Below are 57,671 nucleotides of genomic sequence, written 5' to 3' on the forward strand. Positions count from 1 at the left end.
CATATTAAAGAATTGTATTTCTACCAAAATTAGCAATAGTTTTCATATATTTCTCACAAATTAATATAAGAATTTTTTTCCAGAAAAAATTACAGTATTACTTTTTTGTTACAAAAAAATCACTTTTCATTACATCTTTTACCAAAATCCATCATAATCCAATTATTAAATTACTTTTTGTAACGAAAAAGGAACAACTCCTATTAGCTGTCCCTTTTTATCTTTTATTTAACTTTCTTCTTCCAAACACCTATCATAATAGCTGAAACAATCGTCCCAATTAATATAGAGAAAATGTATAGCAACGGTTTATTCACTAATGCGATAACAAACAATCCACCATGCGGTGCCGGCAATGTAATTTGGAATAACATAGATAAGGCACCCGCGATACTTGAACCAACAACACAACTTACTATTACTCGAACCGGATCGGCAGCTGCAAATGGAATCGCACCTTCTGTAATAAACGATGCTCCCATAATATAATTTGTTAAACCAGATTTACGTTCTGCTTCTGTAAATTTTGTTTTAAAGAATGTGGTTGCGAATGCAATCGCAAGTGGCGGTACCATACCACCAGCCATAACTGCTGAGTGCACTCCAAAATTCTGTGCTTCTATTGCAGCAATACCAAATGTAAATGCCGCTTTATTAATTGGACCACCCATATCAATTGCCATCATACCGCCTAAAATAAGACCTAATAATATAGCATTCGTACCGTTCAAACCATTTAACCATCCTGTTAACATTTCATTTAATGCTACTACAGGCGGATTTACTACTTTTTGCATAACAACTCCTGTAATCAACAATCCAAAGACTGGATATAACAAAACAGGTTTAATTCCTTCTAACTGTACTGGTAATCCTGAAAATAATCTTTTCAATCCTAAAACAACATATCCAGCTAAGAAACCAGCAATTAATCCACCTAAAAATCCCGCATTCGCTTGTGCTGCTAAAAACCCACCTACAACACCAGGCATAAAACCAGGACGATCAGCAATAGAACTCGCAATAAATCCAGCTAAGATTGGTACAAGGAATAAAAACGCACCTGTTTTTCCTCCCCCAATAGACATGAACAATTCAGCTAAAGGACCTTCCGCTTTTATACCACCAAACGAAAACGCTAGCGCTATTAAAATCCCACCACCAACAACGAACGGAAGCATATTACTTACACCGCTCATTAAATGCTTATAAATTCCTAGCCCTTTTTCTTTCTCTACATTTTCTGCCTTCCCATCCTCTTTTACCCCTTTAAAGATTGGTGCATCTTGTTTTATAGCTCGATTAAGAAGGATTTCAGTTTTTCTAATCCCATCGGCGACTGGTACTTGAATGACATGCTTCCCAGCAAAACGATTCATTTCTACTTGTTTATCTGCAGCTACAATAATAGCCGTTGCGCGTTCAATGTCCTCTTTCGTTAAATCGTTTTTAACACCTGTTGATCCATTCGTTTCAACTTTAATCGCTATTCCTAACTCTGCTGCTTTTGCTTTCAAACTATCCGCAGCCATATATGTGTGAGCGATACCAGTCGGACAAGCTGTAACAGCTAATACGTATGGCTCATTCCCTTCCGGCTTTGCTACTTCAACTTCTTCGTCTTCTTTTTCATTCTCTTTTTCATCAAATAAACGGAGAAGCTCATCCTCATCCTTTGCTTCTAATAATTGCTTGCGGAACCCTTCATCCATCAATAACGTAGAGAGACGAGATAACGTTTCTAAATGAGTATTATTCGCCCCTTCACTCGCAGCAATCATAAAAAACAGATGTGCAGGCTGTCCATCAAGCGACTCATAGTTGATACCGCTTACACTTCTACCAAAACAAATCGATGGTTGTTTAACGGCATTCGTCTTCGCATGAGGTATAGCAATACCTTCACCAATTCCAGTTGTACTTTGTGACTCCCGCTTTAGAATAGCTTCTTTAAATTCAGCTTTACTATTCAAACGATTAGCACCATTTAATTTCTCAACTAATTCATCTATGACAGCTTCTTTATTTGAAGCTGTCAAATTCATAATGACTGTATCCCTTTTTAATAGTTCTGTAATTTTCATATGTTGCTTCCCCCTATCGCTTAGCTACAATTACTTGCGACAATAATTCTTCTACTTTTTCCTTTGTACATAAATCCGCCGAAAATGCTGTTGCACTTCCTGTTGCAACGCCATATTGAAATGCCTTTTCAATATCTTTTGTCTGTTCATATTTACCTACAAATCCTGCAACGAGAGAATCTCCGGCCCCAACCGAATTAATTACAACACCTTTTGGAACAGTTGCTTCATATATACCTTGTGCCGTAAATAATAAAGCCCCATCTCCAGCCATTGATACGATAACATGCTCTACACCTTGTTCAACTAATTTTCTTCCAAACGGTAAAACATCTTCTACTGTTGAAATCTCTACTCCGAATAACTCACCAAGTTCATGATGATTAGGCTTTATTAAAAATGGTTTATTTTTAATTACATGTTGCAGCGCACTTCCACTTGCATCGACTACTACGCGAATACCTTTCTCAGCTCCGAGCGCTGCGATTGATTCATAAAAAGTAGTTGAGATAGACGCCGGTACACTTCCAGCTAGTACAACACAATCTCCCTGCCTCATACTTTCGATTTGTTTCATTAATTGTTCAAATTGTTCATTTGTCACATTAGGACCTTGCCCATTTAATTCTGTCTCTTCTTGCCCTTTTATTTTCACATTAATTCGGGAATCACCGTCTACTTGGACGAAGTTTGTTGTTACACCTTCCGCCTGTAATACATCTTTAATAAATCGACCGGTAAATCCACCAGTAAATCCAAGCGCTACATTTTCAACACCTAAACGATGAAGAACACGAGAAACGTTAATGCCTTTCCCTCCAGGAAATTTCATATCTTTCTCTGCTCGATTTACTGCGCCTAAATCGAAGGAATTAACTTGTACTACATAATCAATAGATGGGTTTAAAGTAACTGTATAGATCATTGTTTATCAGCCTCAATTACATTGGTTTGTCTTTTATATTTTTCTAAATCAATTTCTAAATGGTTTGTAATAATATTCGCTTCTTCAACATTGGCAATTTTCGCAAATGCAACTTCTGAGAACTTACTTTCATCAATTAAGAAATATCCTTCGTTCGCAAATGTTAATGCCATTTGTTTTAAAAGTGCCTCTTCTGGATCTGGAGTTGTAAAACCAAGCTGTTCATGTACACCATTTGCTCCTAAGAAACATTTATCAAAACGGTACTTTTGCATACTTTCCTGTGCCATAGCACCAATTAAAGCTTTCGTCCTACTCTTCATCATCCCGCCTAGTAAATACGCACGAATATTATTTTCAACTAAAGCTTCAATATGCATAAGTCCATTCGTTACGACAGTAACATCTTTATTTATTAAAAATGGAATCATTTCAAATGTTGTACTTCCTGCATCTAAATAAACGCAATCCCCTTGTTCAACAATACTAGCCGCATACTTGGCAATTTGTTGTTTTATTTGAATGTTTTTGGATGATTTTTCAATCATCGTTGGCTCCTGTCCTTTTCCTGTTAAAACAGAGGCACCACCATGAACTCTTTTTAATAACCTTTGTTTTTCTAATTGTGCTAAATCACGACGAATTGTCGATTCAGAGCTTTCTGTTCTTTCAACTAATTGTTGTAATTTAACAACCTTCTGCTCTTTTACAAGTTGCAATATCATTTGATGACGTTCAGGAGTTAACATTTTATTCACCTCTTCTTTGATTACAGTATAATGAAAACGATCACAAAAATCAACCATAAACAGTCAAAAATAATCACTATCAATCAAAACCGGTTATAAATAAAAAAAGAAACCTATTTGATACAACAATCAAATAGGTTTCTTCTCTCGCTTCACTTATAAAGAAGCTTTATAAATTGCAAGAACATCATCTTTATTTAATTTTTTAAAGTTACCGAATTCACCATAAGCCATCGCTTTATCCGCCATTAAGTCAATTTCACTTTCTCTAATAGCGTAATCAGCTAATGTTACTGGAGCTTCAATTGAAGTCCAAAATTGACGTAACGCCTCAATTCCCTCTAATGCAACCTCTTTATCTGTCTTCCCATCTGTTTCTACATCGAATACACGAATAGCGAACTGTTTAAAGCGACTCACATTTTCATCTATAACATGCTTCATCCAATTTGGGAATAGAATCGCGAGTCCGCCCCCATGCGGTATGTCATGAACAGCAGAAACTGCGTGCTCAATATTATGAGTTGCCCAGTCTCCTTTTACTCCCATCGCTAAAATGCCGTTTAACGCCATAGTACCGCAATATAAAATGGTTTCCCTATGCTCATAATTTTCTAAATCACTTAAAAGCTTAGGAGCTGTTACAATTACTGTTTTTAAAACAGATTCACAATAACGATCTTGTAGTTCTGTATTTGTTCCATGGTGGAAATATTGCTCTAATACGTGCGACATAATATCTACCATACCGTAAATTGTTTGATCTTTCGGTACAGATGCAGTATGAACTGGATCTAAAATCGAAAACTGCGGGAAAGTAACTGGGCTACCCCAGCCATATTTTTCATTCGTTTCCCAGTTTGTAATGACAGAACCAGCATTCATTTCAGAACCTGTTGCCGCAAGCGTAAGTACCGTACCAAATGGTAATGCATCACTAGCAAATGCTTTTTTCGTTACAATATCCCATACATCTCCATCATATTTACTACCAGCAGCAATCGCCTTCGTACAGTCGATTACACTTCCTCCGCCAACCGCTAAAATAAATTCGACTCCATTGTCTTTACAAATTTGAATCCCTTTCTTTACTGTTGATAAACGAGGATTCGGTTCAACTCCTGTCAACTCAAATACTTCCGCATTTATATCCTTTAAAATAGAAATTACATTATCATAAATACCATTTCTTTTAATGCTGCCTCCCCCGTACACGAGAAGAACTTTTTTACCGAACTGTGGAATTTCCGTTTTTAACTGCTCTAACTGTCCTTTACCAAAAATAAGTTTTGTCGGATTACGAAATACAAAATTTTGCATATATCTTTACCATCCCTTCTATATAAAAAGCAACTATACTTTTGTATACCACAATTTTTTCATTTCACAAAAATATTTGCCTAATAAAAAAATCCCAGCCTACAGGCTGAGATTTTTTTTATTGATAATAAGGTGAGATCATTAAGTAAACAATAACACCAGATAAACTCACATATAACCAAATCGGCATCGTCCAACGTACAATTTTACGGTGACGTGTTAATTGATTCGTAAAACCAAACACAAGTGCAAACAATGCAAGCGGTACAATAATTGCTGCTAGGATAATATGTGTAATTAAAATGATGAAATACACATATTTAATGAATCCTTCTCCGCCAAAATGTGTTGCTGGCGCCAAGTAATGATACGATAAATAAGAAACACAAAATAGCAACGTCGTTGTAAATGCTGCTAGGATGAAACCACGGTGCATTTTCACATTCTTCTTAATAATAGAGTATAAAGCTGCTAATAAGAATACGAACGTAAAGCTATTAAAAATTGCATTTAACATTGGTAAAATTGTTACATCAAAATGTACTTCTCCTTCATAGCCAACAGGTCCAAAGAACAAAAATAAAATAATCGCATTTACAATTACAGAAAGCGTTATCACAATAGGAGCATAGCTTTTCTGATTCGTTGATTGATCCACCAAAATGGTCACTCCTCTTCCTTCAAATATGTATACGTAACCTCACTATTTTAACATATTATTCACAGTGTAAATGTGACAATAGTTTGACACAGTAAGACAAAGCAAAGAAAAAAATCCTTCTTAATAAAACTTCTTAAGAAGGATTTTATCGCTTTATTATTTAAATAGCAATGTAATTAGTTTTTGTTAAAAAACGTACTGCTATACGCTTGATATATTTCAGACACTTGATATCCCATTAATGAAATTGCTGTTAATGAAAAGAAACCAATCATAAGAAATCGAAACCACATATAAATCTCCTCCTTGTATTTAGCTTAAAAAGCAGTCGCTATATTACAAGTTGAGTGGCACTCTTCATCGTCACTTTCCTTTTTCTTTACAATTGCTGTTATAAATCGAATCATAAAGAAAATCACAAAAGGAAATTGTTCATAATTTACCTTGGCATAGTTTGGCAACGGCTCGCGCTGCACATCGAACGGAGATGAGAAGGAATAGAACATACCTTGCTCTTCCATATATACAATTACAATTTTCATACAAAACATTATTCCTAGAAATGAAACAATATCTTGCCATTCTGTCGTATATAAAAAGTTATACAGCTCTAATACGTACTCTTCCATCGTCATCCCCCCTTCCTTTTTTACCATTTTGCTCTCCTTCATATAAAAAGTCAAGAAAAAGTTTATATTCACTATGACAATAGTAATTACTCTTTTCTTTACTTATATATGAAGCTTTTCTAGCAATGATTGGATGTGATTTCCCTCGCAAATAAGAAATTCGAATCGCATAACTTTCCTTTCAATTCTAATTACCATTTTTCTTCAATACAAAAACTGAAAGTTCAGGTCTACTCCAAAACCTGACAGGCATTCGAGTCGTTCCAATACCACGATTTACGTATAAATGTAACAGCTTACTCTTCCCTTCTAATTCATACATACCTTCAACATGACTCTCAGCTAGTTTTGTAGTAATTAAAGGACCTACAAAAGGAATTTGAACTTGTCCTCCGTGACTATGTCCTGACATTTGAAAATCGACTGGATAACGAGATACTTTATCTACAACATCCGGCTCATGTATTAATAGCATATTGAAATCTTGTTGTCTTAAGTTTTTTAAAGTCGAGTCTATTTGTGGCTTCCCTAATAAAAAATCATCCAAACCTGATATTGTAATATACTTGCCGTTTTCCCCTTTAATTTTCTGCACTTCATTTACTAACACAGAAAAACCAGCTTCCTCCATATACTTTTTGTAAAATAAACTACCGCCCCCACCTCTATCATGATTCCCAAACACAGCATATTTTCCTAGGGGAGCTTTAATTTTCTGCAAAATAACCTTTGCTTCTTCTCTTTCCGCACTATAGGATCCAAACTTATCTATTAAATCTCCTGTAAAAACTACTATATCTGGATGTAATTCATTCATCTTCTCCACCAAATTTTCTAGTTGTTTCAATGTAAAATCTGGTCCTAAATGTACATCTGAGAACTGCAATATTTTTTTATTATTAAACTCTTTAGGAATTGTAGGAGCTTCTATTTCATTCCACGTAACTGTTACTAGTCTTCTTTCTATTTCAGTCGCATAGAAATACAAACTTACTGGTATCATTAATATACTTATGAAACTAATAATAAATATCTTTACGATTGATTTTTTTCGTTCTTTTTTTACATGATGCGTATTCATGTTTTCACCTCTAAAATCACTTTAAATCCTTATTGTTACATTAATGTGACAACATGAACAATGTTCGTTATATCCAATTTCATCCCCACTCACTTTGACAAATTTATACAGAAGCCATATCATATTTTTATCATACATAGATTCTTTAAAATGTTCCTTCTATTCATTCTATCATTTTATTGAGGAGAGATTATTCATGTCTGTATTTACACCAGAAGAAATTACGGAACTTGCTGCTAATTCTGGAAGAAAAAAAGCTCATTTATCATTGCTCCCTATGCTAATTCTCGGTTTTTTTGGTGGTGCTTTCATAGCATTAGGATATTTACTTGATATCCATGTTATCGGAACAATGCCAAAATCTTTGGGATCATTTACTAGCTTTTTAGGTGCTGCCGTATTCCCTATCGGTCTTATACTCGTTATCCTTGCAGGCGGTGAATTAGTAACTGGCAACATGATGACCGTTGCAATGGCATGGCTTCACAAAAAAATCGACTTATTTCACTTCATACGAAATTTAGTTATTGTTACGTTTAGCAACTTCATAGGTGCTATATTCGTCGCTTATTTTTTTGGTCATATCGTCGGCTTAACGGAGGGAGCTTTTTTAGCAAAAACAGTTACTATTGCACAAGCTAAACTACAAGATACACCACTGCAAGCCTTCATTTCTGCAATCGGGTGTAATTGGCTCGTTTGTTTAGCTGTTTGGCTCAGTATGGGAAGTAAAGAATTTATCGGAAAGATTGTCGGTATTTGGTTCCCTGTTATGACTTTTGTTGCGATTGGATTTCAACACGTTGTAGCCAATATGTTTGTCATCCCAGCTGCAATTTTTTCTGGTCATTTAACTTGGGTTGAATATTTTCCAAACTTCATTTTTGTTTTCTTCGGAAACTTAGTAGGGGGTATGTTATTTGTAGCATTACCTTATTTCATATCTTATAATAAGAAACTACCTTCCAATAAAGAGCAAACTGCATTAAAGAAAAAATCTGTATCCGCTTAAATTGAATGTCTATAAATTGGTCCTAAAAAATATTACAAATTTCATTTTTTTTGCGAATATATGTACGTACACTTGTTCTCGAATGTTTTATACGTTATAATAACAACTTAAATAGCATTATTTACATATGAGGTGAAAAACATGAATAAGACAGAATTAATTAAAAACGTAGCACAAAACGCTGAGATTTCTCAAAAAGAAGCTACTGTAGTTTTACAAACTGTAGTAGAATCAATCACTAACTCTTTAGCTGCTGGCGAAAAAGTACAACTTATCGGATTCGGTACATTCGAAGTTCGTGAAAGAGCTGCTCGTACAGGCCGTAACCCACAAACGGGTGAAGAAATGCAAATCGCAGCTTCTAAAGTACCTGCTTTTAAAGCTGGTAAAGAACTAAAAGAAGCTGTAAAATAATGAAAAATAGCCTTCTCATTTATGAGAAGGCTATTTTTTTCATGACATAATTAATAAAAATTTGACCATTATGCTGCTTATTTTGTTCCTTTATGCAAATAAAACCTTTGCTTTCAAAGAAAGGTTTTGCTGTAATACTCGCCTCTGTATATATATCCCTATGCTGCAAGTTCACTGCTTCTTTTTCTAACTTCTGTAGTATGTATGATGCTATCCTTTTTCCTTGATAATCTTTATGCGTAAATAAGCGATCTACGTAATGATCATCATTATAATCCCCAAATCCCACTATCACACCTTTATAATCAGCAACGTAACAAATATTCTTTTCTAAAGACTGTAGCCATCTCTCTCTATCTAGTCGCTCTGGGGCCCACGCCTGTAGCTGTAACTCGTTATAATCTTTTGCATTCACCGTATGAACCGTTTCATAGAACAATTGTAATACTTGCTCTAAATCCTCCTTCTGGAATGTTCTAATTTTAATATCTTTAAACATATGTAAAACTCCTTATCAAACTAACTCTTTTATTTCGGTTATCCGGATAATTATTTCGTGTTTATTTTCGAAACAGTTTCTTCCACTATATATGATTCTACTTCTGCTCTTTCTATATTATATCGACTTTTCCTTCTAAACGAACAATAAACAATACTTATACAAAGTATTGTTTATTGTAAAAAAGCATATTAAATTCGCTTTATAGCTAAAAGTGTTTAAGATTTCAATTTAACTCTTTGTAATCTTAATGCATTTAATACGACTGATACAGAGCTAAATGCCATTGCTGCACCTGCAACCCAAGGAGCTAAGAAACCGAGCGCCGCAATTGGAATTCCTAGGCCGTTATAAGCTAACGCCCAGAATAGATTTTGCTTAATATTTCTAATCGTCATTTTACTCATGAAAATTGCATCAGCAATACTATTTAAATCACCACGGATTAACGTAATGTCTGCCGCTTCCATCGCTACATCCGTACCTGTTCCAATTGCCATACCGATATCCGCCGTAGCAAGTGCAGGAGCATCATTTATTCCATCTCCAACCATTGCTACTTTCTTACCTTGCGCTTGAAGTTTTTTCACTTCTTCTGCTTTTCCTTCAGGTAATACTTCTGCAATTACGTGATCAATACCAACTTGCTTAGCGATTGCCTGAGCAGTTTGTGTGTTATCTCCTGTAATCATAACAACGTCTAGACCCATTTTCTTAAGTCTTGCGATAGCTGCTTTTGAAGTATCTTTTACAGTATCTGCAACGGCCACTATACCAGCATATTCTTTATTGATCGCAATAAGCATTGCTGTTTTTCCTTCTCGTTCTAGCTCTTCCATCGATTTAGAAACTTCTTCAATATCAATATCGAATTTCTTCATTAATCGACGTGTACCAATTAATAATTGTTTCCCTTCTACGACTGATTCGATACCGAATCCTGGAATCGCTTCAAACGTTTCTGAACTTGGGATATCAATTTTCTTTTCTTTAATTCCTTCTACAATCGCTTCTGCAAGTGGATGTTCAGAATTTTTTTCTGCCGCACCTACTAAACGTAGTATTTCTTCTTCATGGAATCCATCTGCTACAATTACATCTGTTAAAACAGGCTTCCCGTTTGTCACAGTACCTGTTTTATCTAGAATAACTGTATCTAATCGGTGCGTTGCTTCTAAATGTTCTCCACCTTTAAATAAAATACCATACTCAGCTGACCTTCCTGATCCCGCCATAATAGATGTAGGTGTCGCAAGACCTAAAGCACATGGACAAGCAATAACAAGTACTGCTATCATTTTCTCAAGTGCTCCGCCAAAATCACCAGGTGTAACAAATATCATCCACACCGCAAATGTAATAATAGCAATTACAACTACAACTGGTACGAAAATACCAGAAATTTGATCAGCTACCCTTTGAATAGGAGCTTTTGAACCTTGAGCCTCTTCTACTACTTTAATAATTTGAGCTAATGCAGTATCTCTTCCTACCTTAGTTGCTTTAACTTTTAAAAATCCATTTTTATTCATTGTAGAGCCAATTACTACATCCCCAATTGTTTTATCAACAGGAATACTCTCGCCTGTTAACATCGATTCATCTATCGCTGATTTTCCTTCTACAATTTCTCCATCTACTGGGATTTTTTCACCAGGTTTAACATAGACAACATCACCAGCTACCACTTCTTCGATTAAAATTTTCATCTCTGTTCCATCTCGCACAACTGTGGCAGTTTTCGCTTGTAGTCCCATCAACTTTTTAATAGCTTCTGATGAACGCCCTTTTGCTCTCGCCTCAAATAATTTACCTAAAATAATTAAAGTAATAAGTACCGCACTCGTTTCAAAATATAAATCTGTCATATGTTCTGAAGAACCAATCGACCTAATACTTAAATACACACTATAGAAATAAGCTGCGGACGTTCCAAGTGCCACAAGAACATCCATGTTTGCACTTTTATTACGTAACGCTTTATAAGCCCCAACATAAAACTGGCCTCCAATTATAAACTGTACTGGAGTTGCAAGAGCTAGCTGCACCCAAGGGTTCATAAGCATATCAGGTAAATAAATAAATGATGTAAATGAGAAATGACTTACCATTGCCCACAGTAACGGGAATGATAAAATAAACGAAATGATAAATTTCTTCTTTTGTCGTTCAATTTCTTGTAAGCGATGATCAGTTGATCCATCTTGCTCATCTGATTTCACTTCCAATTTATATCCTAATTTCGTGATTGCACTCTTCATTTCATTTACATTAATTTCATCAGGATTAAAATCTACTGTAGCTGATTCCAAAGCGAAATTTACTGTCGCTCCGTTCACACCTTCTAACTTATTTAAACGCTTTTCTACTCTATTCGCACATGCTGCGCATGTCATCCCTGAAACAGTAAACTCAGCTTTATCACTTACAATTCCATATCCTAGCGACTCAACTTTTTCCTTAAATTGTTGTGGATTTGTTTTATGGGGATCATACATTATTTTTGTTTTTTCAAGTGCAAAATTTACATTTGCATCATGAACACCTTCTACTTTTTTCAGGCCTTTTTCAATTCTATTTGCACAGGCTGCACATGTCATGCCTGATATTTGGAGATTGGCCTCTTTTTTTTCATTCATGTCTCTCACCTCTATATACCCTTATAAGGTATAATTTTTAGCAAAATAAATCGTACTCCATATAAAGTACGATTTATTTCTATATTAAAAATTATTATTGAATTTCATAGCCTTGATCTTCAATTACAGCAACGATATCTTTTAACGTTACAACTGATGAGTCGATAGTAACTTCAACAGTTCCTTCTGCTAATTGAACTTTTACTTGTTCAACGCCGTTTAGTTCTTTCACATTACTTTCAATAGAATTTACACAATGCCCACAAGACATACCCTCAACTTTTAATGTTAACTGTTCCATTTAAAATCCTCCTCTTGTTTATTCATTGTTTATTAATCACAACTACATCTTACCATACCCCCCTAAGGTAATCAATGGTTTTGTATCATGATTTTTATTTTTTTCTAAAATCTTTATTTTTTTGCTCCAATTATGAATTTATATATCTTCTCCTATATAAACAAAAGCCAAGCTAGTCAAATACTAGCTTGGCTTTTATGCTTTTGAAAAACGTTCAAATACTGTCATTAATTCTTCAATTGCTTCGTCACCATTACCATTTTTAATAGCTCCTGAAACACAATGACTCGTATGATTTTTTAAGACACCCATTCCTACTTTTTTCATCGCTGCATTAATCGCAGAAATTTGAACTAAAATATCCACGCAATAACGATCATTTTCAATCATATTTTGAATACCACGGACTTGGCCTTCAATTCTCTTTAATCTATTTATAATTTGTTCTTTTTCTTTTTCTGATCTATGTGTTACTGATTCATGGTCCTTATGATCCATATTATCACCTTCTTAAAGTTTCTCTTCATCCAATAAAACAATTGCTTTTATGAGTATACCAATTATATCATCAAATATCTATGTAGGATACCCCATATGAGTATATTTTCGCTTTATGATTATTCTTAACACATCATTAGCTTCTCAGTCTCAATTAATATGATACCCTTTCTTTTTTTCAAAAAAACAATAATAAGCAGGGATTGTCCATCCCCGCTTATTATTCATCCACAAATATAAAAGTCTCAATTTTCACACGTGTAAATTGAGACTTTTTTCTTCCTATATATAATTATTGCTGATCACATACTTTTGTATCATTCACTACTGAAGTTCCTTCAACGGTTACCGTATGAAAACAGTCATTTACACGAACTGTCACAACATTATCTTGCCGATCAATGATATGATAGTCATTAAAATTTTTATTCAGAGCACTGCGAATTTGTTCTCCTTCATAAATTGGAATACCATGTGATAAAACCCAAATAAGCCCAGCGATAGCAAGAATAGTTTTCATACGATCTACCTCCTTGAGAATATAGTGAACTTTTAATCCATGCTTTTTCAGCTCTATTAATCATGAATGGAATGAATCAAGCCTTTTTGGAAATAAGTTCATTTCGTCTATTTTATGTTTATGCTAATTGTGACCGAATTGTGACAACTTTTTGTCTATTTAGACGAAAAGTTGAAACAAAACTTTCAAAAAGGACAATTCTACTTATAAAAAAAGGTTATGGAATGTTTCATCCATAACCTTTTTTCAGCCCTATTCTACAACTCATCCACCGTACTTCATGTGATTTTTGTAGAGTTATTTTATTTTTATTCATCGACATCAAAACAAAATCTTGAAAAAACTTCCCACACGAGTTCATTTCTACTACTTACCCCAGTCTTTTCAAAAATGGATTTTAAATGATCTTGTACCGTGTATATAGATATACAAAGTTCATGGGCTAATTCCTTTGTCGACATACCTGTAAGAATTTTACGTATTACTTGCTTCTCACGTGTTGTAAAACTATACACTTCCGTAATAAGCGGAAAGATTTCTTCCGGTCTTGCTCTTTCGAATAGAACAACATAACCACCCTGAAAACTACTTGTACGTTCTAACTTACTGGCCCGAATGATTAAAAAATGTCCATAGGCTAAAGGTATACAAACTTTTTCTTCTCTATTCATACAACCTACATTATATTCGTTAGCCTTTACTTTCGAACAAACCGCACGTATTGGCCTTGGTATTTCTTTTATATTTAACTGTTCATACTTTCTAAGATTTGAGAGCCAATCGCTGCCATCTTGATTCCAATATAATAAATTAAAATCCTCACTTAATATAATCGTGCCTGTCCCTATTACCTTCTCTTCTGAAAAAGGTTTAGGAAATGCCTTTTTTAAAGCCTCTCCAGCAATTGGGACTATCGTTGCCAAATACTTACAATCATCTATATGAAAAGCGGGACTTGTACTCCCTCGAAATAAACTAAGATGCCCAAAACAGTTCCCCTTACTCATACAAACGCCCCTTAATTCATCTCCAAAACTTGCTGGTTTTAAAATATTTCGGTATCTAGAGCTTTTCTTTTGTTCACCATTTGTCACCATACTAAGAGAAGCAACATGAGGATAGTGTTCTGATAAATATTTAAATTTATTAAAATCATCTTCTAGAAATTCATTCATAAACAATTGTGGATGAATCTTTTCAACACTTTCATCCGTAAATGCCCCAGTAGATAAAAAAGAAATTGGGTCTATAGCTGTAAAACAAGCGGCGTCAAAATCAATGACTTTACGTATTAAGTGGAGAAATGACTCTTGAAATGTCCTTATAGAACTTATACGATTCGCTACCATTGTAATTTCTTTCGTTATTTTTTCATACATCCTCTTCCCCCCAGATTTACGGGATTGTTTCCCTTCATAATTTCATTCCATAATAAACCTATAATACACATACTTAGGAGGTTAAAAATGAATTGGAATGATACTACCGTAAATTCATATGAACAAAGAATTCCATGTAAAATCCCAGGCTACTACAACCTATATGAAATGATGAATCATTTCTTGTTTACTACACTCCCTAAAGAAAATATGAATCCAAATTTACTAGTTATAGGTGCTGGTGGTGGACAAGAAATTCTCTCAATAGGCAAACAAAATAGCAACTTATCTTTTACAGGTGTTGATCCATCTGAAAGCATGCTACAGCTAGCTAAAAAAAGAATTGAAAGCGAAGGCATACAAAATCAAATTCACTTTGTACATGGAACTGTCCATTCATTATTAACCAATCCATTATTTGACGCTGCTACTTGTATGCTTGTTCTTCATTTCATCCCAACTATTAAGGAGAAAAAAGAGCTTCTTAATGAAATTAGTAGTCGCTTAAAACCTGGTGCTCCATTCTTTCTCTCTACAATAAATGGTGTACCCCATACAAGTATGTTTTCTGCACAATTGAATGCTTGGCGCAACCACATGATGCAAAATCAAATTCCATTAGAAGATTGGAACCGATTTAAAAATTCTTTTGAAACAGAAATATTTCCTATTTCCGAAACAAATCTACTAACTATCATGAAGGAATGTGGCTTTATTCACATCACTCGCTTTTTCAGTAGCTTTTTAATTGATGGATACGTTGCCTTTAAACAATAATGAAAAAAGGTAAGCAATTGCTTACCTTTTCCCTCTTCTATAGGTGACTAATAAACCTTAACCCTTTACTTAAAGAAGTCGGCACAACTGACGCATGATTTTCCCCTTCAGCTTCATAAAACGTAAATCTAAACTGATCGTGTTTTACTTGGAGAAGGCGCTCTGACAATTCGTTTGCCCCTACAACCATATGCTCTCGTTCTAGTGCCCCAACTGTAAGGAACACTCCCGTTTCAAACTTGGCACTATTTAATTCACCTATAAGATTCTCTTCTTTTTCAAGCACAGATTGGTTATTCCACCAAATAGATGGACTACTTATAAAATAATTTTGAAAGGCATTTACGTTTGTAAATAGTATATGTAAAGCAAATAAACCACCTAGCGAATGCCCAAATAACGTTTGTTTTCCTTTATCAATCTCAAAATCATTTTCGATTTGAGGCTTCAGTTCTTCTTCTATAAAAGTAAAGAAGTTATGTGCTCCTCCTGTTTTAGGCCACGGTTTGCCATCCGGTTTTAAAGGCGCATCTTTTGAAATTACGCTAGGCGTAAAATCATAACATCTTTCTTCACCTGAAAATGCCCCTTCAATACGATAACCAATACCTACTATAATGGCTGGTGAAACACCTGTTTTCTCTGCTCTAACTGATTGTATTTTAACCGCTTCATGGAATGTTTGAAAAAAGGCATTGCCATCTAATACGTATATAACAGGATATCCTGACTCTGGTGCTGGCTGCCTCGGCTTTGAAATATGAATTTGATATTCTTTACCTTCTAATTTTGAATACATTTTCCACTGTTCTGTATTAAATGTAATAACCTGCTGTTTTTCAATAGTAGTATTCATCTTATATCCCCCCTTCTTAACTCGTTACATATATTTCTACTTTCTCTTCTTGAGATACAACGCTATCGTAACCGAAACAAACAGGAGACCCATTATACGGATCAATCATGACACGTGCATCAATATGAAATACTTCTTTTAACACTTCATTTGTAATTATTTCTTCTGGGCTACCAGTTGTAACGATTTCCCCTTCCTTCATTGCAATAATTTCATCTGAAAACCTTGCTGCATGGTTAATATCATGTAATACCATAACGACCGTACAATTATGTTCTTTATTTAACTTCTCCACAATTTGTAATACATCTAATTGATGAGACATATCAAGATATGTAGTTGGCTCATCTAATAGCAACACTTCTGTCTCTTGTGCTAAAGCCATCGCTAGCCATACCTTCTGTCGTTGACCACCTGATAAATTTGCAATTTGTCTCGTTCGAAATTCAGAAGTTTTCGTTATTTCTAATGCCCAATCAATCATTTCTTTATCTTTTGAAGTTAACTTATTTACGTTATTTCGATGTGGATAGCGTCCATAAGAAATTAACTCTTCTACTTTAAGCTCTCCTGGTGCAATTGGAGTTTGTGGAAGTAAAGCTAACTGCTTCGCAATTTCTTTCGTTGGAATTGTATTTAAATCCTGTCCTTGCAAATATACTTTACCGCTCTTTTGCTTTAAAATTCTTCCCATTGTTTTTAACAATGTCGATTTCCCGCACCCGTTTGGTCCTATAATTGTCGTTACTTTTCCTTCTTGTATTTCCACATTTAAATCGCGAAACACTGTAAGCTTTTCATAACTCGTTTCTAAATTTTTTGCACTTAAAATACTCACTTTTATTCCTCCTCTTACGCTTTCGACTTATAAAGTAAATATAAGAAATACGGTACACCGACAATAGAAATAACGATCCCAACAGGTAACTCTACAGGGGTGAAAACTGTTTTTGCAATAAAGTCTGAAGCTATTACAAGGAACATTCCGATTACTCCACACGTAGGAATTATATATTTATGCTGAATACCGACGAGCCTTTTCGCTATATGCGGTGCCATTAATCCAATGAAACCAATACTTCCTGAAACAGCAACACATGCACTCACAAGTCCGATACTACTTAATAGTAAAATGGATTTCTCTCGTTCTACTGCAACACCTAAACTTGTAATACTCGTTTCTTCCAATTGAAATAAATCTAATAAATAAGCTTTCTTTTGTATAAGTGGAATTAAAATGATAAGCCACGGTAACATAGCAACAATATACTTCCAGTTTGCACTATATATGCTTCCAGACACCCAAACTGCAGCCATCTCGAAATCAGTTGACTTCATTTTGAGCGATAAATACATAGAAAACGCTCCAAATCCAGATCCAATTGCAATCCCTGTTAATAAAAGACGTTGCGAGTCTAACTTACCGTTTTTCCAAGAAAACAGATAAATTATTATAGCGGCTCCTAGCCCACCGACTAAACCAAACATCGGCATCATCATAATAGAAATCCAGTCTGTGCTCTTTAATTGCCCTTGAAAGAAGAACATGAAAATTACGATGGCTGTACCTGCTCCGGCATTCACTCCTAAAATACCTGGGTCCGCCAATCCATTTCTCGTAATCCCTTGAATTACAGCACCCGCAACACCGAGGCCTAATCCTACTAATCCAGCAATTATAATGCGCGGAAGGCGAAACTCAAAAATAACTAAATCATGGTCTGGTACTGGATCTATTCTAAAGAGTGTTTTAAATACATCTGTAATCGTAATATCAAACGTACCATTCGTTAAACTAATATAAATAGCACATAATATTAAAAATATACTAATCCCCATTGTCATTCCAAAACGTTGACTTGAACTTTTAAGCATGTCTCTCTCCTCCTCTTGTACGGATTAAATAAAGGAAGAAAGGAATTCCAATTAAGGAAGTAACGACTCCAATTGGTGTTTCAAATGGATAGTTTACAAATCTACTTAAAATGTCACATAATGCTAAGAAAACTCCACCAATAACGCCTGCGCAAGGCAAAATCCACTTATAATCTACCCCAATTATAAAGCGCGTAATGTGTGGAATAATTAAACCTACAAAACCAACTTTCCCCACTAAAGCAACTGCTGTTCCTGTTAAAAAAATAACTGATAAAATTGCCATCGCTTTAACTAGTTTTGTACGCTGACCTAGATTAATAGAAACTTCTTCTCCTAAAGAAAGAATGGTAATAGATTTTGATATTAATAGTGCTAAAATTATACCAATTATCCCAAATGGTATCGTGATTTTAATGATATTAGGGTCCACTTGATCTAACTTTGCATTAAACCAAAAACTAACATTTTGAGAAATTTGGAAATATGAAGCCATCGCAGCCGATACACTACTTAAAAATGTTCCAATAACTGTCCCTATAATTGCTAATCTAACAGGGGATAAGCCATTTTGAAGGAGTGAGCCAAAACCAAACACTATACCGGCTCCTAGTGCAGAGCCAATCATTGAACATAAAACCATACCAATCGATGACATTCCCGGAAGAAAAATCATACAAAGTGTAATAACAAAGGCTGCACCATCCGTCACACCCATAATAGAAGGGGATGCAAGATAGTTTCTTGTCATCCCCTGCATAAGTGCTCCTGATATGGCTAGAAATGCTCCGACTAAAAGAGCTGCAACTACCCTTGGTAAACGTGAAGTAATAATAATATTATGATTTACATCGCTTGAATCAAAATGAAATAAAGCATTCCACACTGTTTCAGCATCAATGTTTTTCGCCCCATATAAAACAGAAAGTATAACTGTAAATAAAATCAATATGGGTGCTATACATAAAATGGTTACTGGTACCGCATTCGTTTTCTGCATATCATTCAACGCACCTTACTTATTGTATTATTTAGATAAATTTTTCACTGCTTCTTTTAAGAATGCTGTTTTACTCCAAGCTGTGCCACCTTGGGCCATTGGATCTACAACGTTTACAAATACTTTCTTTTCTTTCGCAGCATTCATACTTTGCCAAATTGGATTGCTTTCAATTTCTTCTAGCACTTTCGGGTTTTTATTTTCACTTGCCTCATATTGTAAGAAAACATAATCTGGGTTAAGTTCAGCAAGTTTTTCAAATGAAATTTTCTCTTGTGCTTTTACAGTTTTAAGTTGTTCTGGAGCAGTTAGTCCAAGATCTTTATAAATTACAGGGTTGAAGTATACTCCTTCTGGATATAGGAATAATTCATTTGCTCTTAGTCTAATTACAAGTACTTTTTTGTCTTTTAACTTATCTCCTAATTTTGCTTTTGCTTTTTCAGCGTCCGCATTGTAATCTTTAATAATTTTTTCTGCTTTATCTTTTTTACCAGTTAATTCTCCCATTAACTTTAAGTTATCTTCCCAATCTGTTGAAACGTGTGATACCGGGAACGTCGGAGCTACTTTCGTAAACTTTTCAGCTGTTTCTGCTGGGAATTTCGTACTAGATGTAATAACATCCGGTTTTAATTGAAGTAATGTTTCAAAATTAGGTTGCATTTTTTCACCCACAGATTTTGCACCCTCTAATTCTTTTTCAAGATACTTTGGTAATTTACCACCTACAGTAATTGCACCGACTGGTTTAATTCCAAGTACTGCTGCATCTTCCATTGACTCTAAACTAGCTGTCGCAATTTTATCTACTTTTGCTGGTACTGTATATTCTTTACCTAAATATGTAATTTTTCGTTTTTCATCTTTTTTTGTTTCCGTAGCTTTTGTCTGTTGCTTTTGTTCCCCTGAAGTTTTATCCGTACTATTACATGCTGCTAAACCTACACTTAAAACTGTAACCATCCCTAATGTAAATAACTTCTTGTTCATCTTTATATATCTCCTCTCAAAACTTGTAAATAGATTATTTTCATATGAAAACTTAACTACATGAAACTTGTCCCAAACATATATTTCATTAGATTAATAATTTTATCCGGAACTCATTCTCATTCACTTCCCCTAAACTATAATTCTTTTACACTTCATCCATCGATAACCTTTTCCATTGATAATGATTATCGTTACTAAGTATATATTTAATATGCAATTATTTCAAGAATGATTTGAAAAATTTTAACAAACTGAATTAAAAAGAAGTATCCGCCTATTATTAGCGAGATACTTCTTTTTTTAGAAATTTATATGTAATTCAACTGGACAATGGTCTGATCCCATTATTTCACTGTTAATTTTCGCATCGGTAATTTTATGTTTTAGCCTTTCAGAAATCACAAAGTAGTCTAAACGCCAACCGATATTTTTCGCTCTTGCACCCATACGGTATGACCACCATGAGTACGCTCCTTCTTGATCAGGATAAAGATAGCGATACGTATCAATGAATCCCGCCTCTAAAACACATGTGAATTTCTCTCTTTCTTCATCCGAAAAACCAGGATTTTTCCGATTACTTTTCGGATTTTTTAAATCTACTTCTTTATGGGCAACATTTAAATCTCCACAAAAAATAACTGGTTTCTTTTCATCTAATCGCTTAATATAGGCCCTGAAATCATCTTCCCATTCCATTCTGTAATCTAAACGTTCTAATCCTCGTTTAGAATTTGGTGTATACAGCGTTATCATATAAAAATCATCAAATTCTAACGTAATAACTCGTCCTTCTTGATCATGCTCTTCAATCCCTAAACCATATGTAACAGAAATCGGTTCTTTTTTCGTGAAAATAGCCGTTCCTGAGTAGCCTTTTTTCACAGCATAATTCCAATATGTATAATATCCCTCGGGATTTAAATCAATTTGTCCACTTTGTAATTTAATTTCCTGTAAACAAAATATATCTGCATTAGATTCTTCTAGATATTCTAGAAATCCACCTTTTGCAATAACTGCTCGCAAACCATTTACATTCCATGAAATCAACTTCATCTATGTTCCTCCTCTTGATGTGCATTTTCAATTTTCATGCTAACACAAAATAGATACCCTATCATAGTTTCATCTTTGTAATCTTGCTCTTACATTCGTAAATACGTACATACGTACTTTATTCAGGTTATACTAATGCCAGAGGTGATGTTCTGTGCATAATGAAGAGTTCACAGTAACAAATGAGTATTGGCAAGCAATTATTCATAATGACTCCACATATGATGACAAATTCTTTTACGCTGTAAAATCAACCGGTATTTTTTGCCGACCATCATGTAAATCGAGAATACCGAATAAAAACAATGTACGTATTTTTCTTAAGGCAGAGCAAGCATTACATGAAAATTTTCGTCCGTGTAAACGTTGTAAACCAAACGGGCTAACTTTACCTAATGAAGAATGGGTAGAGCAAATTAAAGAATATATCCAAAAACATTATTGTGACGTGCTAACCCTCGACTTACTCGCAGAAATATGCCATGGTAGCCCTTATCATCTACAACGCACTTTCAAGAAAATTGTAGGGATTAGTCCAATAGAATATATACAGCAATTCAGAATTAAAAAAGCGACAGAATACCTTTCACATACAAATCAATCCATTATAGAAATTAGTACTGATGTCGGGATAGAAAATCCGGATTATTTCGCGACTTTATTTAAAAAGAAGACAGGATTTACCCCTACTGAATATCGAAAAAAGAACGGAATAAAAGAGGTATGAAATAATGAAACCATATGAAAATAAAACTATATATTGGACATTGCTTATTCATAAACATTGGCGTATGCATACTGCAGCTACTTCAAATGGATTATGCTTCATCGGATCGCAAAATGAAACTTTTGAAGAACTAAATACGTGGGCTAGCAAAAAACTGCCACAACATACATTCATCCAAAATCCAGATTATCTGCAAACATATGCAAAAGAACTTATCGAGTATTTGGAAACCAAACTAGAAACCTTTACAATTCCTATCGATGTTTACGGAACTGCATTTCAATTAGCTGTTTGGAATACGGTACGTGAAATTCCTTATGGGGAGACACATTCTTATTCAGAGATTGCGGAAAAAATTCAAAAACCTAACGCTGTACGTGCAGTTGGGACTGCCGTTGGGGCAAATCCTCTGCTTATCACTATTCCTTGTCACCGCGTTATTGGGAAAAATGGTAAACTTACCGGTTTTAGAGGTGGTTTAGAAATGAAAAAAGAATTGCTCAAATTAGAAGCGCTTCGGGAGGAGTAAATATGACAGAGGATTGTAATGAAATATTGTCTTTAGTCGTTCCAAAAGAATTTAGTTTTCAAGAAAACTTACGCTATCTATCGCGTTCTAAAAATGAATGTATGTTTCATATTGAAAATAATAAAATCTATAAAGTCATTCCTGTTCAAAACATAAATCCATTAGTTGAAATTGGTTTTAATGCCGATAGTAATATTCAAATACGTTTTTTAGGAGAATCATATGTCTCTGAAAAATGGGCACACGATGCCGTATCTAACTATGTAAAAGAGTGGTTTGATTTAACTACTGATTTAGCTCCCTTCTATAAATTAGCTAAACACGACCCACTCCTTCAAAAACCCATTAAAGAATTTTACGGTCTTCGTACTTTGGGAATTCCAGATTTATTTGAAGCACTATGCTGGGGGATTCTAGGTCAACAAATCAACCTCACATATGCCTATACTCTAAAAAGAAGATTAGTCGAAAATTTTGGCGATTATGTAGATTGGAACGGTAGAAAACATTGGATATTCCCATCACCTGAAGTAATAGCAAATTTAGATGTAGAAGATCTCGCAACATTAAAAATGACTACAAGAAAGTGCGAATACTTAATTGACGTCGCGCAGCTCATTACAGAAGGTAAATTATCAAAAGAATCTCTATTACAAATACAAGATGTGAAGCAAGCTGAAAAACAATTAACTAGCATTCGCGGTATAGGGCCATGGACAGCTCACTATGTTTTGATGCGTTGTTTACGATTCCCTTCAGCTTTTCCAATTGATGATGTTGGTTTGCATAATGCAATTAAATTTATAGCAGGTTCCGAAAAGAAACCGACTAAAAATGAAATAAAAGAATTTGCATCAAATTGGACAAATTGGGAGTCTTACGCGACTTTTTATTTGTGGCGGGTGCTATATTAAAATTTCCTAATAAAAAATAGATAGGGAAACCTATCTATTTTTTCACATGTAAAAACTTCACACATACTGGCTCTGGAACATTTACGTCCGTCTGTACAAGCGTTAGCTCCCCTGTCATTTCATCCCTAGCAAATAAAGTCAAAGTATTAGATCTTTCATTCGCTGCAATTAAAAATTTTTCATCCGGATCTAAAGAAAAATCACGTGGCCAATCACCTTCTGTCGATACTGTTTCAATGAAAGCGAGCTCTCCATTGTGCTCATTCACTCGGAAAACCGCGATACTATTATGTCCCCTATTTGCTGCGTAAACAAACTTGCCATCAGAAGAAATGTGAATTGCACTTCCGTAACTATCTTTTCTAAAATCTTCAGGTAATGTAGAAATGTATTGTTTTTCTTTAAAACTGCCACTCTTTGCATCATATTGAAGTACAATAATCTCTGAACTTAATTCTGTCATAACATATGCATACTGCGCACTTGGATGAAATATAAGATGCCTTGGACCACTACCATGTTTTACAGATAACCGTGTAACTTCTATTAGTTCTCCATCACTTTCTTTATATGTAATCACCTTGTCTATTCCTAAATCAACTGCTACTACATATTTTTCATCAGGAGTAAAATCTATATAATGAGCATGTGCCTTTTCTTGCCTTTCCTTATTTGGTCCTGACCCTTTATGTTCTACAATTACCGTAGCAGCATTTAAACTTCCATTATCCTTTTTCACTAAATAGGACTCTACTGTTCCTTTATGATAATTAGCTGCTACTACTATACTATTCTCCCGATTCACACTTACATAGCACGGCGATGCCCCTTCTAAAACTTGCATGCTAATCGAATTTAGATTACCGGATTTATTATGAATAGAAAAACTAGCAATTCCACCTAACCCATTATCTTTCGAAACAGAATAAAGGTACTCGTTGTTATGACTAATCGTTACATATGTCGGACTTCCTATATGAGCTGCTAATTCAATCCCTTTAAGTTCTCCGATGTTCGTATCAAGTATAAATTTATAAATCCCCTTACTCTCTGCTTTGGTATATGTCCCTATATAACCATGAAACTGATTTTCACTCATAACATTTCCCCCTTTTACAAACGTCTTGTAACAAGTTTCACTTTGTATTTTTTACTATAGAAAAGAACCAAGTAGCACTTCATTACTACTTGGTTCTCTTTTTAAGCTTGTTCTTCAAATCGTCTTGCGATTTCTACAATTACTTGAACAGCTTTTTCCATAGTATCTACCGAAACATACTCAAATTTACCGTGATAGTTTTCACCACCAGTGAAAATATTTGGCGTTGGTAATCCCATATATGATAATTGCGATCCATCTGTTCCACCGCGAATTGGATGAATATTCGGTTCAATATTTAAACTTTTCATTGCCTCATACGCAATATCAACAATTTCTCTCACCGGTTCAATTTTTTCAAGCATATTATAATACTGATCATTCATCTCTAAAACGATTGCATCTTCGCTGTACTTCTCTTGCATGTTTTTCACAATATCTTTAATGTTATTTTTACGCGCTTCAAAATGATTACGATCAAAATCTCGAATAATATAGTAAGCTTTACTTTGCTCGACATCACCATTTAAAGAGAGTAAATGATAAAACCCTTCATATCCCTCTGTATATTCTGGCGCCTCTTCTACTGGCAACTGTCTATCGAATTCCATAGCGAGTTTACTTGCGTTACGCATTTTGTTTTTCGCTGTTCCAGGATGTGTATTTGTCCCTCTAAAAGTTAATTTGGCACTTGCAGCGTTAAAACTCTCATATTCTAAACCACCTAAGGGACCTCCGTCCATTGTATAAGCAAACGATGCACCAAACGCTTCTACATCAAAATGCGATGGTCCACGGCCAATTTCTTCATCCGGTGTAAATGCTACTCTTATTTTTCCATGCTTAATTTGCGGATTATGTATTAAATAATTCATTGCGACCATGATTTCTGTAAGACCAGCTTTATCATCTGCTCCAAGAAGTGTTGTACCATCAGTTGTAATAATTGTATGTCCTTTATATGATGGTAATTCCGGGAACTGTTCAGGTGTTAACACAACATTTAATTCTTCATTTAACGTAATCGCATTACCATCAAAATTTTCATGAATTTGTGGTTTTACGTTTTTCCCTGTAAAATCTGTTGCTGTGTCTAAATGAGCTAAAAAGCCGATTACAGGAACATCCTTATCTGTATTAGCAGGCAGTGTTGCCATTACGTAACCATTTTCATCCATCGTCACTTCTGATAACCCAATCTCTTTCAACTCTTCCACTAATAACTTACCAAACTCAATTTGCCCTGGTGTTGTAGGCACTGTATGACTTTCTTCATTTGATTGTGTATCAATCTTTACATATCTCGTAAATCTTTCAATAAGTTCTTGTTTCAAATTCATTCACTCCTTTTATAGTTCTCTCTCTATTATAATCCTTATAACGAAATATTTTAACTTTTTTGACTGTGAAAATATATATCCATTTACATTTTTAATAAATCATAAAAAGACATAACATTTGTACATTTAAATTCAAACATGTAATATACATCATTATATATTGGGAGGTTTTAAAGATGAGGCTAACTCTCTTTCGCTATTTTCTTTTTTTCCTAGGATTAATTTTTTTTGGACTTGGAAATGCTCTCGCAGTCAAAGTTAAATTCCTCGGTTTACATCCTTGGGAAGTTTTAAATATGGCTCTCTACCAACGGTTTGGGTGGACAATTGGTACTTGGAGTGTCATATGTGGATTATGTCTCGTTCTTATCTCTTTACTAGTAGATCGAAAATATATAAACGTGGGCACATTTTTAAATGCACTACTTATCGGTCCTATTATGGACTTTTTCTTACAATCAAAAATCCTTCCAAACGCTAGTGATTATTTATGGATAAACTTACTCATTTTATTTTCTGGTATTGCAATTACAGGAATTGGGGGCGGCATGTACGTCGCGGCTGGCATTGGTGCTGGACCCCGCGATGGATTCATGCTTACCATTTCTGACAAAACTGGGTTATCTATTAGCCGTGCTCGAATCATTGTAGAATGCTTTGTACTAGTCATTGGATTCATGCTAGGAGGTCCTGTTTTTATCGTAACTTTTCTATACACTTTTATTCAAAGTCCAATATTCCAGCATTCATTTAAGGTATTTCAAAAACTCTTACATACTTTAAATAACAAAAACAAAGAACGTATTAGTGAAAGTATTTAAAACTCAACTTAATGCAAAAGAGTGTGTTTTAAAAGTAATTTTTAAAACACACTCCATATACTCCATTTCATTCTTCTCTCCATAATCTCTCTACATTCATTAATTGCTCTTCTTTAAATTCTAGCTTATATATATCCGGTTTGGATGTATTCATTAAAAATTCAAGTCCATATTGATTATCAAAATAGTTCATCATTAGTGTCATTACAAGCCCATGTGTACCAATTACAATTTTATGTCCTTGAAAATTCATTAATATTTCTTTTAACACTCTCACTACTCTTCGCTGACAATCCGCATATGACTCTCCATCTGTCAGTGCATATTCTGGATTAAAAAACATCTCCTTTACAAGTGGGTACACTTCCTTATCCGATATAATTTTATTTTCATTTGAAAACTTACACTCTTTAAGATCTTCATATACTAACATTTCTTTTTCATGGAGATTCGCTGACTCTTCTATCGTTAACATAGCCCTCTTATACGGACTTGAAATGAAAGTATTAATTCCCTCTGTTTCTAATATCTCAGTTATTCTTTGAGCATCTAAAATTCCCTTCTCAGTTAATCCACGTGTTCTTTCATTTCCTTCTAATTTTGGCGATTCACCATGCCTAACCATATAGATATATGTATTCATAATTCCTCCCTTTTCTATATCCCTCTTTAAAGACATGACTATCAACCCATAAGAATATACGTTCTTATTTCATATCTTTCCAGAACAAATTATCAAATGTTAATTTTCAGATAAATTCACAAAAAAGCTTCCCCTTGATTTTATCCCATTCAAGGAAGCTTATATATATTTTCTTTTACACTATCAAAACTCGAAACGTCTTTCTCCTCTAGTTTCGCCACACCTCATTCTTCTATTTTCATCAATACAATTCTCCAACCATCCGGATCTTCTATCGTTATCCCCTTTTCTTTCCAATACGGATTTTCTGGTTCTACTTCACCATACCCCATTGTATGCAGCCTTTTACTCACTTTTTTCATTTCACTATCTTCTCGCATGTAAAATACAAGTAAGTTATCTTTTGTTGGAGCTGGACATGGGCTCCCATCTATATATCTTGTAAATTCTAAATGATATTCTTCATCTGGTAGTCCAAACATGACGCCATCGTAACCTTCATGACCGTAAAATTCACCTATACGCTTTAAACCTAATCCTTTTTCATAGAATGCTATAACCTCTTCAAACTTATCTGTTGGACGTGCTATTCGAAACTTCACCCAATTTTTCATGCTTTTCCTCCCATACTAAAAACGTAATGAATGACTATATTTTATTGTATATACTTAAAACATTTTTGAAATCCCTCATTAGTATGAAAATAGATACATACAAAGGTGTTACTTACTAGCCTATAACAATCAAAAACTCACCTAGAAAGAAAATCCCATCATTTTATATGCAAATTTGCATCTCCACTTGCAAAGCACTAAAAAACCTTTAAAATATACTGGATGACTAAATATACAATTCCCATCTAAAATCTTGATACACTAAAAATCATTAAATGTAGTGTTTTTTCATTTTCAAGAATTATTGCACTCTTATTTTTTTCCTTATAAGCATGCTTTTTATAAGGAAATCTGATACAATCCTTAAGTAATATTATTATGTACAGATATTACGAATATAGTACATACTTAAAGAAGGTGATTTTTTTGAAATTAAATAAAAATTTACAGCTATGTATATTAATCACAACATTAATATGCTATTCAATCTATTTTATGTTTTTCTTTCTGTTCCCTACTAATTTTTCAAATTTCAATGTACGCTTCGCTTCACTCATCGTTGAAGTCATTACATTTATATCGCTAATTTACTCTATATACTCTAAAAAAGTTAGTTCAAATCCTTTTTGGATATGTATTACAATTGCAATTGGTAGTTTTTTATTAGGAAAAGTAGTATATACGTATCAAGATACCTTTTTCGAACTTCCAATACATCATTTTACTATTTCTGATGTATTTTACATGTTTTTTCTATTCTTCTGCCTTATCGCTTTTTGCTATAAGATTTTAAAAGAATGCAATAAATGGGAAAAAGCTTTCTTTATTTGTGATATATGTATAGTACTTACTTCCATATTCACATTAGAATGGTATTTATTTAATCAGCCAAATTTAAATATATTTTCACTTTCACTCGGAGATATTTTCCTTTCATTTCTATATCCAATTGCAGATCTATTATTTCTTCTACTAGGTGTTAGTCTCTTTTTCCGCCCAACAATTTTTAAGTCCAAGCGGAAAATTTATATCTTTATTTTTGTATTGATTAGTTCTGCAACTTTTAACTATATTTATTTTTACTTAAATACCCATTTATCAACTGACACTATAACATTTTTACGTCTTTTATATAGAATACCTATATTGCTTATCGCAATAGCTGGGTCTATTTCAGAAGATGATAATAGCCATAAAAATTATTTCATTGTAAACCCTATACTAGGAAAGAAAGTTTTAGTCGTATTTCCCTATCTTGCTGTTGCAATACTAATCGGGTTTACGTTAAAAGAACAAACATCGTCTTCAACTCTCATTACAGGAAATTGTATCGCTTTTGTTTTCGTACTTATTCGCCATTCTATTGTGCGTATGCAAAACGACACCCTAACAAAACGTTTACAAGTATTTAATGCTCAACTAGAAGAAAAAGTTACTTTAAGAACTTCTGATTTAGTCCATAAATCAGAGGCCCTATCTCAGAAACAACAAAAATTCAAATCATTATATGAATATCATCCTGATCCCATTTTTACGATTGATTTAAATGGAATATTCTTAAATGTAAATAAAGCAGGAAGTATACTACTTGGAGCACCAACGAACGAGTTACTTGGTGAGACATGTTTTTCTATTATTTTAGATGCAGATAAACATAAACTGATATCTGCATTAGAAAAAGTTAAACAACAAGAATCAGCATCCTTACAACTTAGTTCTCAATATAAAGATGGCTTTACTTATTTTTTATACGTTACCATCGTTCCTATTATGATAGATGGACAAATTTCAGGAAGCTATATTATGGTAAAGGATATTACCGCACTAAAAAAACAACAAGAAGAAATAAAATATTTAGCATTCCACGATACTGTAACGAAAATTGGGAATCGATCCTTTTTCCATAGGAAGCTAAGAAAATTTATAAAAAATGCTCAAACAACACACAGTGAGTTTGCATTATTATATTTAGATTTAGATCGCTTTAAAGTAATTAACGATACACTTGGACATTCGTCAGGTGATTACATATTAGAAGAAGTAGCAAAGCGATTCCAATCATGTCTTCCATCACATACTCATCTTTCAAGAATCGGTGGTGATGAGTTTACAATCTTAATTGAAAACTATACTGACGAAGATTCCTTATTCGAGTTATGTAACCAATTATTTGAAAGCATGGAAAAGCCGTTTGTCATACATGAGCATAAATTAACTTTATCACTGAGTATCGGTATCTCCATTTATCCACATTCCGGAATCGATACCGCTACACTTCTGAAAAACGCTAATGTTGCAATGTATGATGCAAAGGCAAAAGAGCTTAACTCTGTCTCTATTTATGACGATGTAATCGCTAAAAAAATCGAAAGACGATTACGATTAGAAAAAGATTTACCAAACGCAATACAAAATGAAGAATTGTTCCTTTTGTATCAACCTCAAGTTGATAGTGAATCTAATAAAATTATCGGTGCAGAAGCTTTAATCAGGTGGAATCATCCTGAATTAGGTGTTATTTCTCCATACGAGTTTATTCCGATTGCAGAAGAAACACTACAAATTATTCCAATAGGAAAATGGACATTACAGCAGGCTTGTGAGCAAATGAAACGTTGGCACGCACTCGGATATTCGCATTTAAAAATAGGGGTAAATTTATCTGCTAAAGAATTTGAACAAGAAGGATTTGTAAAATCTATTTCTTCTACTTTAGCAACTACAGGCTTACCAGCAAGTTCCCTTGATCTAGAATTAACAGAACGAATTGCAATGATGGATGAGAGAGAAACATTGATAAAACTGCGTACACTAAAAAGTTTAGGGATTCACATTTCAATCGACGACTTTGGTACAGGCTATTCTTCCCTAGCCTACTTACCTTTATATCCAATCGATACGTTAAAAATCCCAAGAGAATTTATTACAATGTCTGAAACGTGTGAAGATGGAATGGAAATCATTAAAACAATCATCACATTAGCAAATACATTAGGAATGTCTGTCATTGCTGAAGGCGTAGAAACGAAAGAACACGTAAATTTCCTTCAAAAAAATAAATGTCAGTTTATTCAAGGTTACTATTACAGTAAACCTATTTATGCCAATGCATTTACTAAGCTGTTAGAAAACGGTATTCGTCCATAGTAAATCAAAATGCATATAACTCTATACGGAATGTAATCGTTATAGGTAATAATGAATTTGAACAACTATAGTAAAAAGGAAAGAAAATAATAATCTGTACCCTTTGTAAAGGACATTTTGAAAAAAGTTAGGCAACATCAAGGAGATGATTTCTGTATCCAACAGGAGTCATCTTTTTTAAATTCCATTGATATCTATAGTGATTATAGTACGTCATATATTTCTTAATCTCTTGTTTCAACTCAGTAAAAGACTCGCAAGGTTTTATATGTGCTTCATCTTTCAGATGACCAAAAAATGATTCCTGTGGAGCGTTATCCCAACAGTTTCCTCTTCTTGACATAGATTGTCCGAGCTTTAGCTTTTTGACTAATTTTTGGTAGGTAGGGCTTGTGTAGTGGGCTCCTTGATCTGAATGAATATATGCACCGTTAGTCAATCGAATCCTCTTATTCCGTTTTAGTTTATGAAGAGTTGTTGTTACGAGGTCTAATGTCATCTGTTCTGAAACATGGTAAGCTAAAATTTCATTGGTTGAGCTATCTAAAATTGTAGATAAATAAGCTCTTTTATTCTTACCATAAACTAAATAAGTGATATCTGTAAGAAGTGTTTTTCCTGGGGTGTTTTGTTTAAATTCTCGATTTAATTGATTCGGCACTACTCGATGTTCTTTTGAAGCTTTCAGCATTCTTTTATAAGGGTTTGCTTTCCGAATCGGACAGACAATCTCATATTTCTTCATGATTCTACGGATACGCTTTAAATTGTAGACAACTTGAAAATGACCCGCCAATGTCATTTTTATTTGACGAGCCCCTTTCTTTCGATTTCTAAATCGAAGTGCTTTTAATATGATTTCTTTCACGATTTCATCTTGATCGTTCTTTTGTTTCCGTTGTTCTTGAGATGAAATGGAAAAATAATTATAGTATCCCGAACGGGATACACCAGCTACTTTACACAAGTAACTCACCATATTTCTTAAGTTATATTTTATGATAACAGAACGAATCAGGATATATTTCTGACTAGGTGATAACGTTATTTCCTTCTCATCCTCCCTTCCATAAGTTTGATCTTTTTTAACAATTCATTTTCTGCCTTTAGTAAGTTCCGTTCGGCTTCTAAACGAGCATACTTCTCTTCTAACGTAAGCTCTCTCTCAAGAGTTCTTCCCGCGTTTTCGGTGCGTGTATCTCGTAAACCAAATACACCATTTTTTCTGTAAGCAGCACGCCATCTACTTCCTGATGACATAATTCGTTTCATTCCAATCATATCTATATCAAAACCACATTCTTCAAAAATATTTCGGGGTAGTTTTCCTTTCGCATTCTCCTCAATAAAAATACGCTTAAATTCATCTGTATAAGTGATACCTTTCTGACTTACAGATTTTATATATGGGTTATTTGATAGAATTTGAATGTCTCTTTCTGTAAATAGCTTTTTTGTCATTTTAAACCTTCTCCGATTCCAATTTTCTCTCATTATACAAGAAATACCCTATAGAATAGACTTTTTTTCAGTGTCTATTCTATAGGGTACATTTTATAATTTCTTTCCTTTTTTTATTATTTAACTACTTCATTTATTAAATCTATTAATTGATGAATTCCCTCCTCATTTGTTTTCTTAAATCCATTCATGTTTTGAATATATTTCTCCTTATTTACATACAACTTATTTACCACATCTGTAAATGTACTGGTGCTTATTCTATCTTGAAGTAATACTTCCGCATATCCTTGCCTAGAAAAATAGTCAGCATTTAAAACTTGATCCCCTCTACTGGAACCATTAGTTAACGGAATAAGCAACATCGGTTTCTTCAAAAATAACAATTCAGAAATAGCAGTAGAACCAGCCCTGGAAACTACAACACTTGCCATATTCAGTATATGTGGCAACTCTTCCCTTATATATTCAAATTGCATATAACCTTCCATTCCGATAGAAGGATCCACCTTCCCTTTACCACACATATGAACAATATTAAAACTTAATAATAATGTATCTAAACTTTTCCTTACCATATCATTTATCCACTTAGCACCTTGACTCCCACCCATTATTAACAATACCGGTTTATCTTGCTGAAATTCACAATACCTTCTTCCTCGTAATACGTTACCTCTCTCAATTTCTTCCCTTACAATTGGTCCTACATAAACCTTTTTCTCATTACTTACATTCTTCCCTGTATGAGGGAATGTTGTGCATAGTTTTGTAGCAAAAGGTAATGCTATTTTATTTGCAAGTCCTAACGTGCTATCTGGTTCACGTATTACGATAGGTACACTATTTAACCATGCCCCTATTACTACAGGAACTGAAACAAATCCTCCTGCCGAAAAGATAACGTCAGGCTTTATTTTCTTAATTAATTTATAACTTTGTAAGCAGCCTTTTATAATTTTAAAAGGATCTTTAAAGTTCTCCCAATCCCAATATCTCCGGAGCTTCCCCGTTGAAATACTATTGTACTTAACATTTTGAACTAATACTTTTTCAATTCCATTTTGAGATCCAATATACTCAACTCCCCATCCTTTTTCCATAAATTTAGGAATCAATACCATATTAATCATTACGTGTCCGGCTGTACCGCCCCCAGTAAAGAGAATCTTTTTATTCATAACTTATATCCACCTTTATCATTTAAAGTCTAGCTTTATAGTAATCTTTCAAATGTACATTAACTTACTATGATTTATATAAATCTTTAACTCCAGACCTATGTCTTGCAAAAGATCTTTGATGAGTTCATAAAAATCATTTCCATACTCACTACATTCATACTGAGTAAAGACTTGGATTACAGGACTAGTTCCTGTATCTATTGTTGGGGGTTTTCGATTAACCTTTTCCACATATGCTCGACATGTATTTATCGCCTCATAGATGCGCAAAACATGTTCTTCTTCATCTTTCCAATCCAGCGTATCAACAATCGAAAGCGATAACATATTTTGATTATTTATAGTCTCATAACAATTCATATATTTCTTACATCCTTTTATATTTTTCATTAAATGCAGATGTCACTACACTTCGCATACTCAAGTACATCTTTTAATGATTGCTGAAATGGGATTTCTGGAACCCAACCTAACTTTTTTATATCCTCTAATACTAAACTTTCATTTGAGCCGCTCTCACTATTCTCTGTTTCTTTTATAGTAAAATTCAACTGTGTTAATCCTTTATATTGTTCCAATACATCTAATAAAGAGCGTTTTACTCCTGATCCAATATTATATTGTTTTCCATTTATACCATCACGTAATAACACATGATACGCTTTAACTGCATCACGTACATCTAGAAAGTCTCTACTATCTTTCAAACTGTTTACTTCAATAATCGCCTTACTTCTACCCGATTCTATATCTATCATTTTTTTTGCGAGAATTGAACAAACACCATTCGATACTCCTGGACCAATTAAATTTGAGGGCTTTGCAATGATAATATTTGAATCCATTAATCCGCCCCAAGCCTCCGCAATAATGACTTGCATAGTTTTACTTAAACTATATGGATTTGAAACTTTTATGTTTTTCATACTATCTGCTTGCAATGCAGATCCTATAACTAATGTTTTACAATGCGAGGCTTCCTGCTTAATGGCTTCTAATAAATATAAAGTCCCTATTACGTTAATCTCTATATATTCCAGAGAAGCTGTCCAAGACTCATTAACTGAGTTTCTTCCTGCTAAATGCAATACATAGTCTGGTTTTATTTGTTTAATTACCTTCATTACTTCACTCTTATTTGTTAAATCACAAGTAATACCATTTTCGATTTTTTCTCTATGTGAACGATTTTGAAACATAGGAATTACATGAAAGCCCTGCTCTAAAAAATATTGGCAAGCATGACGTCCTGTGAAGCCATTTGCACCAGTTATTAAAAGGCTCGCATTTCTTTTCATCGTAAAAACCCTCCTTTTTCTAACATTTGTTTCACCTCATGTTTTGTAAGTAAGTCTTGTTGAGAACTAAAACTCTTCACATCCACAAGCGGATAACTAGCATAATATTCTTGAAGTCCTTCTATAGGAATAGTCGGTAGTACCACAAAATAATTTTGATCAAAACTAATACTTGTTTTACTCTCTACCTCAGATAAAAGCATTTCACTTAATTTTTCACCAGGTCTTATCCCTACCTCTTTTATCTTCACGTTTTCTTTTTTCGAATCTTCAATCAATATTTTTGCTAAATCCGTTATTTTACATGCTGGCATTTTCATAACAAAGATTTCTCCTCCTCTTCCTTCAGATGCTGCTTTAAATAACAATCCAACAGCATCTTCAATGGTTAAGAAAAATCTAGTCATATTTGCATCGGTAATCCCTACTTTTGAAGATTGCTTAATTTGCTTTTTAAAAAGCGGTACCACACTTCCACTCGTTCCTAAAACATTTCCGCCACGAACACAAATGAATTTTGTTTTCTTCGTTTGCACATTCGCATGAACCATTAATTTTTCACCAATTGCTTTTGTCATCCCATACGTATTTGATGGATCGGCCGCTTTATCAGTTGAAACATATATAACTTTCTCAACTTGATTCTGGATAGATGCTTCAATTACATTTTGCGTACCATGTATATTTGTTTTTATAGCTTCATAAGGATAATATTCACATACTGGAACATGCTTTAAAGCTGCAAGATGAAATACATAATGTACACCTTGGCAAGCATATACTAGTTGCTCTTTATCACGAATATCTCCAATAATAAATTTCAATCTCTCTTCATTTATAAACTGTTGCTGCATTTCAAACTGAACCGTTTCATTCCTTGAAAAAACTCTAATTTCTTTCGGTGATTTTTCTAATAGTTGTTTTATAAGTTCATGTCCCCACGAACCTGTACCACCAGTAATTAAAATTATTTTATTAAGCATTCCTTTTCCTCCTACCATACATTTCAATTCAAATTGTATTTATTAAGGTTATTGAATTATTTTCAATTGATTCAAATCATAATCGTCGTTTGTTACATTTAATTGACAAAATAAAAAAACAGAAACTATTTTTTAATAGTTTCTGTTTTTCATTTCACTTCTTAGCAATTAGATTTTCTTTATACTGTTTGAATGATAACTATATTACTGGTTTAAAAAACACCGCTCATTTATTTCTTATACTCGTAATAAAATAAAGTGAAACTTTAATTAGTGGGGATTTTGTCCATCCCCCACTGATTATTAGTTGAATCAATCGGGCTTTTACGAGCAGCCCCACCCTCACCTAACTTCTTTGCTTTAGCCGACTTTTGAGATGGGAGTCTTACTGCTCGTTAATAGCGGGATAAATGGAATGATTCATAACCAATACCACATTTAAACTCATAGAAAAGGGAGGTAATGGAATGTACCAAAGCAATTCAAACAATACGTCTAAAGAATTCTCAAAAGCACTCCCTCTCTCCCTATTCGACGTGAAAAACGAGTTACAACAAAAAAGCGATCTCATCTCTTCTGTTACCATATATAAATTAACGAAAGAAGAGCAACTTATCATCGATAAAATTAAAGCTCAGACAAAAGAACTAAATAAAAATAACGTCACAAGAACACGTGCATACTACCAATTTTACATTCAATATCCAGAAATACATTGGGCACTACTTGGGCATATCGTATCACGTAACGGTGGCTGGAATATGACAGATTTAAAGGGAGATTTATATACGAGGCTTTTATCCGAGAAAGATCAAATTACATTTTTCTCTTTTTTAGAAAGAGGAAATTGGCTCATTTTCCAAGATGTATATCCTCAATTTTTACTATATGAGCAAAGTGTAAAAAAATCAAAAAAGCTATTTCACCTTCTCACTCACTTAAATGTTTCTACATTTATGGAAACAATGTGGAACGATTTTTGGAAAACAGGTAACAAAAAAACATTAGCGATCGCAACTATTATTAATGAACAAAACTACTTAGAAAAAAGAGTTATTCAAAATGCACACTTTAAAAAGACTGTATTAAATAGTATTGGATTTAAACTCTTTGATTTTTTTCAGTTTAATCATATCCTTTTCCCATTTTACGAAAATGATAAAAAGCAAAAAGTATTACTATTTGGTGATACAATGAAACATTTCACTTCTTTGCATGAACGAATTTCACTTGGAAAACGGTTGTATTCATTGTTATTTCGGGATACACATATTTTATCTCAAATAATAAACTGGGTCCATCACCATCCACATACAGGCTCAAGAAAAGATTACTGGCCCCATTTATTTTCTAGTGTAAATGAATCTTTTTCGCGTGAGTTTTATAAACGCCGAATAAAGAAATGCCAGTTACGTAGTGACGCGTATCGTATATACAGCCCTGCACTCATCTATGCATGGCGGGATATGAAACATGAAGAAGTTGAAAATGAAGATTGGTTTAACGATTGGCAAGTTGTAAATTATTTAGTTGATAAGGAGGAAAATATAAATGGAAAAATTACAGAAGACTACTGCAAAACACTCGAAAAAATTGAACTCGCAATTCTCGCAAAGAAAAATGTCCTCCTTCGAGAAGAAGAATGACTTTTTAGCATTATTAGTTACAGTCTTACTTTCTTCTATTATTGGAACTTGCTTAGATGCTTTCTTTGTGCATACACAAATATATTCCTTTCCAGTTAGACCTTTCTCATCTATATTTTCAGTTAACATAGGCTTTACGTTGTTTGTGCTACCAATTTTAACAATCATTTTCATACAAATTTCAAAAACATTATCTGCAGTTTCTAGAACTCTATTTATTATTTTAATAGGGCTTTGTGCTAGTATTTTTGAACAAGTTGCTGAGAGGTTAGGTTTATTTGTACATAACGGGAATTGGCATCATGCTTATTCTTTATTTGGATATATCATTTTCTTTTCTCTTATTTGGAAATTATATACTTGGATGCAAAAATAAAGAGACCGTTATAATAACGGTCTCTCCTTAAGCATAATCTTCAGTCACTGCTACTGAACGACTTTGAAGGCTTTTTGATCGCAAACGATATGCAACTACTTTCTTCTTATATTGCTTTACTACATCAACGTGTTCCTCGTAGCTATATATAGAAAATCTAATCTCTCTTTTTCCTTTCTTCGTCTCCATGACTATCGGTGTACCATTCCCTTGCGGCGGAAAATAATGTTTATCTAAAAATAAAGCCTCGTTAAATTCATGAATAACTTGAAGTTTCATTTTTCCTTCTATACTTTCCCCATCTACCGTTACAGTAGTATTTTCCTCATCAAGTTTTTGGTGTAACTCAAATCTACTAATAATTGATTCTACAACAGAAGTTGGCATACTAGAAACTAGTACTTTAAGAGCACCAAAAATAAATAATGTAACTATAAACCATGTTGTCATTTTAATCATCTCCATTACGCTCTAAAATGAGTAGTGTTATACTCCTTATTACGATTCATTAATTTTCAAAATAAAAATTCCACTCCATAAGGTACTAATATACTAATAAGTATCCCTGTTACAATCATCGTTACCGAACCGATAGTTGCCTCTTTCTCTCCTTCTTTCACTAGACGGCTCACACCAATAATATGTGATGCGCAGCCCATCCCCACTCCTTTTCCAATCGTACTTGTTATACGGAAAAACTTAAGTACTGTCGGTCCGATAATAGCACCTGTTATTCCTGCAACAACTACAAAACTAGAAGTCATAGATGGAATGCCACCAATTTGATCCGCTAATGAAATGGCAATAGGCATTGTCGCTAATTGTGGTAAAGTTGTTAATATAAGTTCCTTATCTATATTTAAAATCCCACCAATCACTATATTCATACTCGTTAAAGCCACTATACCTATCACTACGCCGATTAGTATCGCTAAAAAGTTTTTCATAAGTATCTTTCGCTCTTTAAATAGCGGTATGGCTAACGCTACAATTGCAGGACTCAAAAAACCTGAAAGAATGTCTCCCCCATTTTCCTTATACTCATGATGAGAAATACCAAATATCAAAAATAAGCAAATCATAATTGCTGTAACTGTTAATACCGGTAACGTAAATGGAAACGTAAATTTTTTATATAACTTTGTCGCCAATAAATAAATTACTACAGTAATAATAATTAAGACCATTTGAATCGTGCACCTTGTCGATTTTATTTTTTTGATGTTACTAATAATTGACTTACATACCCTGAAACAATCAATGTTACTACCGTACTTACAATTACTAAAAGGAATATAACACTCCCCTTACTTAAAAGAAAAGATCCATATTCCATTAATCCTGTTGTCGAAGGAATTAGAAATAACGGTAAAAATACTATTAACTTTTCTGCCCCTACCTCAAACCACTTTAATGGAAAAATACGAGTAGAAAGGAGTAGAAACAATATTAACATCCCTATTAAACTTCCTGGCATCGACAGATGGAATACTCCTTGAATCCACGTACCAGCTAAGCTAAACACATATAGCACGCCTACTTGAAGTAAAAGCGTCACGTACTTCATTTCTTTCCCTCATTTCCATATTACGCTTCGCTATTATGAAATCTCATTTAATGTTTCCGCAAACCTTGTAACTCCAAGCTGAATTTGTTCTACATTCGCTCTGCCAAAAGTAAATCGGATATATTCACTTTTCGAACCTAGGACGCTTCCTGGGACAAATGCTACACCATTTTGTATAGATTCACCTAGTAAATGATATTCATCAAACGTTCCTTGCACTTTGCACCATAAATGTATTCCGCCCTCAGGAACAAAAAATTCAATCTGGTCCCCTAATATTTCTTCAAGCTTTCTAATTAACTCATCTCTTCTTTGTTTCAGTTGTCCACGGAGCATCGTAATATGCGTATGAAAATCCTCAGATTCTAAAAATTGGTTCGCTACCCACTGTGTAAATACACTATGACCGAAATCAACTTGCTGCTTCGCATCTGCCAATCTCTCAATTACGCGCGTGGGGCCAATTACCCAACCAATACGTAATCCTGATGCAACAATTTTTGATAATGAGCTCACATAAAGAACATTCCCATTTTGATCCATCGATTTCAATGTTGGATTCACTTCTCCATTAAAAGAAGTCAAACTATACGGATCATCTTCTACAATCGGTATACCAAATTCAGAAGATAGTTCTAAAACCTTTTTACGTCTTGCCAATGAAAGTACCGTTCCAGTTGGATTTTGATAATCCGGATTTAAAAACACCATCCGAATGCGATGCTTTTTGTGCAAATCGATTAAGTCATCTGGATTCATACCATGCTGATCAACTGGTAAACGGAATATTTTTAAACCTGCTGATTTAAACATCGGAAGTGAATAACAATAGGAGGGATCCTCAATTGCAATCGCATCTCCAGGCTTTAACAAACATTGAACGATAAGATTAAGTGCTTGCTGAGCTCCAGATGTAATAAGAATAGAGCTTGAATCTGCTTCTATTTGTTTATATTGCTCGACATGTGCCGCAATGGTTTTTCGCAACATTTCATTTCCAAGCGGATGGTCATAACCGAGATTTCCCATAAATGTTTTCTCCGACAAAATTGTTCGAAATCTATCACTCGGAATTAAATCTGATGACAATTCACCACTCGCTAAATTGATTAAATCATCTTTTTGTGTTTCCGTTCGAATTTGTTGAACAAGTGGTACATTAGGTAAGAACGATCCATCCTCAACGTACCTACCCCAGTTCGGTATTCGTTTATGTGACACACCCCATATATCTGTATTCACCCGAGTGCCGCTTCCTTTTTTCCGTTCTACTACCCCAAGTGATTTCAATTCCTCATAAGCAGCTACGACCGTACTCCGGTTCACTTGTAAATTCTGTGCTAACATACGCTCGGAAGGTAATTTTCTATCAGAAGGGAATTCACCGGTAGAAATGCCTCTTTCAATGTAATCAGCAATTTGTTTATAAACTGGTATCTTATCTTCACGATTCGGTTGCCATTCCATTTAGTTCCCTCCTCTCCAAGCTGGTGTCCTGAACTCATTAATAACAGTATTCACTGCAAAAATGGTATTAATCAAGCGCATGATTTAAAAATGCCTCTACCGTCACATTAAAGCTAGTAGGCTGTTCTAAATAAGGCAAGTGCCCACTATTTTTCAACTCAACGAAAGTCACGTTTCTCAGGTGTTTTTCAAATTCTCTCACATACTTTTCCGGAACAAAATAATCATTCTCTCCTCGTATTATTAATGCAGGACATGCAATGTTAGAGAGGTATGGTCTTTGATCGTAATCAACTAATTCAGCGAATAGCCTTTGAATATGCGGCGGATGAATCGTTTGTAGGGATTGATGAAATCCTCGGACAATTGCATCATTATCTTCTACTCCCATTGCTCTCAATAACGTATCAGCCCAAGTTTTCCCTTTATCCTGCAAGCTAAGTAAATCATATACTTCAAGTCGTTCTTTACGATCTGCCGGTTCTAAATAGGGAAATGCATTTACAACAATTAAGCTAGAAACAAAACGTGGATATTGAATAGCAAAATCGATACCCACTCTAGCTCCTTTTGAAAGACCACAAATTGTTACTGATTTTAGCTTTAAATGATTACATAACTCATATAAAACATTTGAATATTCTTTAAAACTAATTTCCATCCCTTCGGATTTCCCATGCCCAGGTAAATCGAGTGAGATTACGGTCCATGTCTTCTTGAAGTATTTTCTTTGATATAACCAATTATTCGAATTTCCTCCAAGACCGTGTAAAAACAATATGACAGGACCCGATCCTTCTATATTGTAAAAAATCTTTCGATTCTTATATTCAAAATATATATTCATCACCTTCAGATGTAGCATCACATATTTTTATCTTTGAATGAATATATCCAAAACGGTTCTCTTTCTAGCCACTCAACTGTGCCTGAAATACCGTCTTCATACTCCCTTTCCAGCTCATCCACTTTAGTTGTAAATTGTGATGCATGTGCTCGTAATGCTTCCAATTTTTTCGGAACATATTTTTTCACTTCATTTTTAAAATCTGGAGGTCCTATTTCGTCTTCATGATTTTTCGAAAAAGCTACAGCATAAAAGGCTGGTCGTTTACTTTCCGAAATATTAGCTAAGGCCTCTACTACTGCTTCCCCTGTTGCATCGTGATCCGGATGAACTGCATACCCAGGATAGAAAGAAATAACTACAGAAGGATCCAATTCTTCAATACAGTTTTGAATCAAGCTTCTTAATTTTCCAGGCTCTTCAAATTCAAGAGTTTTATCACGATATCCCATCATACGTAAATCTTCAATCCCTAAAATATTTGTAGCTCGCTTTAACTCTTTCTCTCTAATTGTATATAAAGATTCACGAGTTGCAAAAGGTGGATTCCCCATCGCTCTCCCCATTTCACCAAGTGTTAAGCAAACATAAGTAAGAGGGACTTTCTGCTCAGTATAAGCCAAAATTGTTCCAGCCACGCAATACGACTCATCATCCGGATGCGGGAAAACAACTAAAACGTGGCGCTCATTTTTCATCAATATATTAACTCCTTCATCATATACAAACTTTATAAAATAACGACCGCATACCAAGTAACTCCTACAAGAAGCACTAAAAGAAGAATGACATAGATAGCGGATAAGTTTTTCACATTCCTCTTTGTAGACTTACCGTAATTCTCCTCTACATTTCGTGCGACTAGTACGGTCCCAAACAGTGATACAACTACAATAATAACAACTAGTGAAATCGCAAAACTCATTGTCTTCCACCTCTCTAAGGCCAGTCTATTTTAAAGCATGAATAAAATACTACCTTTCTTCTCTTATCATAATAGAAGTTTGTAAAAAACGGACCAACCACTTTTGTGTTTTTTTGCTCATCCACTTTAAAAATAAAAAGCAACTGCTCACTTAGGACCAGTTGCTTTTTTTACAAGGCTACTTATATTCATTTTCAATTAAAATTAATTCGATTTAAAAGTTTGGTCTTTTCATAATGAAACATTGATTGAGATAGCTCGAAAATTGTTCCATTTACAAGATAAACTGTATTTTCAATAAGAAGCGCTGGATCACCTTCATTTAGTTCTAAAAGCTTTGCATTTTCTTTATTTATTTTTTCACAACTAATAACTTTATCGGCAAAGCCAATATTTAATCGTAAATCCTCAATGAAATAACTGTATACAGAACTTAATGCTATTTCTTCATTCAAATAAGGAATGATATCTTTTTTGAAATAACTTACTTCAATAGAGAATGGTTTACCGTCTACAATTCTTAAACGCTTCAAAAAATATAGTCTAGTTCCAATCTCACATTGCATCCGTTCTACTATCTCTTCATTTGCCTCTATTACTTCAATCTCTAGCACTTTCGTTTCAATATTTTGTGAAACGAGATTTTTCGTTAATCCACGTAAACTTCCTAAATTAATGTAATCTGTTACAGAAGTTTCACGTAAAAACATACCACTACCTTGCACTTGAAAAATATAACCTCTATTCACAAGTTGACTAATTACTTTACGTATCGTATTACGGCTTACTTCAAATCGATTCATCAACGCTTCTTCTGTAGGTAATTTTTTCGTTTCATTAAAAAGCCCATCTCGAATGTTTTGCTCTAACACATCTGCAATTTGTTTATACTTTGCACTCATACACTTTCTCCTAAAATACTCTTTTATCTGTTATAACTCTTCTCCTCTCGTTTCGATCACATGTTTATACCAATGAAACGAAAGTTTCTTCTTACGTTTTAAGTTATCATTATGATCGACAAAAATAAAGCCATATTGCTTTTTATATCCATTTAACCAACTTAACAAATCAATAACTGACCATGCATAATAACCTTTTAAATTAATTCCCTCTTGAATTGCACACTTCATTACTTTTAAATGCTCTTCAATAAATTTAATTCGCGGAACATCTACAATTTCTCCGTCAATGATTGGATCTTCATCACCAAGTCCATTTTCCGTTACATACATCTTTATGTCACCGTAACGCGCTTTCAACATATGCAATCCATCTAAGAAACCTTCGGGAGATATTTCCCAACCCCATTTGGTATATGTTTTATCATCCATTTTTACTGTTCGATAAAAACCATCAAAAGAAGGATTACCTGGAGCAAGTGTTGAGTTTTCTCGAGAATGCTCCTCGCTCTTTATATCCATATCATATCTTTCTACTCGTATTGGCTGATAATAATTCAAGCCGATAAAATCATTTTTTTCGGCATTTTGTTTAATGATTTCTAATTCTTCAACCGTCCAATTAGGAGTCCACCCATTTTCCTTTAATTGTTGTACAACATAAGACGGATACTCACCTTTTAAAACTGGATCGTAGTACCAATACGTTTCATATTCATTCGCATGATTTGCTGCTAGTATATTTTCTTTTTGATCATCCACACTATAAGCAGGTAAGAAAACATGTGTAATCCCTATCTCCCCATACTGTTTCAGCTGCTTGTACACCGCAACTGTTTTCGCATGCGCATAAAATACATAATGAGTCGCTTGAAAATACTTTGGAACATCATTTTGTATTCCTGGTGGATGTGCACCTTTTAAATAGCCTAATCCACAAAACATTACTGTTTCATTAAAAGTAATCCAATGTTTCACTCTATCACCAAATGCCTTAAAGCAAATTTCTGCATACTTTACAAAAGCCTCTGCTGTTCGTTTATTCGTCCACCCACCATCTTTTTCTAACGGTAATGGTAGATCCCAATGATATAAAGTGGCAAACGGTACAATCCCGTACTTTAAACATTCATCAATTAAATTGTTATAAAATTCAATTCCTTTTTCATTTACCTCTCCATCTCCAGTCGGCAATATTCTCGCCCAAGAAATCGAAAAACGATACGATTCCAATCCCATCTCAGCCATTAAACGAACATCTTCCTTATATCGATGATAATGATCAACCGCTACATCACCATTTGTTCCATCGTATGTTTTGCCAGGAATTTTTGAAAACTCATCCCAATTCGTAACACCTTTTCCATCCTCATTCCATGCACCTTCTACTTGATAAGAAGCTGAAGCAGCCCCGAATAAAAAATCATGTGGAAACTTCATAATATATACCTCCGTTTCATTACAACAAATCAAATTCATTACTACATATAAAATTTATAGGTACAAATTTTATATGTAGTAATTATAGCTTAAGTTTCGATTTTTTTCTATCATGAACGTACGATATGTAAAACTATATTTGATGTTAATTTTTAGAAAACAAAAAAGAAGCGACGTATTTCATCGCTTCTTACTATGACAATCTTTACTCTTTTACAAGTGACTTATTCGCTCTTATAACTTCTTGATAAAGTATTGGGGACCATTTTTCATTTATATAATCTTGAATTACCCAGCCCACTCTCGTAGGATTCTTTTGCTTCATATAGCTTGCAATTTCAGGATTTATGTAGGACGCATAATAATATGGACTATTCCATGCTGTACCACCAGAAGACAAGCTTGTAAAATTAATATATAGATGATTACACTCTTCACTGTTGTTAATCGTTTCATTTATAGTATCTTTAATAGATGTTACTTTCTCATCATAACTCACTTTATATTTATCTTGTACTGTTACATTTACATTTTGATTTACAGTTGTCGTAAACGTGTCATTATCTGGCCAATAAAAATTATTATATCCTCCAGATTCATTACTACCACTGTATCTTTTTAGTAGCACAATTTTCCCTCGAGCATCTCCAAGTCTTATATTCCCTTCTGTTTTTAAAAAGATAGGATCAAGAAAATAATTTTTTTCAAACGTATTACTAAATGAATCTTCTGCCCCTTTCATATCCTCATACTCTTTTTTTAAAGACATAATAATCGTTTCACTTGGATTATCTTTTAAAAATTGTTTCGCTTCATTTATAAATTCATGCAATGTTACATAAAGATATAATGGCCCATGATGAAGAACTATCGTATTATCATCTGTTAAACGCCCTCTAATATCAAAAATTCTAGCTCCGTGATCCATTTGGTAACGAAAATTATATTCTTGCGTCATTCCCCATACTTGCTTTATCGGATTTTGCAACTTGAACGTTCCACTATCATGTGTTCCTGGAATTGAAATTCGTGCTAACGGTACGTTATCGGGTATAGGTTGCATCCATTTTGACCAGTTTTCAAGCCCATTACCAGCGCTAGCAGCAACTGCTTGCTTATCATTGAAAGCAAATACAAATGTGCTAAGTATAGTACTACATATGAGTAATTTCAAAATAAACTTCTTATTGCTCATTTTTATTCCTCTCTCTTTCTGTTTTATATCACACTTATTGAATATAACATAAGCTACTTAATAAATAACATTTCATAAATATGGAATATTGCATATAAGTAAAATTTAAAAACATCCACATATTCTCATCTCAATGCATTAAAAAAATTTAATATCCCTTTTCACTAGATAAATTATAGTAATCAACAACTCGAACTTCAATGGGCTTTCATATGCAATATTTCATATTTGGGTCCTACATGATATAAATAAAAAACTTATAATGATTATTTATTCCATACGTGATAATATACTTATATTAAAATATAAATACATACCTTATATACTCTGAACTACATTACTCAACAGTTAAAACTTAATTTTTTATTGGGAGGATTTACAATGAAATTATTAAAAATAAAACATATAATTCCTTTATCTGCGGCAGCAATTACATTCGTATGTAATCAAGGTGTAGCTGAGGCTTCCACCATTCATACAGTAAAAAAGAATGATACACTTTGGGGTATCAGTAAACAATATGGAGTTTCAATACAATCTATTAAACAAGCAAATAATAAAGGAAAAGATCAAACTTTTATTGGTGAACAGTTACATATTCCAGGATCCATGAAATCAAATGAGGTCACTGTTCATCAAAACGACAAACCTAAGAACATCTCTGGACAAATTATTTATCAAGTACAGCCGGGAGATTCATTAGAAATTATAGCAAAGCGTTACAATGTTACCGTTCAATCTATAAAACAAATTAACAATACAGTCGGAAACAAGCTTTATACAGGACAACATTTAAAAATCAATTCAAGTATTTCAGAAAAAGAAAAAGACTTAATGGCACGCTTAGTTACTGCTGAGGCAGGTGGCGAATCATATAAAGGAAAAGTAGCGGTGGCGAAAGTTATCCTGAATCGTGTAAATGCAAATGGTTTTCCAAATACAATAACAGGTGTTATTTATGAACCTATTAAACACGGATATGCATTTACTCCTGTTACCGATGGTAGAATTAATCAGCCTGCAAGCGCAGAAGCAAAAATGGCAGTAGAAGAGGCTATCTCTACAAATGGAATACATTCTGATTGGCTTTATTTTTACAATCCAAAAACTTCAACAAACAAATGGATTACGACACGTCAAACAGTAGCGGTAATCGGTAACCACGTCTTCGCTAAATAAAACTATAATTCTCTTCAAATTTATGCACTTAACAACTATTTCAAATGATTAGCAGACCTCTTCACTTAAAAGGTCTGCTTTTTATATGTAAGATTTTATTAATCATATGACATAGTGATCATTTAAAACTATTTCTTCTTTCAAATAAAAACATTTGTATTTACTCCACCACTCGGAGAAATTAAAAAAGCATCAAGTTCAAAAACTCCCTCTTTATTAATAAAAGCTATTTCTTAACTTCATAAAAGTGTTATACACTAAGAAAATAAAAAACAAACTATTCGTTAGCAGGTGAAAGAATATGTATGATGTTACAATTATCGGAGCTGGAGTAAGTAGCATCTTTATGGCTTATTCATTAGCCCAAAGTAACAAAAAGATTTTAATTCTTGATAAAGGTAAAGCGCTAAAAGATCGCCATTGTCCTTTAGACCAAGGAAAAGTGTGTAATTGTACTACATGTGATAAATATTTCGGATTTGGTGGTTTAGGAAAATCCGAAGGGAAATTTAATTATACAAATGGATTTGGTGGGGAACTTGAGCAAAAAGTAGGTAAAAAAGCTTTTATACAACTCATGGCTGAAGTAGATGAAATTCTATGTCAGTTTGGTGGAAGTTCCGTTTCAAAATATTCTACAGAAAATCTAAATCTCACTAAGAGAGCTGAAGCGTGTGGTTTACAAATGCTCACAACAGAAGTAAGGCATCTTGGCACTACACTTTCAAGTAACATTTTTCAGCAGCTCTACGAATTTTTACTTACGAAAATAAATATCCGATTTCATATAGATGTAGAGCATATCATAAGGCAGAAAGATCATTTTAGAATAGCTACAAATCAAGGGATAGTTCAATCTAAGCAAATCGTATTTGCAACAGGACGTTCCGGGGCTGATTGGTTAAAAGAAATGTGCTCTTCCCTTGAAATTGCACAGGAACAAACCCGTATAGATTTAGGTATTAGGGTAGAGATGAAAGAACATCAATTACGTTCTATATTAAAAGATACATTTGAGACGAAACTTTCTTATCAGCATGAACATTTCACGGCTACTACTTACTGTATGAATCCAAAAGGACGCATTATTCGAAAGTACGAAGAAGGTTTAGTTATGCCTGACGGTCAAAATTTTCGAGAGCAAGGAACTGGCACTTCTAACTTAAATTTCACTTTATTTATCCCGCGCTATTTTCCAACTCTCAAAGAAGCCAATGTATACGCAAGTTCAATTATTAAAAGCATTAACCAAGGACGAGATCGGATTGTTATACAGCGTTTAGAGGACTTAATAAAGAAACAACCTACAGCGGAGAACAACATGAAACATAATCGTATACAGCCTACACTACACGGAGATTATGGAGATTTGAATGAAGAAATTCCTCAATTATATATTGAAGGACTCAAAAAATTTTTATTACGTTTAGAACAATTTATCCAAGAACCTATCGATAAAGATACTTTATTATATGGAATTGATGGAAAGTTCTATGCTCCTACAATAAAAATCAATAACCACTTTGAAACAAGTATGAATGGGCTATTTTTAATTGGAGATTGTTCAGGCGTCACTCACTCATTATCTCAAGCAGCTGCAAGTGGTCTGTATGTTGGAAAATATTTATCAGGTATTTAAACTTTTTAATTAAGATGCCAGTCAAATGTTTTAAGTTTCACCAACACTTTATTTATCTAATAATAGCTTTAACGAAATTATTATCCCTCCCCCGCTGATGATTAAGCCACAAAGAATCAGGATTTTACGGGATATATTGAAAACACATGAAAAACTACATTCTATATAGAATGTAGTTTTCTACTAATTAATATAACCGTTTTCTTTAAGTTAACTTTTCTGAAAATTTAAACTGATTGAATGTCAATAGTTTAAAAATCATCTATTCATTTTCACTTTCATTTGTTCGATATTTTGTAACATCGCCGTAGTGTTTAATATGTTAGGATGTCTATAAGTATTTTTTACTACGACTATGATTTTTTCTGCTCTGTTTCAAAAAAAATTAGATGTATGTTACTTCGCTTTAAAATTCTCCATTGTATGTATATGAATACTTCAAATTATTACCTTTAGAAAAATATAATCTAAATGGTTCACCACACTCTAATAGTTATAAAAACATAATATATAACCTTAGTTAAATAAACTCTATAAAGAAGGTGTAAAAATGAAGAATAAAATAAATTTACAAATGCAAAATATAAGCTTTGTTTTAATAATTGCTTTAGCAGTATGGTTAAAAACATATCTTATTACGCGATTCAGTTTTGATTTGAAAATTGAGTCTTCCACACAAGAACTTATTTTGTTTATTAGCCCTCTAGCTGCATCATTAGCATTTGTTGGATTAGCATTATTTGCAACTGGTGAAAAGCGAAATTATATAGCGCTATGTATTAATTTCTTATTAACTATAGTTCTCGTTGGAAATGTAATGTTCTATGATTTTTATAGCGATTTTGTTACGTTACCAGTACTTGGACAAACATCTAACTTTACACAGTTAGGCGGCAGTATTAAAGAAATATTAAACTACAAAATTATACTCGCATTCGTAGACATTATTTTCTTCTTTATTTTGTTAAAGAAGAAATCGATAGTCTTTAAAACAGGACGTGTAACTCATTCTGCACGCTTGTTATATTTTCTCTTAACGATTGCTGTATTTTTTGCGAATCTACATCTTGCAGAAAAAGAGCGCCCTGAATTATTAACGAGATCCTTCGACCGAGTAATGCTTGTTAAAAATTTAGGACTATATACTCATCAAGTATATGATTTAACACTACAAGTAAAAGCTGGATCCCAAAAGGCACTCGCAGATAGTAGTAAATTACAAGAAACTGAAAACTACGTAAAGGCAAACCATAGCGAGCCGAATCCTAACATGTTTGGTGCAGCTAAAGGAAAAAACGTAATTGTCGTTACTCTTGAATCCTTGCAAACCTTTTTAATAGGTGCATCCGTCAATGGTCAAGAAGTTACACCGTTCTTGAATGAATTCATAAATGAAAGCTATTACTTTGATAACTTTTTCCACCAAACTGGTCAAGGAAAAACATCAGATTCTGAATTTCTAATAGATACATCGTTGTATCCATTAAATCGAGGAGCTGTATTTTTCACGCACGGTAACAACGATTATACTGCGACTCCAGAAATTTTACGTCAGCAAGGCTATTTCACTTCTGTATTCCATGCGAATAACGCAACATTTTGGAATCGTAATATTATGTACTCTGCTCTTGGTTATGATCGTTACTATAATGAACTTGATTACAAAATTACGCCAGAAACAAATTTAAATTGGGGATTAAAAGATATCGAATACTTTGATCAATCAGTAGATATATTAAAAACTGTTGATCAACCATTTTACGCTCGTTTCCTTACTTTAACAAACCATTATCCATTTACGTATGATGAAGATACAAAATTCATTGAACCATACAACTCTGGTAATGGCGTATTTGATCGTTACATCGTAACAGCACGTTACTTAGACGAATCAATTAAAAAATTTATTGAGCGTTTAAAAGCCGAGGGAATGTATGATGATTCTATTATTGTGTTATACGGTGATCATTACGGCATTTCTGAAAAACATAATCGCGCAATGGCACAGTTTTTAGAAAAAGATCAAATAACAGAATTTGATACTTTAAATTTACAACGCACACCTTTATATATTCATATCCCTGGCCAAACAGAAGGTCAAACTATTTCAAAGCCTACGGGACAAATCGATATGAAACCTACTATTCTAAATTTATTAGGGGTTGATACTACTAACGATATCCGTTTTGGTCATGATATGTTTTCAGATGAATATAATGGATTTGTTGTTTTCCGTGATGGCAGCTTCGTTACAGACAAGTATGCATATACAAATCATACTTTTTATAATCGAGAAACAGGTGAGGTTGTAGATTTACCAAAAAAAGAAGCTCAAGAAATGATTAACCGTGCACAAAATGAGTTACGAATGTCTGACAAAATTATTGAAGGCGATTTATTACGTTTCTCAGAAAGTAATAAAATTAAAACTGGAGAAGTAAAAACTAAAATTAAAGAAACTGAAAAGTAATCTATATAAAGAAAGGGAGCAACTCATTACGGTTGCTCCCTTTTCCCCTCTTATAACACATGATGCAATTTCATATAAAAAACTTGATATATTTTACTTTTATTCTACGCTTGTTTCTAAAGTTAAATCTGTATAGGCATTATCATCACCTATATTTAAGATTACTTCACATTGACGTAATCTCAATTCAAAGAGCGTTATAGGATCATGATAAACTTCAGGGTTTGATTTCATTTTATGCAGTTTATCTTGTTTTTCTTTTATTTCTAAATGAGTGTTTTTTACAGCTTGTTCCAACGAGCCAAATGGATTTCTAAAGAACATATTAATATCCCGCTCTTGTGTGTTTTCAAATAGCTCAAACTGCAAGAAAAATTTCTTCATAATAGAAGCCGTTACATCGGTATAATCTTCATTTTCTAAATACTGTTTGTATTTGTTATATAGCATAGCTTTATTTTTAGGAAGAACTCCAAATAATTTACCGGCACTTTTCAGTAAAAATTGTGCTGGCGTAAATCGGCGTAAAATATTTACTTCTTCCATTTGTATTCTAGTTGTCATTCTATCAGTATCTCTGCGCCAGTCATCAATTACTTTAAAGTCACATTCTAACTGTATTCGATTTTCTCCAAATAAAGAATTAAGTCCTTCACTGGTTTCTGCTAAGTACAATTGACTTTGAAGGAGCTCGTTATTAGAAGTCGCAATCCAATTTTGCATCGAGCGAGCAAGATTAGGTAATACAGTTTGTTCTAGATATTGTTGCACCCTTTCATTCATCGCTGTATTTAGTTCAATATCAATGTGCCCAAAATCACTTTCTTCACTAATTAAATCGGAACAACTCTGCAATAATTTCGGAATATGTTCTGTAAGATCATTAGTAATTTCGTTTTTCATTGTACGATATGTTTCTGTAATTAAATGAATTTTTTCCTTCTCAAAAGCAGTAAGGTTATTAATACAAGCATTTAGTTTAACTAACATATCTTCATTCCAATTAATAGAATCCACTAGATTATTTTCCCTCTCGACGCGTTTATCCAAAAGATATGTAATTGTTTTTCGAATGAAAAACAATAGCTTTTCAGTACGTTCTGCATCGATATTTTTATGGTTAAAGTTAAAATGAATAAACTCAGTTAAATCGTTTAGTTGTTTACTATTTGTATATAACGAAGAATAAGGGAAAACTCTTGCATTAGGGAAATATGTATTTATTCTCACTTGCGTATCTTGTATAACTCTTTTTGCTTCTGCTTCATTGTAAATGTTATCGATTTTATTTAATAAGAAATGAACTTGTAGATTTGGTGTATGTTCTTGGATACTTAATAGAATGTCACGTTCTTTGTCAGTAAAAGGTGAATCCGTATTCAATACGAATAATAATTCATCTACAGAGTTTAAATATTCAAACACCTCATCTCTCGCGTCATTGTTCCTATTAAAGCTAGGTGTAACAACGAATGTAAGTTTATTTTTACTTAAAAACCTGCATGGTAATTTAAATTCAACACACGCTCTATCTCTATATGTTTGACGATGCACTGCCATCATGTTATGGAAATCAGAGAAATTCTCAGTTGTTGTAATTTCCGAATCTGTTATAGCGTTAATTTCTGTATAAGCGTCATTTTTAAAAACAACTACATTTGAGATTGAGTTTTCTAATATATTTTCTCCTAAAATAGAGTTAATAAATGAAGCTTTTCCGTTCCCTGAAGTTCCAGTTACTAATAGGCGATTTGTTCTTAAATCTGCAAGCTCACCAACTAACCAGCTAAATCGGTTACCCATTTCTAAATCATGTTCTTGTGCCCAGTGTGTAATAGATTCAAAAAGATGTAAACTATACTCTAAGCCATTCACATGATTAATAGAATATGACAGTAGGTCTTCTGCATCTTTTATATCCGCTGAATCTATTTTAGAAGGAAAAATCTCATCCCATGCCAATACTGCTGCAGATGGAAATACAGCATGAGATGGATTGACTACCTTTAACCAATTTGTTAACAGGTTTGGAATGATATCGTGTAATTGTCTAAGCATATATTGACCTTGAATTAATTCAAAGTATGTTTCTTCGTAAAGAGAAGAAATTTCGTCCCATATATCGGACGAATGTATTTCGATATGTATGAAAAATTCATTTATTGTGTTGAGCCATAATAAGTAATTTTGTTCATCTTTATAGCTGTGCCAAAGTGATGAAACAATTTGCGTAAATTGTACTTGATCTACATTATTTAATGTAACTAATACTTTATAAAAATAGTCTGGTGAAATATTTTTAGTAAATCCTTTATCGATATATTCTTTTAGAACCTCAAACCACGGATAAGATTCTGTTCGAATTAACTCGTTCACAGCAAGCTCTACTGCACTATCAAAATCTTGCTGTTCTTCATAAAAGGAACGTGCAATTGTTGTGACGTTTGGATAATCGGGATTTAAAGAAACCGCTTCTTTTATAACAGCGAAAGCTGAATCAAAATTATTTTGCTCGATATAAAGAGACAGTAATTGCAGTACAATTTCGGTCATCAGTATTTTGTTATCAGTATTAATAGAAGTATACACGTTTTCAGCAACTGATAATTGGTTAAGTTCGAAGTAAGCATCCGCAATATTTTTTTGTGCCCATGGCGCTAATTCATTACTAACTTTCTCCCATTTAAAAATAGCTGCTTCAAAATCTTGATGGTGATAATAAAATTCACCTTGTGCAAAACGAATATAAGATCCATCAGAAATCTTATTTTTTTCTTCGTTTACATAAGCTTCTCCAAGTACTTGAAGAGGTGGGTGTGTTTCATTCTCCATTAGGAATGTTTCATAATACATCTTTTTTATTAATTGTTTTTCTAATCTCATCTTTTCCCCCACTATATCTTGGAAAATACATTTTTCTCCATATGTCAATACTTTTTTGTATGTATACTTTTTATCTTAACAAAGAATTCCTTTTGAAAAATTTCATTTTCCTTTCATTTTTCAAGTAAGATTGAATTTTTATGAGAAAAGTTTCAGTTTTTTTTCAATTCCCTTTCAGTTGTGAAACAACATTAAATGTTCCTAATAACCTAATAACACTATAATATTCCACATTATATTATCAGGAAAACTATATATATATTACATTATAAAAACAATCTATAACGAATATATATGCAAGATTCCCTTCGCTAATAAATAAAAGAAATCATTATAATATATTTCTCACATTGTTTTCCTTTGAAATATTTCAGTAGTTACGTAATTAAATTCCATTAACCTATATAAATAACTAGTCCAAAAAAAATCTATATGCATATCATGTTATAGTAAAGAATTCAGGAAATCCTAAAAAGGAGGCATTTTCATGTTTGAAGATAAATCTAAAATAAATTACCCATATGAATTTACTGAAACTACAACAGTCCCTCTAAAAAACCCCATCAATAAAACTTTCAAAAACGGCTCTGGTACACATAACTTCCCAATTAAAAAGCATTATAAAGAGCAGGTTTTATATACTGAAAAAATTAATAATAATAAAAATAAATAACCGTATAGATCCTTATAACAATTAACCAAATAAGAATCAATATTTGGCCATGCATAGTTATGTGTTTAATAATGTAGAAATCCTTATTATACAATTTACGTACCTTTAAAAAGTGCTGATATACGGCGCTTTTTTATACATAGATAATAGAAGCACAAAAAAAGTATGGATATTTTCCACACCTTTTTTGTGCTTTGCTATTTATAAATGGAGTAGTACGTCCATGTTTATTTTACCTAATAGCACTTTAATGGGCCTTCTAGAAGAAATAAAAGCTAGTTTAATGAAAAAATAAGTTTCTTAGCCAATGCCCCTCCCCTACCAGCAGAATTTTACTGGTAGGAGTCATTGTATTGAATTTATATAATACCTTGAATATTTTGCGTCTATTTTTTCTTAAGGGATATTTATTCGGGTTACTTATTAGATTATCAATTATATTCCTTCCGATTCCTACTTTTTATAGGTCATTATTGCTCTATTATATATATTTAAAAATTTACTAAGCGTTGTTTCAAAGCTACTTAGTTTTCATAAAATATTTTTTGTTTCCGTTGGAACGAATAGGCTTTAATCTCATCTGTATCTAAATTTTCATGAAATAAATGAATGGCTATAATTTGTCTACAATCGTAGGTATGATAATAATATGTTCCGGACTCCATACACATTACGCTTGTATAAATGGTATTATCTAATGTACCTTCTTCTGTTATTACTCCGCCTTTAGGAACCTCGCAATTTGATAAGATATGAAAAAGGGCCGATACTCCCTCTTCTTCGCTATCTATATCTTGAATGTTTTGTTTGCCATATGCTGCCCGCACAAACCTTGATGGCGGGGTGAAATCCCCTGGAAGTCCCATTGAGCCTGAGCCCTGACCAAAAGCACTTAATGGTAAATTACTCCACTCTGTTGGCGAGAATGGCTGCGATTTAAGGCCAATATATTGTCTTAAATTTTGTAAATGCCAATTAAACTCCGGACTATTAGTCATCACTCCTAGTGGATTGTCATACATTTTTAATCCTTCATTTGTCGGCTCCAGTACAATACAATCTCCCCATTTATCCGCTAAAATCCAATGTAGTGGTGGCGTAAGTCCTAAATCCGGTAATGGTATATCCAAAAAGGTAAGGCTATCTACAGATTTCTTTAACTCCTTGACAGAATTGAATTGTGTGAGACTCCAAGTCACAAAATCAAATGGAGCCAAATTCGTTTTGTTATTATCTATACTTTTACTATAAGTAGCGAATCCTGGAAAATAGAGTGTTGCACATGTCATACCTGCTTCATTTACTCCGTCCGCCATAATGACCCTTCCTTGATGATTAATCCCCATTCCGACCGTAGCATGTTTCGTATTGATGATTTCACCAGTTATATTATTCCACTGGTAATGTCGAGGAATGATTATTACTTCTTGATTCAAATCTAATGTAAAATCCATCGTTCTTGCAAAAAGGTGCTGACCGTTTTTTGTCTGTAATGTCAAACTAGTACACATAAAGAACACCCCATTTCATGATTTTATCTACACTTTACATAATTCTGATAAATCTGTAAATTAAAAACCCCTTTCCTTACAAAAAAAATGAGAAAGCACATATAAATTACAAATAGGTTATCTCTAGTTTGTAAATGAATTTTTAAAATATAGTTGCGAAAGAATGATATTAAAAAGGAGCGATTTGTTACTATCGCTCCTTTTTATTTCTCTCAATATTTTATTAAAATAACTGTAGAGAACATTGCTATTACATATTTATTTTATTTTCTTTCAACACATATAAATAATACTAGGCACTTTCAAACCGTTTCAAATAACTGGGAACGAACTTTTTCTCTTTGGACATTAATCCTACATAACCCTCTTAAACATCTTCTCCAACTCATAAGTAGAATGATGCACCAGAATCGGTCTTCCATGCGGACATGTATATGGGTTTGTTGTTGTACGCAGTTCTTCAAGTAAAGCGAATATTTGATCGTTCGTTAAATATTGATTTGCTTTAATCGATGCTTTACAGCTCATCATAATAGCTGCTTCTTCACGTAATTTTTTAATATCAACTTTTTTTAGTTTGACGACTTGCTCCATCATCTCATCAATGATTTCTGTTTCTTGTCCTTTCGGGAACCACGTTGGATGCGAACGAACGATAAATGATTGATGGCCAAACTGCTCTAAAAATAGTCCGACTTTTTTTAATTCTTCTAACTGCTCTTCGACACGTAAAAATTCGGTAAGAGATAAATCGATGCGGTACGGTACAAGTAATTCTTGTACTTCTTGCGTAACTCGTCCCACTTTATCACGGAAATATTCATAATTGATGCGCTCCTGCGCAGCATGCTGATCAATCATATATAGCCCGTTATCATTTTGAGCGAAAATATATGTTCCGTGCATCTGTCCAATTG

The 57,671-nt window shown here is 33.5% G+C and carries 55 protein-coding genes (1 of these 55 cut by a window edge); 14 read left to right on the top strand and 41 right to left on the bottom strand.

Annotated elements, in window-relative coordinates; genetic code table 11:
* Positions 1-224: 224 nt before the first annotated feature.
* From QCI77_RS18685 to QCI77_RS18715, 7 genes are all read right to left on the bottom strand, one after another.
* Positions 225-2,084 carry a PTS fructose transporter subunit IIABC gene (locus QCI77_RS18685; protein WP_353825346.1) on the bottom strand — a complete coding sequence of 620 codons (1,860 nt, stop codon included), beginning with the start codon at positions 2,082-2,084 and terminating at the stop codon, positions 225-227.
* Between the two features lie 13 nt (positions 2,085-2,097).
* Positions 2,098-3,009, bottom strand: coding sequence for a 1-phosphofructokinase (gene pfkB / locus QCI77_RS18690; RefSeq protein ID WP_033709381.1), 912 nt, complete (start codon positions 3,007-3,009; stop codon positions 2,098-2,100).
* Positions 3,006-3,758, bottom strand: a complete 753-nt coding sequence (locus tag QCI77_RS18695) for a DeoR/GlpR family DNA-binding transcription regulator (protein WP_002128628.1) — start codon at positions 3,756-3,758, stop codon at positions 3,006-3,008. Before QCI77_RS18695 ends, pfkB begins: the two co-directional genes overlap by 4 nt.
* Positions 3,759-3,914: 156 nt before the next feature.
* A complete protein-coding gene (locus QCI77_RS18700) occupies positions 3,915-5,078 on the bottom strand; it encodes an iron-containing alcohol dehydrogenase (protein WP_088292510.1) in 1,164 nt (387 codons plus the stop codon).
* A gap of 118 nt (positions 5,079-5,196) precedes the next feature.
* Positions 5,197-5,739 carry a DUF420 domain-containing protein gene (locus tag QCI77_RS18705; RefSeq protein WP_000228316.1) on the bottom strand — a complete coding sequence of 181 codons (543 nt, stop codon included), beginning with the start codon at positions 5,737-5,739 and terminating at the stop codon, positions 5,197-5,199.
* Positions 5,740-6,056: 317 nt separating this feature from the next.
* Positions 6,057-6,395 carry a hypothetical protein gene (locus QCI77_RS18710; protein ID WP_078175321.1) on the bottom strand — a complete coding sequence of 113 codons (339 nt, stop codon included), beginning with the start codon at positions 6,393-6,395 and terminating at the stop codon, positions 6,057-6,059.
* A gap of 160 nt (positions 6,396-6,555) precedes the next feature.
* Positions 6,556-7,449 (bottom strand): metallophosphoesterase, encoded by an 894-nt coding sequence (locus tag QCI77_RS18715; RefSeq protein ID WP_113769720.1) that lies wholly within the window; start codon positions 7,447-7,449, stop codon positions 6,556-6,558.
* 196 nt (positions 7,450-7,645) lie between these two features.
* Between QCI77_RS18715 and QCI77_RS18720 the strand changes: the two genes are divergently transcribed.
* Positions 7,646-8,461: a formate/nitrite transporter family protein gene (locus tag QCI77_RS18720; RefSeq protein WP_113769721.1), complete on the top strand. Its 816-nt coding sequence runs from the start codon at positions 7,646-7,648 to the stop codon at positions 8,459-8,461.
* Between the two features lie 141 nt (positions 8,462-8,602).
* On the top strand, positions 8,603-8,875 hold the full coding sequence (locus QCI77_RS18725) for an HU family DNA-binding protein (protein WP_002033657.1): 273 nt from the start codon (positions 8,603-8,605) through the stop codon (positions 8,873-8,875).
* 19 nt (positions 8,876-8,894) lie between these two features.
* On the opposite strand, the gene QCI77_RS18730 is transcribed toward QCI77_RS18725, so the two are convergent.
* The 6 genes from QCI77_RS18730 to QCI77_RS18755 all read right to left on the bottom strand — a co-directional run bounded on the left by QCI77_RS18730 (position 8,895) and on the right by QCI77_RS18755 (position 14,711).
* Positions 8,895-9,374: a GNAT family N-acetyltransferase gene (locus QCI77_RS18730; RefSeq protein WP_002033656.1), complete on the bottom strand. Its 480-nt coding sequence runs from the start codon at positions 9,372-9,374 to the stop codon at positions 8,895-8,897.
* Positions 9,375-9,592: 218 nt separating this feature from the next.
* Positions 9,593-12,013: a heavy metal translocating P-type ATPase gene (locus QCI77_RS18735; protein ID WP_353825347.1), complete on the bottom strand. Its 2,421-nt coding sequence runs from the start codon at positions 12,011-12,013 to the stop codon at positions 9,593-9,595.
* A gap of 94 nt (positions 12,014-12,107) precedes the next feature.
* Positions 12,108-12,314: a copper chaperone CopZ gene (copZ, locus tag QCI77_RS18740; RefSeq protein ID WP_002033654.1), complete on the bottom strand. Its 207-nt coding sequence runs from the start codon at positions 12,312-12,314 to the stop codon at positions 12,108-12,110.
* Between the two features lie 195 nt (positions 12,315-12,509).
* On the bottom strand, positions 12,510-12,812 hold the full coding sequence (locus QCI77_RS18745) for a metal-sensing transcriptional repressor (RefSeq protein ID WP_002014668.1): 303 nt from the start codon (positions 12,810-12,812) through the stop codon (positions 12,510-12,512).
* Between the two features lie 292 nt (positions 12,813-13,104).
* Positions 13,105-13,332 carry a hypothetical protein gene (locus QCI77_RS18750; RefSeq protein ID WP_002190443.1) on the bottom strand — a complete coding sequence of 76 codons (228 nt, stop codon included), beginning with the start codon at positions 13,330-13,332 and terminating at the stop codon, positions 13,105-13,107.
* Positions 13,333-13,640: 308 nt separating this feature from the next.
* Positions 13,641-14,711, bottom strand: a complete 1,071-nt coding sequence (locus QCI77_RS18755; protein ID WP_131246452.1) for a helix-turn-helix transcriptional regulator — start codon at positions 14,709-14,711, stop codon at positions 13,641-13,643.
* 87 nt (positions 14,712-14,798) lie between these two features.
* On the opposite strand from QCI77_RS18755, the gene QCI77_RS18760 reads away from it, so the two are divergent.
* Positions 14,799-15,488: a class I SAM-dependent methyltransferase gene (locus tag QCI77_RS18760; RefSeq protein ID WP_353825348.1), complete on the top strand. Its 690-nt coding sequence runs from the start codon at positions 14,799-14,801 to the stop codon at positions 15,486-15,488.
* A 37-nt stretch (positions 15,489-15,525) separates the two neighbouring features.
* Here the strand turns inward: QCI77_RS18760 and QCI77_RS18765 are convergent, their stop codons facing one another.
* The 6 genes from QCI77_RS18765 to QCI77_RS18790 all read right to left on the bottom strand — a co-directional run bounded on the left by QCI77_RS18765 (position 15,526) and on the right by QCI77_RS18790 (position 21,274).
* Complete coding sequence (locus tag QCI77_RS18765; protein ID WP_044439843.1) at positions 15,526-16,344, bottom strand: alpha/beta hydrolase; 819 nt, start codon at positions 16,342-16,344, stop codon at positions 15,526-15,528.
* 16 nt (positions 16,345-16,360) lie between these two features.
* Positions 16,361-17,182, bottom strand: coding sequence for an ABC transporter ATP-binding protein (locus tag QCI77_RS18770; protein ID WP_002014663.1), 822 nt, complete (start codon positions 17,180-17,182; stop codon positions 16,361-16,363).
* A 14-nt stretch (positions 17,183-17,196) separates the two neighbouring features.
* On the bottom strand, positions 17,197-18,219 hold the full coding sequence (locus QCI77_RS18775) for a FecCD family ABC transporter permease (protein WP_353825349.1): 1,023 nt from the start codon (positions 18,217-18,219) through the stop codon (positions 17,197-17,199).
* Positions 18,212-19,219 (bottom strand): FecCD family ABC transporter permease, encoded by a 1,008-nt coding sequence (locus tag QCI77_RS18780; protein ID WP_002014660.1) that lies wholly within the window; start codon positions 19,217-19,219, stop codon positions 18,212-18,214. Before QCI77_RS18780 ends, QCI77_RS18775 begins: the two co-directional genes overlap by 8 nt.
* A gap of 27 nt (positions 19,220-19,246) precedes the next feature.
* The gene (locus QCI77_RS18785; RefSeq protein WP_002014659.1) at positions 19,247-20,212 is read right to left on the bottom strand and encodes an iron-hydroxamate ABC transporter substrate-binding protein; all 966 of its coding nucleotides are present in this window, start codon (positions 20,210-20,212) and stop codon (positions 19,247-19,249) included.
* A 303-nt stretch (positions 20,213-20,515) separates the two neighbouring features.
* A complete protein-coding gene (locus QCI77_RS18790; RefSeq protein WP_002033648.1) occupies positions 20,516-21,274 on the bottom strand; it encodes an exodeoxyribonuclease III in 759 nt (252 codons plus the stop codon).
* A gap of 154 nt (positions 21,275-21,428) precedes the next feature.
* Between QCI77_RS18790 and QCI77_RS18795 the strand changes: the two genes are divergently transcribed.
* The 3 genes from QCI77_RS18795 to QCI77_RS18805 are packed head-to-tail and all read left to right on the top strand — an operon-like array spanning position 21,429 to position 23,444.
* Complete coding sequence (locus tag QCI77_RS18795; protein ID WP_113769725.1) at positions 21,429-22,001, top strand: bifunctional transcriptional activator/DNA repair enzyme AdaA; 573 nt, start codon at positions 21,429-21,431, stop codon at positions 21,999-22,001.
* 4 nt (positions 22,002-22,005) lie between these two features.
* The gene (locus QCI77_RS18800; RefSeq protein WP_113769726.1) at positions 22,006-22,530 is read left to right on the top strand and encodes a methylated-DNA--[protein]-cysteine S-methyltransferase; all 525 of its coding nucleotides are present in this window, start codon (positions 22,006-22,008) and stop codon (positions 22,528-22,530) included.
* A gap of 2 nt (positions 22,531-22,532) precedes the next feature.
* Positions 22,533-23,444: a DNA-3-methyladenine glycosylase 2 gene (locus QCI77_RS18805; protein WP_113769727.1), complete on the top strand. Its 912-nt coding sequence runs from the start codon at positions 22,533-22,535 to the stop codon at positions 23,442-23,444.
* Between the two features lie 34 nt (positions 23,445-23,478).
* On the opposite strand, the gene QCI77_RS18810 is transcribed toward QCI77_RS18805, so the two are convergent.
* Both QCI77_RS18810 and pepT read right to left on the bottom strand, forming a co-directional pair.
* A complete protein-coding gene (locus QCI77_RS18810; RefSeq protein ID WP_113769728.1) occupies positions 23,479-24,543 on the bottom strand; it encodes a lactonase family protein in 1,065 nt (354 codons plus the stop codon).
* 101 nt (positions 24,544-24,644) lie between these two features.
* Positions 24,645-25,877, bottom strand: a complete 1,233-nt coding sequence (gene pepT, locus QCI77_RS18815; RefSeq protein ID WP_113769729.1) for a peptidase T — start codon at positions 25,875-25,877, stop codon at positions 24,645-24,647.
* Positions 25,878-26,059: 182 nt separating this feature from the next.
* Between pepT and QCI77_RS18820 the strand changes: the two genes are divergently transcribed.
* Positions 26,060-26,704 carry a YczE/YyaS/YitT family protein gene (locus QCI77_RS18820; protein ID WP_353825350.1) on the top strand — a complete coding sequence of 215 codons (645 nt, stop codon included), beginning with the start codon at positions 26,060-26,062 and terminating at the stop codon, positions 26,702-26,704.
* A 67-nt stretch (positions 26,705-26,771) separates the two neighbouring features.
* On the opposite strand, the gene QCI77_RS18825 is transcribed toward QCI77_RS18820, so the two are convergent.
* Together QCI77_RS18825 and QCI77_RS18830 are read right to left on the bottom strand one after the other, a co-directional pair.
* Complete coding sequence (locus QCI77_RS18825) at positions 26,772-27,347, bottom strand: histidine phosphatase family protein (RefSeq protein WP_002142816.1); 576 nt, start codon at positions 27,345-27,347, stop codon at positions 26,772-26,774.
* A 224-nt stretch (positions 27,348-27,571) separates the two neighbouring features.
* Complete coding sequence (locus QCI77_RS18830) at positions 27,572-27,961, bottom strand: VOC family protein (protein WP_002014647.1); 390 nt, start codon at positions 27,959-27,961, stop codon at positions 27,572-27,574.
* A 426-nt stretch (positions 27,962-28,387) separates the two neighbouring features.
* Here QCI77_RS18830 and QCI77_RS18835 point away from each other — a divergent pair, with 426 nt between their 5' ends.
* Positions 28,388-31,108, top strand: a complete 2,721-nt coding sequence (locus QCI77_RS18835) for a putative bifunctional diguanylate cyclase/phosphodiesterase (RefSeq protein ID WP_353825351.1) — start codon at positions 28,388-28,390, stop codon at positions 31,106-31,108.
* A gap of 127 nt (positions 31,109-31,235) precedes the next feature.
* Here QCI77_RS18835 and QCI77_RS18840 read toward each other — a convergent pair.
* The 5 genes from QCI77_RS18840 to QCI77_RS18860 all read right to left on the bottom strand — a co-directional run bounded on the left by QCI77_RS18840 (position 31,236) and on the right by QCI77_RS18860 (position 36,034).
* A protein-coding gene (locus tag QCI77_RS18840; RefSeq protein WP_113770855.1) for an IS3 family transposase occupies positions 31,236-32,569 on the bottom strand; the annotation gives its coding sequence in 2 pieces (ribosomal slippage) (positions 31,236-32,182 and positions 32,182-32,569; 1,335 coding nt in all).
* Between the two features lie 116 nt (positions 32,570-32,685).
* Entirely contained in the window at positions 32,686-33,750 is a 1,065-nt protein-coding gene (locus QCI77_RS18845) for an undecaprenyldiphospho-muramoylpentapeptide beta-N-acetylglucosaminyltransferase (RefSeq protein ID WP_353825352.1), read from the bottom strand.
* A 48-nt stretch (positions 33,751-33,798) separates the two neighbouring features.
* On the bottom strand, positions 33,799-34,113 hold the full coding sequence (locus QCI77_RS18850; RefSeq protein WP_113769732.1) for a DUF6572 domain-containing protein: 315 nt from the start codon (positions 34,111-34,113) through the stop codon (positions 33,799-33,801).
* Positions 34,114-34,142: 29 nt separating this feature from the next.
* On the bottom strand, positions 34,143-35,051 hold the full coding sequence (locus QCI77_RS18855) for an SDR family oxidoreductase (RefSeq protein WP_002128673.1): 909 nt from the start codon (positions 35,049-35,051) through the stop codon (positions 34,143-34,145).
* The gene (locus QCI77_RS18860; RefSeq protein ID WP_353825353.1) at positions 35,048-36,034 is read right to left on the bottom strand and encodes a UDP-N-acetylglucosamine 4,6-dehydratase family protein; all 987 of its coding nucleotides are present in this window, start codon (positions 36,032-36,034) and stop codon (positions 35,048-35,050) included. Before QCI77_RS18860 ends, QCI77_RS18855 begins: the two co-directional genes overlap by 4 nt.
* A gap of 467 nt (positions 36,035-36,501) precedes the next feature.
* Between QCI77_RS18860 and QCI77_RS18865 the strand changes: the two genes are divergently transcribed.
* Entirely contained in the window at positions 36,502-37,680 is a 1,179-nt protein-coding gene (locus QCI77_RS18865; protein WP_002128677.1) for a DUF2515 domain-containing protein, read from the top strand.
* Positions 37,655-38,056, top strand: coding sequence for a CBO0543 family protein (locus QCI77_RS18870; RefSeq protein WP_044442960.1), 402 nt, complete (start codon positions 37,655-37,657; stop codon positions 38,054-38,056). Before QCI77_RS18865 ends, QCI77_RS18870 begins: the two co-directional genes overlap by 26 nt.
* A gap of 27 nt (positions 38,057-38,083) precedes the next feature.
* Here the strand turns inward: QCI77_RS18870 and QCI77_RS18875 are convergent, their stop codons facing one another.
* The 10 genes from QCI77_RS18875 to QCI77_RS18920 form a co-directional block, all read right to left on the bottom strand.
* Positions 38,084-38,506: a YfmQ family protein gene (locus tag QCI77_RS18875; RefSeq protein ID WP_113769734.1), complete on the bottom strand. Its 423-nt coding sequence runs from the start codon at positions 38,504-38,506 to the stop codon at positions 38,084-38,086.
* A gap of 65 nt (positions 38,507-38,571) precedes the next feature.
* A complete protein-coding gene (locus QCI77_RS18880) occupies positions 38,572-39,243 on the bottom strand; it encodes an LrgB family protein (protein WP_113769735.1) in 672 nt (223 codons plus the stop codon).
* A 23-nt stretch (positions 39,244-39,266) separates the two neighbouring features.
* Entirely contained in the window at positions 39,267-39,623 is a 357-nt protein-coding gene (locus QCI77_RS18885) for a CidA/LrgA family holin-like protein (protein ID WP_353825354.1), read from the bottom strand.
* Between the two features lie 33 nt (positions 39,624-39,656).
* The gene (pdxR, locus tag QCI77_RS18890; RefSeq protein ID WP_002088019.1) at positions 39,657-41,090 is read right to left on the bottom strand and encodes a MocR-like pyridoxine biosynthesis transcription factor PdxR; all 1,434 of its coding nucleotides are present in this window, start codon (positions 41,088-41,090) and stop codon (positions 39,657-39,659) included.
* Between the two features lie 67 nt (positions 41,091-41,157).
* Positions 41,158-41,955: an alpha/beta fold hydrolase gene (locus QCI77_RS18895; RefSeq protein ID WP_353825355.1), complete on the bottom strand. Its 798-nt coding sequence runs from the start codon at positions 41,953-41,955 to the stop codon at positions 41,158-41,160.
* Complete coding sequence (gene bshB2 / locus QCI77_RS18900) at positions 41,955-42,635, bottom strand: bacillithiol biosynthesis deacetylase BshB2 (RefSeq protein WP_002033712.1); 681 nt, start codon at positions 42,633-42,635, stop codon at positions 41,955-41,957. Before bshB2 ends, QCI77_RS18895 begins: the two co-directional genes overlap by 1 nt.
* Before the next feature lie 32 nt (positions 42,636-42,667).
* Positions 42,668-42,862, bottom strand: a complete 195-nt coding sequence (locus QCI77_RS18905) for a hypothetical protein (RefSeq protein ID WP_002033711.1) — start codon at positions 42,860-42,862, stop codon at positions 42,668-42,670.
* 194 nt (positions 42,863-43,056) lie between these two features.
* Entirely contained in the window at positions 43,057-43,764 is a 708-nt protein-coding gene (locus QCI77_RS18910) for a GntR family transcriptional regulator (protein WP_002033710.1), read from the bottom strand.
* A 30-nt stretch (positions 43,765-43,794) separates the two neighbouring features.
* Entirely contained in the window at positions 43,795-45,204 is a 1,410-nt protein-coding gene (locus QCI77_RS18915) for a glycoside hydrolase family 1 protein (RefSeq protein WP_002142831.1), read from the bottom strand.
* Positions 45,205-45,409: 205 nt separating this feature from the next.
* Entirely contained in the window at positions 45,410-46,399 is a 990-nt protein-coding gene (locus QCI77_RS18920; protein ID WP_353825356.1) for a phosphatidylinositol-specific phospholipase C, read from the bottom strand.
* A gap of 381 nt (positions 46,400-46,780) precedes the next feature.
* Between QCI77_RS18920 and QCI77_RS18925 the strand changes: the two genes are divergently transcribed.
* The 3 genes from QCI77_RS18925 (at position 46,781) to QCI77_RS18935 (ending at position 51,687) form a co-directional block, all read left to right on the top strand.
* Positions 46,781-47,578 (top strand): cell wall hydrolase, encoded by a 798-nt coding sequence (locus tag QCI77_RS18925; protein ID WP_353825357.1) that lies wholly within the window; start codon positions 46,781-46,783, stop codon positions 47,576-47,578.
* Between the two features lie 301 nt (positions 47,579-47,879).
* Positions 47,880-49,217: an NAD(P)/FAD-dependent oxidoreductase gene (locus QCI77_RS18930; RefSeq protein ID WP_353825358.1), complete on the top strand. Its 1,338-nt coding sequence runs from the start codon at positions 47,880-47,882 to the stop codon at positions 49,215-49,217.
* Positions 49,218-49,767: 550 nt separating this feature from the next.
* Positions 49,768-51,687 carry an LTA synthase family protein gene (locus tag QCI77_RS18935; RefSeq protein ID WP_353825359.1) on the top strand — a complete coding sequence of 640 codons (1,920 nt, stop codon included), beginning with the start codon at positions 49,768-49,770 and terminating at the stop codon, positions 51,685-51,687.
* A 99-nt stretch (positions 51,688-51,786) separates the two neighbouring features.
* On the opposite strand, the gene QCI77_RS18940 is transcribed toward QCI77_RS18935, so the two are convergent.
* Positions 51,787-54,570 carry a dynamin family protein gene (locus tag QCI77_RS18940; protein WP_353825360.1) on the bottom strand — a complete coding sequence of 928 codons (2,784 nt, stop codon included), beginning with the start codon at positions 54,568-54,570 and terminating at the stop codon, positions 51,787-51,789.
* 487 nt (positions 54,571-55,057) lie between these two features.
* Here QCI77_RS18940 and QCI77_RS18945 point away from each other — a divergent pair, with 487 nt between their 5' ends.
* Entirely contained in the window at positions 55,058-55,243 is a 186-nt protein-coding gene (locus tag QCI77_RS18945; RefSeq protein WP_000461142.1) for a hypothetical protein, read from the top strand.
* Between the two features lie 524 nt (positions 55,244-55,767).
* Here QCI77_RS18945 and QCI77_RS18950 read toward each other — a convergent pair.
* Both QCI77_RS18950 and mutL read right to left on the bottom strand, forming a co-directional pair.
* The gene (locus QCI77_RS18950; RefSeq protein WP_353825361.1) at positions 55,768-56,754 is read right to left on the bottom strand and encodes a choloylglycine hydrolase family protein; all 987 of its coding nucleotides are present in this window, start codon (positions 56,752-56,754) and stop codon (positions 55,768-55,770) included.
* 354 nt (positions 56,755-57,108) lie between these two features.
* A protein-coding gene (mutL, locus tag QCI77_RS18955) for a DNA mismatch repair endonuclease MutL (RefSeq protein ID WP_002033700.1) crosses the window boundary here: on the bottom strand, positions 57,109-57,671 show its end. The gene runs 1,381 nt beyond the window's last position; the window shows 563 of its 1,944 coding nt (coding positions 1,382-1,944); the start codon falls outside the window, past its right edge; the stop codon is at positions 57,109-57,111.

It is taken from the genome of Bacillus cereus group sp. MG9, assembly GCF_040459995.1.
Taxonomy (GTDB): Bacteria; Bacillota; Bacilli; order Bacillales; family Bacillaceae_G; genus Bacillus_A; species Bacillus_A mycoides.

Coding starts and splice junctions, on each gene's coding strand:
- QCI77_RS18885 (WP_353825354.1), bottom strand. CDS start 39,623: ATGAAGTACGTGACGCTTTTACTTCAAGTAGGCGTGCTATATGTGTTT.
- QCI77_RS18870 (WP_044442960.1), top strand. CDS start 37,655: ATGTCCTCCTTCGAGAAGAAGAATGACTTTTTAGCATTATTAGTTACA.
- QCI77_RS18940 (WP_353825360.1), bottom strand. CDS start 54,570: ATGAGATTAGAAAAACAATTAATAAAAAAGATGTATTATGAAACATTC.
- QCI77_RS18845 (WP_353825352.1), bottom strand. CDS start 33,750: ATGAATAAAAAGATTCTCTTTACTGGGGGCGGTACAGCCGGACACGTA.
- QCI77_RS18935 (WP_353825359.1), top strand. CDS start 49,768: ATGAAGAATAAAATAAATTTACAAATGCAAAATATAAGCTTTGTTTTA.
- pfkB (WP_033709381.1), bottom strand. CDS start 3,009: ATGATCTATACAGTTACTTTAAACCCATCTATTGATTATGTAGTACAA.
- QCI77_RS18945 (WP_000461142.1), top strand. CDS start 55,058: ATGTTTGAAGATAAATCTAAAATAAATTACCCATATGAATTTACTGAA.
- QCI77_RS18830 (WP_002014647.1), bottom strand. CDS start 27,961: ATGAAAAATTGGGTGAAGTTTCGAATAGCACGTCCAACAGATAAGTTT.
- QCI77_RS18810 (WP_113769728.1), bottom strand. CDS start 24,543: ATGAGTGAAAATCAGTTTCATGGTTATATAGGGACATATACCAAAGCA.
- QCI77_RS18875 (WP_113769734.1), bottom strand. CDS start 38,506: ATGACAACATGGTTTATAGTTACATTATTTATTTTTGGTGCTCTTAAA.
- QCI77_RS18735 (WP_353825347.1), bottom strand. CDS start 12,013: ATGAATGAAAAAAAAGAGGCCAATCTCCAAATATCAGGCATGACATGT.
- QCI77_RS18790 (WP_002033648.1), bottom strand. CDS start 21,274: ATGAAGTTGATTTCATGGAATGTAAATGGTTTGCGAGCAGTTATTGCA.
- bshB2 (WP_002033712.1), bottom strand. CDS start 42,635: ATGAAAAATGAGCGCCACGTTTTAGTTGTTTTCCCGCATCCGGATGAT.
- QCI77_RS18710 (WP_078175321.1), bottom strand. CDS start 6,395: ATGGTAAAAAAGGAAGGGGGGATGACGATGGAAGAGTACGTATTAGAG.
- QCI77_RS18825 (WP_002142816.1), bottom strand. CDS start 27,347: ATGAATACATATATCTATATGGTTAGGCATGGTGAATCGCCAAAATTA.
- QCI77_RS18950 (WP_353825361.1), bottom strand. CDS start 56,754: ATGTGTACTAGTTTGACATTACAGACAAAAAACGGTCAGCACCTTTTT.
- QCI77_RS18880 (WP_113769735.1), bottom strand. CDS start 39,243: ATGGTCTTAATTATTATTACTGTAGTAATTTATTTATTGGCGACAAAG.
- QCI77_RS18865 (WP_002128677.1), top strand. CDS start 36,502: ATGTACCAAAGCAATTCAAACAATACGTCTAAAGAATTCTCAAAAGCA.
- pdxR (WP_002088019.1), bottom strand. CDS start 41,090: ATGGAATGGCAACCGAATCGTGAAGATAAGATACCAGTTTATAAACAA.
- QCI77_RS18780 (WP_002014660.1), bottom strand. CDS start 19,219: ATGCAGAAAACGAATGCGGTACCAGTAACCATTTTATGTATAGCACCC.
- QCI77_RS18725 (WP_002033657.1), top strand. CDS start 8,603: ATGAATAAGACAGAATTAATTAAAAACGTAGCACAAAACGCTGAGATT.
- QCI77_RS18760 (WP_353825348.1), top strand. CDS start 14,799: ATGAATTGGAATGATACTACCGTAAATTCATATGAACAAAGAATTCCA.
- QCI77_RS18860 (WP_353825353.1), bottom strand. CDS start 36,034: ATGCTTAATAAAATAATTTTAATTACTGGTGGTACAGGTTCGTGGGGA.
- QCI77_RS18930 (WP_353825358.1), top strand. CDS start 47,880: ATGTATGATGTTACAATTATCGGAGCTGGAGTAAGTAGCATCTTTATG.
- QCI77_RS18850 (WP_113769732.1), bottom strand. CDS start 34,113: ATGAATTGTTATGAGACTATAAATAATCAAAATATGTTATCGCTTTCG.
- QCI77_RS18715 (WP_113769720.1), bottom strand. CDS start 7,449: ATGAATACGCATCATGTAAAAAAAGAACGAAAAAAATCAATCGTAAAG.
- QCI77_RS18695 (WP_002128628.1), bottom strand. CDS start 3,758: ATGTTAACTCCTGAACGTCATCAAATGATATTGCAACTTGTAAAAGAG.
- QCI77_RS18920 (WP_353825356.1), bottom strand. CDS start 46,399: ATGAGCAATAAGAAGTTTATTTTGAAATTACTCATATGTAGTACTATA.
- QCI77_RS18895 (WP_353825355.1), bottom strand. CDS start 41,955: ATGCTACATCTGAAGGTGATGAATATATATTTTGAATATAAGAATCGA.
- QCI77_RS18910 (WP_002033710.1), bottom strand. CDS start 43,764: ATGAGTGCAAAGTATAAACAAATTGCAGATGTGTTAGAGCAAAACATT.
- QCI77_RS18720 (WP_113769721.1), top strand. CDS start 7,646: ATGTCTGTATTTACACCAGAAGAAATTACGGAACTTGCTGCTAATTCT.
- QCI77_RS18745 (WP_002014668.1), bottom strand. CDS start 12,812: ATGGATCATAAGGACCATGAATCAGTAACACATAGATCAGAAAAAGAA.
- QCI77_RS18820 (WP_353825350.1), top strand. CDS start 26,060: ATGAGGCTAACTCTCTTTCGCTATTTTCTTTTTTTCCTAGGATTAATT.
- QCI77_RS18765 (WP_044439843.1), bottom strand. CDS start 16,344: ATGAATACTACTATTGAAAAACAGCAGGTTATTACATTTAATACAGAA.
- QCI77_RS18750 (WP_002190443.1), bottom strand. CDS start 13,332: ATGAAAACTATTCTTGCTATCGCTGGGCTTATTTGGGTTTTATCACAT.
- QCI77_RS18700 (WP_088292510.1), bottom strand. CDS start 5,078: ATGCAAAATTTTGTATTTCGTAATCCGACAAAACTTATTTTTGGTAAA.
- QCI77_RS18730 (WP_002033656.1), bottom strand. CDS start 9,374: ATGTTTAAAGATATTAAAATTAGAACATTCCAGAAGGAGGATTTAGAG.
- QCI77_RS18785 (WP_002014659.1), bottom strand. CDS start 20,212: ATGAACAAGAAGTTATTTACATTAGGGATGGTTACAGTTTTAAGTGTA.
- QCI77_RS18905 (WP_002033711.1), bottom strand. CDS start 42,862: ATGAGTTTTGCGATTTCACTAGTTGTTATTATTGTAGTTGTATCACTG.
- QCI77_RS18925 (WP_353825357.1), top strand. CDS start 46,781: ATGAAATTATTAAAAATAAAACATATAATTCCTTTATCTGCGGCAGCA.
- copZ (WP_002033654.1), bottom strand. CDS start 12,314: ATGGAACAGTTAACATTAAAAGTTGAGGGTATGTCTTGTGGGCATTGT.
- QCI77_RS18805 (WP_113769727.1), top strand. CDS start 22,533: ATGACAGAGGATTGTAATGAAATATTGTCTTTAGTCGTTCCAAAAGAA.
- QCI77_RS18800 (WP_113769726.1), top strand. CDS start 22,006: ATGAAACCATATGAAAATAAAACTATATATTGGACATTGCTTATTCAT.
- QCI77_RS18685 (WP_353825346.1), bottom strand. CDS start 2,084: ATGAAAATTACAGAACTATTAAAAAGGGATACAGTCATTATGAATTTG.
- QCI77_RS18915 (WP_002142831.1), bottom strand. CDS start 45,204: ATGAAGTTTCCACATGATTTTTTATTCGGGGCTGCTTCAGCTTCTTAT.
- QCI77_RS18855 (WP_002128673.1), bottom strand. CDS start 35,051: ATGAAAAGAAATGCGAGCCTTTTAATAACTGGTGCAAATGGCTTCACA.
- QCI77_RS18755 (WP_131246452.1), bottom strand. CDS start 14,711: ATGTATGAAAAAATAACGAAAGAAATTACAATGGTAGCGAATCGTATA.
- QCI77_RS18775 (WP_353825349.1), bottom strand. CDS start 18,219: ATGCTTAAAAGTTCAAGTCAACGTTTTGGAATGACAATGGGGATTAGT.